The sequence below is a fragment of the Muribacter muris genome (assembly GCF_004569585.1).
GTDB lineage: Bacteria > Pseudomonadota > Gammaproteobacteria > Enterobacterales > Pasteurellaceae > Muribacter > Muribacter muris.
The window spans coordinates 1-57,002 of record NZ_SPPA01000012.1; the positions used below are offsets into that span (position 1 = coordinate 1).

The 57,002-nt window shown below is 45.4% G+C and carries 62 protein-coding genes, 1 other RNA gene and 1 pseudogene (1 of these 64 running past the window's edge); 30 read left to right on the forward strand and 34 right to left on the reverse strand.

Going from position 1 to position 57,002, the window contains the following annotated elements; genetic code table 11:
- The 6 genes from E4T80_RS06335 to thiI form a co-directional block, all read left to right on the forward strand.
- Positions 1-545: HNH endonuclease (locus E4T80_RS06335; protein ID WP_228074256.1), on the forward strand; the 545-nt coding region annotated here is incomplete at its 5' end.
- A 3-nt stretch (positions 546-548) separates the two neighbouring features.
- The gene (locus tag E4T80_RS06340; protein ID WP_135056235.1) at positions 549-1,100 is read left to right on the forward strand and encodes an SMI1/KNR4 family protein; all 552 of its coding nucleotides are present in this window, start codon (positions 549-551) and stop codon (positions 1,098-1,100) included.
- A gap of 94 nt (positions 1,101-1,194) precedes the next feature.
- Positions 1,195-1,707, forward strand: coding sequence for an SMI1/KNR4 family protein (locus E4T80_RS06350; protein ID WP_228064818.1), 513 nt, complete (start codon positions 1,195-1,197; stop codon positions 1,705-1,707).
- Positions 1,708-1,893: 186 nt separating this feature from the next.
- Positions 1,894-2,064, forward strand: coding sequence for a hypothetical protein (locus E4T80_RS12780; RefSeq protein ID WP_167740700.1), 171 nt, complete (start codon positions 1,894-1,896; stop codon positions 2,062-2,064).
- Between the two features lie 163 nt (positions 2,065-2,227).
- A complete protein-coding gene (gene tdeA / locus E4T80_RS06355) occupies positions 2,228-3,622 on the forward strand; it encodes a toxin/drug exporter TdeA (RefSeq protein WP_135056241.1) in 1,395 nt (464 codons plus the stop codon).
- A gap of 125 nt (positions 3,623-3,747) precedes the next feature.
- Positions 3,748-5,193, forward strand: coding sequence for a tRNA uracil 4-sulfurtransferase ThiI (gene thiI / locus E4T80_RS06360; RefSeq protein ID WP_135056244.1), 1,446 nt, complete (start codon positions 3,748-3,750; stop codon positions 5,191-5,193).
- Between the two features lie 27 nt (positions 5,194-5,220).
- On the opposite strand, the gene mutT is transcribed toward thiI, so the two are convergent.
- The 3 genes from mutT to secM form a co-directional block, all read right to left on the reverse strand.
- The gene (gene mutT / locus E4T80_RS06365; RefSeq protein ID WP_135056247.1) at positions 5,221-5,622 is read right to left on the reverse strand and encodes an 8-oxo-dGTP diphosphatase MutT; all 402 of its coding nucleotides are present in this window, start codon (positions 5,620-5,622) and stop codon (positions 5,221-5,223) included.
- Positions 5,623-5,724: 102 nt separating this feature from the next.
- Positions 5,725-8,436 (reverse strand): preprotein translocase subunit SecA, encoded by a 2,712-nt coding sequence (secA, locus tag E4T80_RS06370; protein WP_135056250.1) that lies wholly within the window; start codon positions 8,434-8,436, stop codon positions 5,725-5,727.
- A gap of 82 nt (positions 8,437-8,518) precedes the next feature.
- Positions 8,519-8,833 carry a secA translation cis-regulator SecM gene (gene secM, locus E4T80_RS06375; RefSeq protein WP_135056253.1) on the reverse strand — a complete coding sequence of 105 codons (315 nt, stop codon included), beginning with the start codon at positions 8,831-8,833 and terminating at the stop codon, positions 8,519-8,521.
- A gap of 106 nt (positions 8,834-8,939) precedes the next feature.
- Between secM and E4T80_RS06380 the strand changes: the two genes are divergently transcribed.
- Together E4T80_RS06380 and E4T80_RS06385 are read left to right on the forward strand one after the other, a co-directional pair.
- A complete protein-coding gene (locus E4T80_RS06380) occupies positions 8,940-9,248 on the forward strand; it encodes a DciA family protein (protein WP_135056256.1) in 309 nt (102 codons plus the stop codon).
- A 29-nt stretch (positions 9,249-9,277) separates the two neighbouring features.
- Entirely contained in the window at positions 9,278-9,646 is a 369-nt protein-coding gene (locus E4T80_RS06385; RefSeq protein ID WP_135056259.1) for a copper resistance protein NlpE, read from the forward strand.
- Positions 9,647-9,716: 70 nt separating this feature from the next.
- On the opposite strand, the gene E4T80_RS06390 is transcribed toward E4T80_RS06385, so the two are convergent.
- The 7 genes from E4T80_RS06390 to E4T80_RS06420 form a co-directional block, all read right to left on the reverse strand.
- Complete coding sequence (locus tag E4T80_RS06390; protein ID WP_047975899.1) at positions 9,717-9,914, reverse strand: YnbE family lipoprotein; 198 nt, start codon at positions 9,912-9,914, stop codon at positions 9,717-9,719.
- A complete protein-coding gene (locus E4T80_RS06395) occupies positions 9,911-12,622 on the reverse strand; it encodes a YdbH family protein (RefSeq protein WP_135056262.1) in 2,712 nt (903 codons plus the stop codon). The genes E4T80_RS06390 and E4T80_RS06395 overlap by 4 nt, the downstream gene beginning before the upstream one ends.
- Positions 12,623-13,438, reverse strand: a complete 816-nt coding sequence (locus E4T80_RS06400; protein WP_135056265.1) for a hypothetical protein — start codon at positions 13,436-13,438, stop codon at positions 12,623-12,625.
- A gap of 151 nt (positions 13,439-13,589) precedes the next feature.
- Positions 13,590-13,820, reverse strand: coding sequence for a hypothetical protein (locus tag E4T80_RS06405; RefSeq protein WP_135056268.1), 231 nt, complete (start codon positions 13,818-13,820; stop codon positions 13,590-13,592).
- Positions 13,821-13,844: 24 nt separating this feature from the next.
- Positions 13,845-14,108 carry a type II toxin-antitoxin system RelE family toxin gene (locus E4T80_RS06410; protein ID WP_194186331.1) on the reverse strand — a complete coding sequence of 88 codons (264 nt, stop codon included), beginning with the start codon at positions 14,106-14,108 and terminating at the stop codon, positions 13,845-13,847.
- A complete protein-coding gene (relB, locus tag E4T80_RS06415) occupies positions 14,092-14,316 on the reverse strand; it encodes a type II toxin-antitoxin system RelB family antitoxin (RefSeq protein WP_047975895.1) in 225 nt (74 codons plus the stop codon). Before relB ends, E4T80_RS06410 begins: the two co-directional genes overlap by 17 nt.
- Before the next feature lie 42 nt (positions 14,317-14,358).
- Positions 14,359-14,697: a hypothetical protein gene (locus tag E4T80_RS06420; protein ID WP_135056274.1), complete on the reverse strand. Its 339-nt coding sequence runs from the start codon at positions 14,695-14,697 to the stop codon at positions 14,359-14,361.
- Between the two features lie 515 nt (positions 14,698-15,212).
- On the opposite strand from E4T80_RS06420, the gene gloA reads away from it, so the two are divergent.
- Complete coding sequence (gloA, locus tag E4T80_RS06425) at positions 15,213-15,620, forward strand: lactoylglutathione lyase (protein ID WP_135056277.1); 408 nt, start codon at positions 15,213-15,215, stop codon at positions 15,618-15,620.
- Between the two features lie 58 nt (positions 15,621-15,678).
- Positions 15,679-16,329 (forward strand): ribonuclease T, encoded by a 651-nt coding sequence (gene rnt, locus E4T80_RS06430; RefSeq protein ID WP_135056280.1) that lies wholly within the window; start codon positions 15,679-15,681, stop codon positions 16,327-16,329.
- A gap of 65 nt (positions 16,330-16,394) precedes the next feature.
- Here rnt and E4T80_RS06435 read toward each other — a convergent pair whose 3' ends face one another.
- Genes E4T80_RS06435 through E4T80_RS06475 form a run of 9 tightly spaced genes read right to left on the reverse strand, consistent with a single transcriptional unit; the run spans position 16,395 to position 22,377 of the window.
- Positions 16,395-17,018: a LysE family transporter gene (locus E4T80_RS06435; RefSeq protein ID WP_135056284.1), complete on the reverse strand. Its 624-nt coding sequence runs from the start codon at positions 17,016-17,018 to the stop codon at positions 16,395-16,397.
- Entirely contained in the window at positions 17,018-17,488 is a 471-nt protein-coding gene (locus tag E4T80_RS06440) for a phosphatidylglycerophosphatase A family protein (RefSeq protein ID WP_135056287.1), read from the reverse strand. Before E4T80_RS06440 ends, E4T80_RS06435 begins: the two co-directional genes overlap by 1 nt.
- Position 17,489: 1 nt before the next feature.
- Complete coding sequence (gene thiL / locus E4T80_RS06445) at positions 17,490-18,461, reverse strand: thiamine-phosphate kinase (RefSeq protein WP_135056291.1); 972 nt, start codon at positions 18,459-18,461, stop codon at positions 17,490-17,492.
- Between the two features lie 10 nt (positions 18,462-18,471).
- Positions 18,472-18,906, reverse strand: a complete 435-nt coding sequence (gene nusB, locus E4T80_RS06450; RefSeq protein ID WP_135056295.1) for a transcription antitermination factor NusB — start codon at positions 18,904-18,906, stop codon at positions 18,472-18,474.
- A 53-nt stretch (positions 18,907-18,959) separates the two neighbouring features.
- On the reverse strand, positions 18,960-20,252 hold the full coding sequence (gene pilQ / locus E4T80_RS06455) for a type IV pilus secretin PilQ (protein ID WP_135056298.1): 1,293 nt from the start codon (positions 20,250-20,252) through the stop codon (positions 18,960-18,962).
- 8 nt (positions 20,253-20,260) lie between these two features.
- Positions 20,261-20,659, reverse strand: coding sequence for a hypothetical protein (locus E4T80_RS06460; protein WP_135056301.1), 399 nt, complete (start codon positions 20,657-20,659; stop codon positions 20,261-20,263).
- Between the two features lie 11 nt (positions 20,660-20,670).
- The gene (locus tag E4T80_RS06465; protein WP_135056304.1) at positions 20,671-21,189 is read right to left on the reverse strand and encodes a hypothetical protein; all 519 of its coding nucleotides are present in this window, start codon (positions 21,187-21,189) and stop codon (positions 20,671-20,673) included.
- The gene (locus E4T80_RS06470; protein WP_135056307.1) at positions 21,179-21,712 is read right to left on the reverse strand and encodes a hypothetical protein; all 534 of its coding nucleotides are present in this window, start codon (positions 21,710-21,712) and stop codon (positions 21,179-21,181) included. Before E4T80_RS06470 ends, E4T80_RS06465 begins: the two co-directional genes overlap by 11 nt.
- Positions 21,694-22,377: a type IV pilus biogenesis protein PilM gene (locus E4T80_RS06475; RefSeq protein WP_135056310.1), complete on the reverse strand. Its 684-nt coding sequence runs from the start codon at positions 22,375-22,377 to the stop codon at positions 21,694-21,696. The genes E4T80_RS06470 and E4T80_RS06475 overlap by 19 nt, the downstream gene beginning before the upstream one ends.
- A 136-nt stretch (positions 22,378-22,513) precedes the next feature.
- Between E4T80_RS06475 and E4T80_RS06480 the strand changes: the two genes are divergently transcribed.
- The 8 genes from E4T80_RS06480 to potC all read left to right on the forward strand — a co-directional run bounded on the left by E4T80_RS06480 (position 22,514) and on the right by potC (position 32,172).
- Positions 22,514-25,129: a penicillin-binding protein 1A gene (locus E4T80_RS06480; protein ID WP_135056313.1), complete on the forward strand. Its 2,616-nt coding sequence runs from the start codon at positions 22,514-22,516 to the stop codon at positions 25,127-25,129.
- A 230-nt stretch (positions 25,130-25,359) separates the two neighbouring features.
- Positions 25,360-25,881, forward strand: coding sequence for a shikimate kinase AroK (gene aroK, locus E4T80_RS06485; protein ID WP_047975883.1), 522 nt, complete (start codon positions 25,360-25,362; stop codon positions 25,879-25,881).
- 19 nt (positions 25,882-25,900) lie between these two features.
- On the forward strand, positions 25,901-26,989 hold the full coding sequence (aroB, locus tag E4T80_RS06490) for a 3-dehydroquinate synthase (protein WP_135056316.1): 1,089 nt from the start codon (positions 25,901-25,903) through the stop codon (positions 26,987-26,989).
- Positions 26,990-26,997: 8 nt separating this feature from the next.
- A complete protein-coding gene (locus E4T80_RS06495) occupies positions 26,998-27,816 on the forward strand; it encodes a Dam family site-specific DNA-(adenine-N6)-methyltransferase (protein WP_135056319.1) in 819 nt (272 codons plus the stop codon).
- Positions 27,817-27,844: 28 nt separating this feature from the next.
- Positions 27,845-29,203 carry a sodium-dependent transporter gene (locus E4T80_RS06500; protein WP_135056322.1) on the forward strand — a complete coding sequence of 453 codons (1,359 nt, stop codon included), beginning with the start codon at positions 27,845-27,847 and terminating at the stop codon, positions 29,201-29,203.
- A 242-nt stretch (positions 29,204-29,445) separates the two neighbouring features.
- A complete protein-coding gene (gene potA, locus E4T80_RS06505) occupies positions 29,446-30,558 on the forward strand; it encodes a spermidine/putrescine ABC transporter ATP-binding protein PotA (protein ID WP_135056325.1) in 1,113 nt (370 codons plus the stop codon).
- Positions 30,545-31,405, forward strand: coding sequence for a spermidine/putrescine ABC transporter permease PotB (gene potB, locus E4T80_RS06510; RefSeq protein ID WP_135056328.1), 861 nt, complete (start codon positions 30,545-30,547; stop codon positions 31,403-31,405). The genes potA and potB overlap by 14 nt, the downstream gene beginning before the upstream one ends.
- A complete protein-coding gene (gene potC, locus E4T80_RS06515) occupies positions 31,405-32,172 on the forward strand; it encodes a spermidine/putrescine ABC transporter permease PotC (protein ID WP_135056331.1) in 768 nt (255 codons plus the stop codon). Before potB ends, potC begins: the two co-directional genes overlap by 1 nt.
- Before the next feature lie 258 nt (positions 32,173-32,430).
- On the opposite strand, the gene purD is transcribed toward potC, so the two are convergent.
- The 4 genes and pseudogenes from purD to E4T80_RS06535 form a co-directional block, all read right to left on the reverse strand.
- Positions 32,431-33,717, reverse strand: coding sequence for a phosphoribosylamine--glycine ligase (purD, locus tag E4T80_RS06520; protein ID WP_135056334.1), 1,287 nt, complete (start codon positions 33,715-33,717; stop codon positions 32,431-32,433).
- Between the two features lie 166 nt (positions 33,718-33,883).
- Positions 33,884-35,028, reverse strand: a pseudogene (locus tag E4T80_RS06525) (cytochrome-c peroxidase).
- 1 nt (position 35,029) lies between these two features.
- Entirely contained in the window at positions 35,030-36,940 is a 1,911-nt protein-coding gene (parE, locus tag E4T80_RS06530) for a DNA topoisomerase IV subunit B (protein ID WP_135056337.1), read from the reverse strand.
- A 65-nt stretch (positions 36,941-37,005) separates the two neighbouring features.
- A complete protein-coding gene (locus tag E4T80_RS06535; protein ID WP_135056340.1) occupies positions 37,006-37,401 on the reverse strand; it encodes a MerR family DNA-binding protein in 396 nt (131 codons plus the stop codon).
- Between the two features lie 70 nt (positions 37,402-37,471).
- Between E4T80_RS06535 and E4T80_RS06540 the strand changes: the two genes are divergently transcribed.
- Both E4T80_RS06540 and E4T80_RS06545 read left to right on the forward strand, forming a co-directional pair.
- The gene (locus E4T80_RS06540; RefSeq protein WP_135056343.1) at positions 37,472-37,672 is read left to right on the forward strand and encodes a heavy-metal-associated domain-containing protein; all 201 of its coding nucleotides are present in this window, start codon (positions 37,472-37,474) and stop codon (positions 37,670-37,672) included.
- A 36-nt stretch (positions 37,673-37,708) separates the two neighbouring features.
- Positions 37,709-39,883: a heavy metal translocating P-type ATPase gene (locus tag E4T80_RS06545; RefSeq protein WP_135056346.1), complete on the forward strand. Its 2,175-nt coding sequence runs from the start codon at positions 37,709-37,711 to the stop codon at positions 39,881-39,883.
- Positions 39,884-40,350: 467 nt separating this feature from the next.
- Here the strand turns inward: E4T80_RS06545 and E4T80_RS06550 are convergent, their stop codons facing one another.
- From E4T80_RS06550 to E4T80_RS06590, 9 genes are all read right to left on the reverse strand, one after another.
- Entirely contained in the window at positions 40,351-40,920 is a 570-nt protein-coding gene (locus E4T80_RS06550; protein ID WP_135056348.1) for an acetate uptake transporter, read from the reverse strand.
- 9 nt (positions 40,921-40,929) lie between these two features.
- On the reverse strand, positions 40,930-41,949 hold the full coding sequence (locus E4T80_RS06555) for an extracellular solute-binding protein (protein ID WP_135056440.1): 1,020 nt from the start codon (positions 41,947-41,949) through the stop codon (positions 40,930-40,932).
- A gap of 149 nt (positions 41,950-42,098) precedes the next feature.
- The gene (locus E4T80_RS06560) at positions 42,099-42,944 is read right to left on the reverse strand and encodes a choline/ethanolamine kinase family protein (RefSeq protein WP_228064817.1); all 846 of its coding nucleotides are present in this window, start codon (positions 42,942-42,944) and stop codon (positions 42,099-42,101) included.
- On the reverse strand, positions 42,851-43,213 hold the full coding sequence (locus tag E4T80_RS06565) for a YcfL family protein (RefSeq protein ID WP_135056354.1): 363 nt from the start codon (positions 43,211-43,213) through the stop codon (positions 42,851-42,853). Before E4T80_RS06565 ends, E4T80_RS06560 begins: the two co-directional genes overlap by 94 nt.
- A 1-nt stretch (position 43,214) precedes the next feature.
- Positions 43,215-43,574, reverse strand: coding sequence for a purine nucleoside phosphoramidase (gene hinT / locus E4T80_RS06570; protein WP_047975867.1), 360 nt, complete (start codon positions 43,572-43,574; stop codon positions 43,215-43,217).
- Between the two features lie 217 nt (positions 43,575-43,791).
- The gene (locus E4T80_RS06575) at positions 43,792-44,235 is read right to left on the reverse strand and encodes a methyltransferase family protein (protein WP_135056357.1); all 444 of its coding nucleotides are present in this window, start codon (positions 44,233-44,235) and stop codon (positions 43,792-43,794) included.
- Positions 44,235-44,819 (reverse strand): 5-formyltetrahydrofolate cyclo-ligase, encoded by a 585-nt coding sequence (locus tag E4T80_RS06580; protein ID WP_135056360.1) that lies wholly within the window; start codon positions 44,817-44,819, stop codon positions 44,235-44,237. The genes E4T80_RS06575 and E4T80_RS06580 overlap by 1 nt, the downstream gene beginning before the upstream one ends.
- Before the next feature lie 4 nt (positions 44,820-44,823).
- A non-coding RNA gene (gene ssrS, locus E4T80_RS06585) (6S RNA) lies at positions 44,824-45,004 on the reverse strand.
- Positions 45,005-45,071: 67 nt separating this feature from the next.
- Positions 45,072-45,398: a cell division protein ZapA gene (locus E4T80_RS06590; RefSeq protein WP_135056363.1), complete on the reverse strand. Its 327-nt coding sequence runs from the start codon at positions 45,396-45,398 to the stop codon at positions 45,072-45,074.
- Positions 45,399-45,472: 74 nt separating this feature from the next.
- Between E4T80_RS06590 and E4T80_RS06595 the strand changes: the two genes are divergently transcribed.
- Positions 45,473-46,021 carry a UPF0149 family protein gene (locus E4T80_RS06595; protein WP_135056366.1) on the forward strand — a complete coding sequence of 183 codons (549 nt, stop codon included), beginning with the start codon at positions 45,473-45,475 and terminating at the stop codon, positions 46,019-46,021.
- Positions 46,022-46,040: 19 nt separating this feature from the next.
- Here E4T80_RS06595 and E4T80_RS06600 read toward each other — a convergent pair whose 3' ends face one another.
- Positions 46,041-46,835: a putative hydro-lyase gene (locus E4T80_RS06600; protein ID WP_135056369.1), complete on the reverse strand. Its 795-nt coding sequence runs from the start codon at positions 46,833-46,835 to the stop codon at positions 46,041-46,043.
- Between the two features lie 216 nt (positions 46,836-47,051).
- Between E4T80_RS06600 and E4T80_RS06605 the strand changes: the two genes are divergently transcribed.
- From E4T80_RS06605 to E4T80_RS06645, 9 genes are all read left to right on the forward strand, one after another.
- Positions 47,052-47,873, forward strand: a complete 822-nt coding sequence (locus E4T80_RS06605; protein WP_135056372.1) for a DNA ligase — start codon at positions 47,052-47,054, stop codon at positions 47,871-47,873.
- Positions 47,874-47,950: 77 nt separating this feature from the next.
- Positions 47,951-48,601 (forward strand): 5-oxoprolinase subunit PxpB, encoded by a 651-nt coding sequence (gene pxpB / locus E4T80_RS06610; RefSeq protein WP_135056375.1) that lies wholly within the window; start codon positions 47,951-47,953, stop codon positions 48,599-48,601.
- Positions 48,598-49,530 carry a 5-oxoprolinase subunit C family protein gene (locus E4T80_RS06615; protein WP_135056377.1) on the forward strand — a complete coding sequence of 311 codons (933 nt, stop codon included), beginning with the start codon at positions 48,598-48,600 and terminating at the stop codon, positions 49,528-49,530. Before pxpB ends, E4T80_RS06615 begins: the two co-directional genes overlap by 4 nt.
- On the forward strand, positions 49,517-50,260 hold the full coding sequence (pxpA, locus tag E4T80_RS06620) for a 5-oxoprolinase subunit PxpA (protein WP_135056380.1): 744 nt from the start codon (positions 49,517-49,519) through the stop codon (positions 50,258-50,260). The genes E4T80_RS06615 and pxpA overlap by 14 nt, the downstream gene beginning before the upstream one ends.
- Positions 50,261-50,491: 231 nt before the next feature.
- On the forward strand, positions 50,492-51,676 hold the full coding sequence (locus E4T80_RS06625; RefSeq protein ID WP_047977518.1) for an NRAMP family divalent metal transporter: 1,185 nt from the start codon (positions 50,492-50,494) through the stop codon (positions 51,674-51,676).
- A gap of 141 nt (positions 51,677-51,817) precedes the next feature.
- Positions 51,818-52,078, forward strand: coding sequence for an oxaloacetate decarboxylase subunit gamma (locus E4T80_RS06630; RefSeq protein WP_135056383.1), 261 nt, complete (start codon positions 51,818-51,820; stop codon positions 52,076-52,078).
- Positions 52,079-52,090: 12 nt separating this feature from the next.
- Positions 52,091-53,905: a sodium-extruding oxaloacetate decarboxylase subunit alpha gene (gene oadA, locus E4T80_RS06635; RefSeq protein ID WP_135056386.1), complete on the forward strand. Its 1,815-nt coding sequence runs from the start codon at positions 52,091-52,093 to the stop codon at positions 53,903-53,905.
- Positions 53,906-53,915: 10 nt separating this feature from the next.
- Positions 53,916-55,217 (forward strand): sodium ion-translocating decarboxylase subunit beta, encoded by a 1,302-nt coding sequence (locus tag E4T80_RS06640; RefSeq protein WP_135056389.1) that lies wholly within the window; start codon positions 53,916-53,918, stop codon positions 55,215-55,217.
- 239 nt (positions 55,218-55,456) lie between these two features.
- Complete coding sequence (locus tag E4T80_RS06645) at positions 55,457-55,780, forward strand: zinc ribbon domain-containing protein YjdM (protein ID WP_135056392.1); 324 nt, start codon at positions 55,457-55,459, stop codon at positions 55,778-55,780.
- A gap of 34 nt (positions 55,781-55,814) precedes the next feature.
- Here E4T80_RS06645 and E4T80_RS06650 read toward each other — a convergent pair whose 3' ends face one another.
- A protein-coding gene (locus tag E4T80_RS06650) for an isochorismate synthase (protein ID WP_135056395.1) crosses the window boundary here: on the reverse strand, positions 55,815-57,002 show its 3' portion. The gene runs 87 nt beyond the window's last position; only the last 1,188 of its 1,275 coding nucleotides appear in the window; its start codon lies beyond the right edge, outside the window — the gene reads right to left on this strand; its stop codon occupies positions 55,815-55,817.

A 57,002-nucleotide genomic window follows, 5' to 3' on the forward strand; every position in this document is an offset into this window, starting at 1 on the left:
ATATGGCCCAAGTGAATGAACAAGCAGGCGTTCACGTTGGCAAAGAGGGAATGGACGTTACGGTACTCAACCATACGCAAAATAACGGCGGCATCCTGACGAGCGATGCCCCGAAAAGTGCAAACCGTTTCAGTACGGGGACGTATGGGGAAAGCCATATTAAGAACCACAGCGAGCTGAAAACGCGCAATATCAGCGTAAGCGGCAGGACAAGCGGGCTGCCGATTTTTGATGATGTAGCCCCGTTCACGACTAAAATTGAGAAACCGAAGGGATATGAAAATATGTCAAGTAAAACTAGACGATATGCTGAAATGAAAAATGCTACATTGGCTTTAAAAGAAGCCATAAATAAAGGACAGGTGAATAAAAATCAATTTACGAAGAAGCAATTAGAGGATATTAACCAAGGTAAAGTAAGTATTGAAGAATTTACTTGGCATCATAATGCGCAAAGTGCACCAAATAATATGCAATTAGTTCCTTATAATATTCATGATGCTGTTCGTCATATAGGTGAAGGATCTTTAAGTGAAGGGAGATAGTATATGAAAAAATTTAGATATTTAGACATTGACGATGAATATGCAAGTAAGGTTAGTCAAGAGATCATTTCTGAATTTGAAAGTATATTCAATATCAAATTACCCAGTTTATATGTTGAATTTATTACAGAATATAACAAGGCGTCTGTTAGACAAGACACCTTTGATTACTATGATTCATATAACCAAGAAGAAGCACTTGTTGGTTTTGGATTTGATAGCTTTGAAACAGAAGAAAATATTGAACCAGGAAATAATATATTAAGGCAATGGATCTATGACGATGAAATTTATGGTTATCCATATGTTTATTCTTTTGGTAGTACAGGAGCAGGAGATTTTATCTGTTTTGATTATCGGGATAATCCATTAGGAGATAATCCTAAAATATGTATTGTCATCCACGATGAATATGATGAACAAACAGGTAGGAGATTACTGTTTCCAGTTGCTGATGACTTTGAGGAATTCTTGGATAAACTTTATGATTTTAATGAACGTTATCCTGAAGGATATTCAAGCGCTCTATTTCAAGCAAAATTTTGCAAAAAATAAGTGCAAGCTCAAAATAATATGCAATTAGTGCCTAGAAATATCTATAAGACTGTTGAGCATATTGGAGAGGGGGCATTAAATGAGGGAAGATAGTATGAAAAAATTTAGAAATCTAGAAATTTATTATGATTATGGTTGTGTTTCAAGAGAAATTATTTCTAATTTTGAGAAGAATTTTAATATTAAATTACCTGATTTATATATTCAACTAATTACAATATATAACGCTCCTGGAGTTAATCAGAACTATTTTGATTACTATGATTCATATCATGATGAAGATGAAGGCGCAAGTTTTTGTTTTGAAGGATTTGAAACAGATAGTAATATTGATAGTCCTCCAGAAAATATATTAGGACAATATCTTTATGATGATCCTATTTATGGTTATGAAAATGTTTATTCTTTTGGTAGTACTGCTCGTGGTGATTATGTTTGTTTTGATTATCGGGATAACCCATTAGGAGATAATCCTAAAATATGTATTGTCATTCACGATGAATATGATGAAAAAACGGGTAGGAAATTGCTGTTTCCGGTTGCTGATAACTTTGAGGAGTTTTTAGATAAGCTTTATGATTTTAATGAACGTTATCCTGAAGAGTAATATTCAAGCACTCTATTTCAAGCAAATTTTTGCAAAAAGAAATAATAGGCAGAAGAGGCATTAGCGACAGCCAAAGCGAATAATGACGCTGATATTGACGCAAAACAGACCGCCTACGTTGAAGCGAAAGCGAAAAGCGAACGCTGGTCGGAAGGTGGTTCAAGTCGGCGTAAAGTGGACGCGGCAGTGGCAGTACTGGGGGCAATTCTTTCGGGTAAAACCACGGCGGAAACGGCAGTCGCCGGGCTATCGCCGGAATTGAATGCCCAAATTCACACTCTGACGAAAGACAACAAAGCGGCGAACTTTTTGCGCACGGGGTGTTATCGTCAGTGGAAGCTTACGCAGCGGGGTTAGACCCGCTGGCAGGGGCATTAGCGGGCGTGGTCGATAAAATTCCTTTTCTACACAGAGTTTTCTGTAAACTTTTGAAAAAGATGAATGATCGTTCATTTTGCGACTAGTCCAAAGCAGAGGATTTATTTACAATAGCTCTATTTTCTATCAGAAGGAAGACCAAATGCAATTTTCCAAAATCAGCTTTACCCTTGTTGCCGCCTTAGTTCTGAGTGCGTGCAGCAGTAAAATGAGCCAAGACGGTTCGCTAGAACAAGCACAGCAAACCTACCAGCAATATCAAGATATCAGTCAGCAATTCCAGATCAATGAAAAATGGTGGCAGAACTATCAAGATCCGGAATTAAACCGTCTAGTCGAAACAGCATTAGCCAATAATATTGATTTAGCCAAAGCCGCTATTGCCGTCAATCGTGCATTATACAATGCCAATTTAGTCGGTGCGGATTTAGTGCCAACCTTTAACGGCAGCGGTTCTGCTTCCGCATCAAAAGGGGTTGGCTCGGCGGACAGAAACGCTGTTTCAACCGGCACCTCCAATCGCAGTAACCAACTTGGTTTTAATTTAAGCTATACCCTTGATCTTTGGGGACGTTTAAAAGATATCGCCAGTGCGGCAGAATGGGAACATAAAGCTACCCGAGAGGATTTACAGGCAGCCCGTTTGTCCTTAATTAACAGTGTCATTAACAGCTATTACAATTTAGCTTATTACCAAGAAGCGATCCGTGTTACCCAGCAAAGTATCAAAAACTACGAGCAGATGAGCAAAATTCTCACGAATAAACTTAATGCCGGTGCAATTGATCAATTAAGTGTGGCTCAATCAATTCAAGCCGCATTAGCCGCAAAAAATACCCTTATCAGCTTACAGTCTGCCCGTAAAACCGCAGAACAAACCTTGCGTAACTTGCTTAATTTACAGCCAAACCAACCGCTTGCAGTACGTTACCCAAGCCTAAGCAAAGTTAAATTGCAGGGGGTAAATCTAAATGTGCCGGTATCTGCTATCGCTAACCGTCCTGATGTCATCGCCCGTTTGCAACGTTTACAAAGTGCGTTTAACAGCTTAACTGCGATGGAAAATAGCTGGTTCCCGACTATCACCCTAGGCGGCAGCCTAGCCAGCAGTGCGGTGAAAGTCGGCGATGTTGTGGATAATCCTGTGGCGGGCGGGACAATCTCGTTCAACTTGCCTTTCTTAGATTGGAACCGTGTGAAAAACAACATTAAGATTTCCGAAGAGAACTACAAATTGGCGAAGCTGAACTACGAACAGACGATCACCAGCGCCCTGAACGAAATCGACACCTACTATGCGGCATACCAACTTTCCCGCAACGGCTACGCCAATTTACAAAAACAGTATGAATACGATAAACGCATCAGCGGCTACTACAAAAACCGTTATCAACAGGGCGTATCCGAATTGCGTGAATGGTTAAATGCAATCAACGCCGAAAACACCTCGCAGCGAGCCTTACTCGAAAGTAAATATACTATTCTGCGTAATGAAAATGCGGTTTATCAAGCAATGGCAGGCAAATACCAACGCTAACCCCTCTTACAAGCGATCAGATCCCCTTAATTTATTACAAAGCAAGGGGATTTTTATGTCCGCTCCCTATTCATTGCAGAAAAGGGTATAATCCCCCGCTCATTTTTATTTCTATACCGATTACAATGAAATTTATTATTAAACTTTTCCCTGAAATTATGATTAAAAGCGACTCCGTTCGAAAGCGCTTTATCAAAATTCTCACCAGTAATATCCGCAATGTATTAACAAAACACGATGAAACCGTTGCCGTTGTTCGCCATTGGGATTTCATCGAAGTTCGCACTAAAACTGCCGACAACGCACCGCTAATACTGGATTTGCTGCAACGCACTCCCGGTATTCACCATATTTTGGAAGTGGAAGAAACTCCGTTCAACTCGCTACACGATATCTTTGAGCAAACCTATCAAGCGGTCAAAGAGACACTGGTCGGCAAAACATTCTGCGTACGGGTACGCCGCAAAGGCAAACACGACTTCCGCTCCCTCGATGTTGAACGCTATGTCGGCGGCGGTTTAAATCAACATATTGAGTCCGCCAATGTACGTCTGACTCATCCTGATGTAACGGTGCGTATTGATATTGACCACGACAAAATGCTACTGATTAAAGCACGCCACGAAGGTTTGGGCGGCTACCCGATCGGCACACAGGAAGATGTGCTGTCGCTCATTTCCGGCGGATTTGACTCCGGCGTGTCGAGCTATATGCTCATTCGCCGAGGCTCACGGGTACATTACTGTTTCTTTAATTTGGGCGGCGCTGCGCACGAAATCGGCGTCAAACAGATGGCATATCACATTTGGCAACGTTATGGCAGCTCTCACAAAGTCCGTTTTGTCGCCATCAATTTTGAAACAGTGGTAGGCGAGATTTTGGAAAACGTCGATAACGGGCAAATGGGCGTAGTATTAAAGCGAATGATGGTGCGGGCTGCTAGCAAAATAGCTGAACGCTTTGATATTCAAGCAATCGTAACCGGTGAGGCCTTAGGGCAAGTCTCCAGCCAAACCCTTACCAATTTACGCTTAATTGATAAAGCTGCCGACACTTTGGTGCTACGCCCACTGATTGCCCACGACAAAGAGCAAATTATTGCAATGGCAAAACAGATCGGCACGGACGATATTGCCAAGTCAATGCCAGAATTTTGTGGGGTGATCTCGAAAAATCCAACAGTAAAAGCGGTTGAGAGTAAAATTCTTGAAGAAGAAGGGCATTTTGACTTCACAATCCTTGAACAAGCGGTTGCCAACGCACAATTTTTGGATATTCGAGACATTGCCGAACAGACAGAAAAAGAGGTTGTATCCGTCGAAACAACCTCCGCATTGGGCGAAAACGATGTAATTTTAGATATTCGCAGCCCGGAAGAAGTAGATGAAACCCCTTTTGAATTAGCTGGTGTCGAAGTTAAACAACTGCCGTTCTACAAACTCTCCAGCCAATTTGTCGGTTTGGATCAATCCAAAACCTATTTGCTCTATTGCCAACGTGGTGTGATGAGCAAACTGCAAGCGCTCTATTTAAAGGAAAACGGTTTTCACAACGTCAAAGTCTTCCGCTAAAAATAATGGGCTGAAAAGCCCACTATTTTAACCTCGTTCGGATTTTAATTTGCGGATAAGTTCCAGATTTGCCGGAGGGAACTGCCCTTCATCAAGTTCGGACTGTGCCAGCCAAAAGCCTTCCTGCCCTTCTCGTCCAAAGGGTTCGCCAACCCACTCTTCAACCAAATAGAAGAAAAACGCTATCGTTTTATTCGGGTAGTCAAAACAAAAATGTTCATAAGGAAAGGCACTTAATACGTGAATGCCGATTTCTTCTTCCAATTCACGTTTTAAGGCTTGCTCCGGTGTTTCCCCTGCTTCGACTTTTCCGCCCGGAAATTCAAGGGATTGTGCAAAATCCTGACCTTCCAGCCGTTGTGTGAGATAAATTTGTCCAAATTCGTTGCGGATAATGCCCGCAGCAACTTGAACGATCGGTTTATCCATTTTATATCCTACTGTTTTTCCGTGTTGAAACAGGCGGTCAGTTTAAGTGGGATTTTTGCAAAAACGTTGCACATTTTTCCGCTAAACCGACCGCTTGCGCCTTTATGCGTAGCGTGCTTTGCTACCGTGGCAGTGCTTATATTTTTTGCCTGACCCGCACGGGCAAGGCTCGTTGCGTCCGATATTCAAATTTGCAAAATCTTGCTCCAAACCGCCCGCTTGTGTGCCGCTTTCCGCCCCTTCCGCTTGGTAAGCGGCGGCTTCCTGATCGGCAAGGGCTTGACGTTCACGCTCCGCCTGTTCGACTTCCTCTTGGCTGCGGACTTGGATACGGCTTAAAATGCTGATTACGTTGGCTTTCAGATGATCCAGCATTTCGGTGAACATCGCAAAAGATTCTTTTTTATACTCTTGCTTCGGATCTTTTTGCGCATAGCCCCGCAGGTGAATCCCTTTGCGTAAATAATCCATTGCGGATAAATGCTCTTTCCAAAGTTCATCAAGGTTTTGTAACATTACGCCTTTTTCAAAGTTGCGCATTACCTCTGCGCCCACGATTTGCTCTTTCGCTTGATACTGCTGTTTCGCCAGCTCAATAATCCGCTCACGCAGGGTTTCCTCGTGCAGATCGCTCTCTTTTTCAAGCCATTCGGCAATCGGCAATGCCATTGCAAACTCTTGTTTTAAGCGGTTTTCCAACCCTTCGATATCCCACATTTCTTCGATAGATTGCGGCGGAATATATTGGTCGATCACTGCATTGAACACATCGGCACGGATAGTTTCAATCATCGGTGAAATATCGTCCGTTTCAAGCAAATGATTGCGCTGCTCGTAAATGGCTTTACGTTGTTCGTTTGCGACATCATCGTATTGCAGAAGGTGCTTACGGCCGTCAAAGTTATGGGCTTCCACTTTTGCCTGCGCCGAGGCAATCACTTTGGTCAGCAATTTAGATTCCATCGCCTCGCCCTCTTCGGTGAAGGCTTTGCGCATCATATTCAACTTGCCTTCGTTAAGGTAAATGCGCATCAACGCATCGTCCAGCGAGAGATAGAAACGGGACGAGCCCGGATCGCCTTGCCGCCCTGCCCGTCCACGCAACTGGTTGTCGATCCGGCGGGATTCGTGGCGTTCCGTACCGATAATGTGTAAACCGCCGGCTTTCATTACGGTATCGTGGCGAGCATGCCACTCTGTTTTGATGGCTTCGATTTGTTCATCGGTCGGATTATCCAACTTAGCGATTTCTGCTTTCCAGTTACCGCCCAAGACAATATCCGTCCCCCGTCCCGCCATATTGGTCGCAATGGTAACTGCACCCGGATAGCCGGCATCGGCGACAATTTCTGCCTCTTGTGCGTGGAATTTTGCATTCAATACTTTATGGGGAATACCGGCTTGGGTCAGTGCTGCCGAAAGCGCTTCCGATTTCTCAATCGAGATTGTGCCGACCAGCACCGGTTGATTGCGGGCAATACAGCCTTCAATGTCCTTAATCACCGCTTGGAATTTTTCCGGCTCGCTCTTAAACATTAAATCCGTTTTATCATCGCGGATCATCGGGCGGTTGGTCGGAATTACCACCGTATCTAAGCCGTAAATTTGTTGAAATTCAAAGGCTTCGGTATCGGCTGTACCCGTCATACCGGCTAATTTTTCATAAAGACGGAAATAGTTTTGGTAGGTGATTGAGGCAACCGTCTGGTTCTCCCCTTGAATATTCACCTTTTCTTTGGCTTCGATCGCCTGATGCAGCCCGTCAGACCAACGGCGACCTGCCATTGTCCGTCCGGTATGTTCGTCAATAATCACCACTTCGCCGTCTTTCACGATGTAATCTACGTTGATCTCGAACAATTTGTGCGCACGTAATGCGGCATAAACGTGATGCAACAAGCTGATGCGCGCCGGTGAATAGAGGCTTTCGTGTTCTTGCATCAAGCCCATTTCGGTGAGTAATTGTTCGACTTTCACCTGCCCCCGTTCGGTCAAATGCGCCTGTTTATTTTTCAGATCAAGGGTGAAATCGCCTTCGCCGGTAAATTCTTCGCTGTCTTCTTTATCCTGTGCAATCAAATGCGGAATGACTTTATCAATCGCTTGATAAATATGGGTGGCATCTTCCGCCGGCCCGGAAATAATAAGCGGTGTGCGTGCTTCATCAATCAGGATAGAGTCCACTTCATCGACCAACGCATAATGCAGCGGACGTTGAAAACGTTCCTCTTTAAAATGGGCGAGATTATCCCGCAAATAGTCAAAGCCTAGTTCACTGTTGGTTGCGTAGGTAATATCCGCCGCATAAGCCTGACGTTTCTCATCGGGGGCTAAACCGGGGATATTGACCGCCACACTCATTCCTAAAAATTCAAATAACGGGCGGTTTGTTTCGGCATCACGGCGTGCCAAGTAATCATTAACGGTAACAACGTGTACGCCTTTGCCCGTTAAGGCGTTTAAATAGCAAGGTAAGGTTGCGGTGAGCGTTTTCCCTTCTCCCGTACGCATTTCGGCGATGTTACGTTCGGTCAGCACCATACCGCCGATAAGTTGCACATCAAAATGACGCATTCCCAACACCCGCTTACTCGCCTCACGCACCGTTGCAAAGGCTTCGTGTAACAGGCTGTCAAGGCTTGCCCCTTCGGCTAAACGTTGTTTAAATTCTGCGGTTTTTGCTTGTAATTGCGCATCGGTTAATTGTTCAAATTCCGGTTCTAATTTATTGATTTGTGCCACACGCTTGTTTAAACGGCGTAAGGTGCGATCATTGCTGCTGCCGAAAATCGCCGTCATCAATTTTGTTAACATAAGGTTTTCCAATTCTCAAATAGGGTGAAATAAAAAGCACTTGCCCGCTCGGCAAGCTATTCAAAATACAATATCAAACGGATTAAGCGTATAGCGGCCCTGCCCGAATAGGCGGTTTAGGCGAAACGATCAAGCGGTAAGATGCGGTAAAAAATTCACAAAATATCACCGCTTGCAACGGTTGGAAAGGGATAATCGGTGAATCGAACCGAACAAAATAGGGCTGCTCCGACTCGGCGCTGTCCATTTCGATCATTTCAGGGGCAAACACTTGCGAATTTTGGGTATCCTCGTGCAAATGCCCGTTTGCTAAATGCGGCAATGCGAAAATTGCCACCAATCCCACAAGAAATGGCGACCAAAATGCCGATTTAGAAAAGTAACGAAAAGATCTCATTAGTCGATTTACTGAAAAAATTGTGCCGATTATACGATAATTTTTGTAGAATGTTGCCAATTATGGTGATAAATCCACGAAAAACAAGGCAAAAGCGAGAAAACAGATGAAAAAAAACACAACTAGAAACATCGGCGAGCTTTTACAGAACTCAAGCCTTGCTAAGATTGTCCAACGCGCTAACGAACTCAATATGTTGAACCATAACATTCAACAATTATTGCCAAGTCAATATCGTGGGCTTTACCGAATTGTCAATTTATACGATAATTTACTCGTTTTTGAGGTGCAAAATGCCACCGTCCGTCAGGGGCTTTTGCTGCAACAAGCCCATTTACTCAAACGCATTCAAACGGATTTACCCCAAGTCAGCGAACTTCAGTTTAAGGTTAATCCTGATTTTAAACCCGTTTAATTGCCTTTTTGAACCGTGAGGAATTAACAATGAAAAAGATTATTCTAATGTCTATCGCCACCCTGTTAAGTGCCTGCTCTACGCTCTCGCCAAAAAGCGTCTCCGGTACTTATGAAGGGACGCTCCCTTGTGCCGACTGCGAAAAAATCGAAGCAAAATTGGTATTAAATGCAGACAGCACTTATCAATACAACACGTTGTATTTTAAAAATAAAGAGAAACACCCATTCATCGAAAAAGGCACTTACACTTGGGACGGCAATAAAAAAGGTGTTATCCGTTTAACCAATTCCGGCAATTTAGCGGTGAAATTATCCGATACTTTCGTAGAATTTTGCGATGCGAACGGCGAAACGAGCAAAAGCGGTAATAATTATAAACTGCATAAAACCCAGTAACTTTCAGGCTTCGCTTGCTTACCCACATCAGCCGAAAAGGGCGGTATTGTCGCCCTTAAATAAAGCTGGTCTATTTTGCTTGTTTGAGCTTGTCCACCGTTTTAATCACCGCCCTCGATTGTTTGTCCATTGATACTTCAATGCGGTGATCAACCACCACATTCATATTGATAGTGATCCCCTCCGGCGGGGTTTCAAGCTGAATTTTCGGCGTGCAAGCGGTTAGATTCAGCCCGGATATTGCAATCAGTAACAAAGCCTGTTTCATTGACGTTTATCCAATTGTTGATAGAGAGAGTGTTCAATCTGCTGCTCAAATTGCGAACCATAGTTAATCAGTTTCCAGAGTTCAAACAGATTTTCTTGATGGCTGTAATTGAGATTGAGATTGATTTTGGCATTCTGGTGTTCGGCAAGCTGCGAACGAAGTTGTGCCGCCAGCCGCATTTGCCCTGTTTTATCCACATTCACCCGGGCGGTAAGCTGATTTACCTGACTCTCATTGACCATATACGCCAAAATCCGTTCCGTATAACCGCCGTTGCGGATCGCCTCAATCAATTCAGCCCCTAATTTTAAACGGGGTTTGCCGAGTTGGGTGATCGAGCCGTTGCAGATATAGCAAGGGTTGCCTTTCAACCAAAACGGAAAAACCGCACTCGCTTTGCCCGATAAATTGAGCTGATGATATTGCGCCAAAGCCAATATCTCCTCAAATTGTATCTGATCGAGATTAAGATAGGCGACCTGCGTTTGCGGTAACGCAAATTTTGCCACATTCAAACTTCCGCCGAGCAGATTCAGCGATAATTCCCGCAAAAAGAGCGGGCGGCGTTTACTATACGGCCAATGTCCGTGGATTTTCACCCGAATATTTTCCATTTTTAGCCCGATATCCAGCAGATCCGCCCTCAATTCAAGCGGTTTTTTCATTCCGATATCCACTTCATTTCGCTTGAGCTGGTAGGGCAGCGAAAATTGTATGCCCTTCATTTCGCCGTTCGGAAAAGAGAGGCTACCGTTTTTAATTGAAAAATGCCCGCCGGCAATCAGCCCTTGCTCCGCCTCAAAGCTAAACGCGGTTTCCCCTTTTACCGAACCACCGGTAATCAACCAGTTTTGGCGAAACGGAAAAAGCGACTGGAACACCGTAGCAGGTTGTGCCAACCAATATAGCCGCCCTTTAAATCGGCTCTGATTTTCCGTCAATTCACGGCGGGCAAACAGACGGATCGGCCCAAGCCGCCCCGCCGTTACTTCACCTTTAAGGTTCAGATTTTCCACCTCGCCGTTAAAAGTCAGCCTTGCCGTTGGTTTGATCAACTCGCCGCCATAGTCAAAAATGACTTTAGGTGCGGATAATTTCACCCCACCGTTCAGTTGAAAATCTTGATAAGCAAATTGAATCGGTTCGCTCAAACTGAGCCGTGTTTGATCGATGCGTACGCCGTTGCGGTGGATTTTTGCCAAATGCCCATCAAATTCACTCAACTCGACCAAATTTTTATGCCATTTTCCCCGCCCCGAGACCTTTAAACGATTGTTTAACGCATTAAGGCGGCTTTCTCCCCAAAAACGCCATTGCCATTGATCCTTGACTGCTTCTTTTGCGGTGGGATCTTGGAAGAAATCTAATGCACCGGCTTTAAAATTTTTGGCATAACCGTCCAAGTGCATCTCAATCCCTTTAAAATCGGGGCTTTCTCCACGGAAAATGGCTTGTAAACGCCCGTGAATCCCCTGTTTATCCACCCGAATGCCCGCCAATGGAAAACGCAGGTCGTGAATCGTGAGAAAGCGTTCTTTGCCTGTCATACGCAACAAAGCGCCCTGTAAAAAACGCAGGCGTAGATCGTCAAACTCTCCGCTAATCTCAAGAGGCACACTACTGTATAAAATAAAATTTTGATGCTTCACATTACCGGTGATTTGAAGCGGTAACATCAGGGCATTTTTTTGCAATATCCCGTTTTGGGTGCTCACCACAATATTGCCCTTACCTTTGCTGTTTTGCGACAAAATACTTAGCCGAAACGCCGTATCAAGCGGTAGCCATTGCCCCGGATTTTGCGGGCGAAACTGCGCATTGATAAACATTTTGAGCGGAAACTCTGCAAAGCCCTGCCAATTCAGCAGCCCTTGTTCAATATTCAGACTTTGCTCATCAAACCGAAACGGCAAAGTGAGCAACGCTTCCGACTGGTTCGCCGAATTAATCGTCAGTTGCCCCGCAACCGCCTCTGCTTTTTGCCACGCCAACGTTGCCGAGCCTTGTTGCAAGCGAGGTTCGGTAATTACGCTCCCCGGTAATTGCCATTGATAATTTACCTTAAGCTGAAGCGGTAATCGGGTTAAATCCTCGTCTAATGTCGCAGATAGCTGCCCTTGATGCCATTCATTCTCATTTGGTTGATAGTGGATTTGTGCTGAAAGGCGATGATTTTCCAACTCTGCCTGCAATATTGAGCCGTTTTGGGCGAGGGAAGCGGTCAGTTTAGGCTGAAAATAGGCAAATTCAAGCTGTGAGGGTTGAGCGAACAGCGCCGCTAGGCGAGACGGGGAATCTGTCGGGAAATTGACTACCGAAAAAGCCTCAATATTGGCTTTTGCGTCCGGTAGCCACGCAAGCCATTCAGCAAGCTGAACAGGGCTATCGTCCGAGGGGGAAGCAGTCAGCTTTGCTAAACAGGCGTAATCCAAGACCGCTTGTTTCACTTCCAGTTGGCGTTGCGCCCACCAAACCAGCTTGAGATTATCTACACTCACTAGCGGGCAATTTTCCGCTTTTAACTGAAAACGGGGCAAGTGCAACTGTTTAAGCGAAGCCGAAAACCCATCGGGCATTGCAATCGTCCACCCTTTCGGTAACGCATAATTGATCACCGCCGTTAATTGCGGGCTAGGCAGCCAAAGCATACCGGCAACGGCAAGCCCGATAAATCCGGCAATCAGCGTGAGGCTTCGCTTAATGCTCATCTAAACGGCATTGATTAAAGGGTAAAGCAGCGACAGGAAAGTTGCTACCGTCCAAGCGGTCGGTTGCTTGATATTTTTCCCCAACAAAAGCCAACCGAGCATCGCCAAAATCACAAATTGCCCTGCAAAAAAGAGCAAATAAGGGCTAATTGCCATTGTCGGCATTCGTTGCAGGTGCTGATAAAGCACAAAAACCGTCCAAATATAATTCGCAATTAAGGCAAAAAGTGCCAGTTGAACCAATAATTTCAAAAAGCCTTCCAAACGGCTGCGAGCAAGCACCAAATACCAACCGGCAAGTAAAATGCCCAGTTGCAGTTGGGCAAAGTTATTGGCTCTCGCCCAATTAAACAGAGACGGAATTTCAACCCAATAAACCATTAAGTATTGCACCACACCAACAGCAACTGTGGCTAATCCGCAATAAATTAAGGTGCGGGAAATTATTTCATCTTCCGGCAATTTCCAATAAATCAGCGGGAATATCAGTGCCGCACAGCTTGCAACCCACATTGGTGAGTGCTTTGGCGTAAACGCAACCAAATAGGCAAGATGCCCTAACGCAAAAACTAGTAGGAACGGCAGAATGAAGGTCAAACGCCCTTTCTGCCCAGGGCAGATTTGCCCTTTCCAAAGTACAACAAAAGCAATAGCCCCCGTAATAAAAAACGCCAGCAGATAAGGCGAAATGAAAATACTGTTCGGAATACCGCCAAAATGGTTCAACGCCATTTCAATCAATAACATCAATAAGAGCGGCAATACTGCGTGGGTAGCAATCTCTAATTTTGAGGGGGTGTGCTGATCTTGGGACATAATCTCAATTCAAAAATGATTTTAGAGCAGGATTATGCCATAAATCAGCCAAAGTGAGTATCTAAAAGGCTTGAACCTCTAAAAACGTGCAGAAAAACTAAATACCTCTGCTAATTTCCTTATATTTGTGATAGACAACGCCCCAGCAGGTTCAGGATAAGTATCGTAGGGTTTCTCTGAATGTCTCTTTACCAACAAACACATAAGGTTGCGTTGCCTGTTCATCACTCACGCTTTTTCGATAATATTTCCCCTTTAACGCTAATTTGTCAGCCAGTTGTTCAACAATTATCTGTGCTTCATTACGCAGCACTTGTTCAAATGATTTTTGCTTGGTTTGTTGCTGTTGAAAAAGTTGGCATAATGCTTGATATTGGGTCATTTATCCTCCTTAATCGCCATAAGGTCAATCATACACTTTGCTACGGTGATTGATTTTGATGACGGTGATAATCAGCTCACCATTTTGAATTTGGGTTATCACACGGTAATCCCCGATACGATAACGCCAATACCCCGCTAGATTACCGGTTAGCCCTTTTCCTCTGACCGTCGGGTCATCTAATTTCGCGACATCTCTCAAATAAGCAAGAATGCGGGCAGATGTCGATTTATCGAGCTTTTGAAATTCCTTTACCGCACCGGGTAAAAATTTAATCTCCCAAGCCAAGCTCTGCCTCCAGCTCATCAATACCGACCAGTTGCTCGCCTGACTCTCGAAACGCTTTTAGGGCTTTATCCGCAAGGAAAATATCTTCCATATCTTCAAGGTATTTTAAAATTGCCTCTTTGGCATAAAAGGTTTTACTCCGTCCTGTTTCATCGGCAAGACGTTGTAAGCGGGTTTCAATCTCTTCGGGTAATCGTAGTGCTAACATAGTATGTTCCTCTTTGAATGCTATACAATTATAGCAACTTAATTACTGACTATCTAGCACAATGTTCACATACTCATCAAACCCTTTATCCCCTTGGGTTAAATCAATAAAACGGTTAATAAACGGCTTGGCAACAAACAAAGGATTGTCCTGCACCAGTGCCATTACACACCCGCAGATGTTGCCGTTATCCCGCGCGGTAAACACTTTGATTTGGGTGTAGGGCGTTTGCCCCGACCAGACTTGGAAAAAATGTTGCCAGCCGGTACGAAGCTGGGCGGTTTGGTCATAATGTTCGCCCACATAACTAAACAGCTCTGCCAGTAGCGTTTGCGACCGAGCAAGGTATTTAACCGCCCGCCCCAACGGAGCAGTTTCCAATCATTTCTAACATTCCCCGCAATAAAGACGTTTTTTACCAATATGTATATTGGATATTTGCAGATAACTTAATCCCTCCTCTTGTAGCGGTATTTCGAGAAGATACAGTTCATATTATCATCGCCTTTCCTTATAGCCTATTTTCAGACATAATTCCAATAAGGATGTTTATCGGAAGTATTGTATGTATCACATTTCAAGTTTTCGTAACCATAATATAAATAAGCAACAAATAGAGTAATTAACGAGATACTTTATAAGATTACAAACTCACCTAACAAATGATGAATGTAAGATATATTTTGTAACAAATAAGTTACAATCCTCCTTCCGATTTAGAGTATCCTGGTATGTCATACTAAAACGTGATGAAATCTTTCTTAGGATATGGATAAAAATCAGAAAGCCTACTGTTTATTCAGCGGACGTTTAACAGTTCAAGTCTTTTAGATACTCACTGCCACAAAGTTATGTCATAATACACACTCTTTTTTCTATTTAAACAGGATTTTATAATGCGAATTTTGCACACAATGTTGCGTGTCGGTAATTTAGAGCGAGCCGTTCAATTCTATACCGAAGTCTTAGGAATGAAATTACTGCGTACCAGTGAAAATCCGGAATATAAATACACTCTTGCTTTCTTAGGTTACGCCGATGAGAGTGAAAGCGCAGTCATTGAGCTGACTTATAACTGGGGGGTTGAAAGCTACGAATTAGGTACAGCCTACGGGCATATTGCCTTAGGTGTCAATGATATTTATGCTACGGTTGAAGCGGTGCGTCAAGCGGGTGGTAAAGTTACTCGTGAGCCTGGGCCGGTATTGGGCGGTAAAACGGTAATCGCTTTCGTTGAAGATCCGGACGGCTACAAAATCGAATTTATTGAGAATAAAGACGCTCAAAAAGCCCTCGGTCATTGATCTTCCCTTTAATTTGCGGGCGCTAACAACTCGCCCGCCCTTTTATTGATAACTTAGAATGACAACCTTATCCGAACCGATTAACTATAATTTAATGAAGCACCGCTTCCGAGGCTATCTGCCGGTGGTGATTGATGTGGAAACAGCAGGGCTAAATGCACAAACCGATGCATTACTGGAAATAGCGGCGATAACACTCAAAATGGACGAACAGGGTTATCTTCTGTTGGATCAGCAATACCACTGCCACATTCAGCCTTTTGAGGGGTCAAATATCAACCCCGATTCTCTTAAAGTTAATGGTATTGACATTGATAATCCGCTGCGGGGTGCGATACCGGAAACGATTGCGATCACGGAAATGTTTAAAATGGTGCGAAAAGCGGTGAAAGACAACGGCTGCCAGCGGGCTGTGATTGTGGCGCATAATGCTACTTTTGACCAAGCCTTTTTACAGGCGGCGGTAAAACGCATCAACGCCAAGCGAGATCCTTTTCACCCTTTCGCAATGTTCGATACCGCAACCTTAGCCGGTTTTATGTACGGGCAAACGGTTTTAGTCAAAGCCTGCCAAGCGGCGAACATCAGCTTTGACGGCAAACAAGCACATTCCGCCTTATACGATACCGAACGCACTGCCGAGCTGTTTTGCACAATGGTCAATCGTTTGAAAGATCTCGGCGGCTTTCCGCTCGCCCCCAACAATTAAGCAAGCGGTCGTTTTCTGCCTTATATTTGCAAAAAGGCTACCCAAAAAAGTAGCCTTTTTGTTTTTTAACTCAGTAACACCGATAGCCCTTCATATACCAAGCTGATGCCAAATAAGATAAAGATGACACCGGCAAAATTATCCAAATAGCGATTATATTTCGCATAAAATTGGCGGATTTTACGATGAGAAAATAGTAGGGCTACCAGCCAAAAATAGATTAAGGCACTGCCCGTCAGCATCAGTAGAACCCACAAAATATCGCTTAATCCATCAAGATTAGACACATAGCCGGCAAGTACGCTACTGAAAAAGACAACGATTTTCGGATTGGAAAGATTGATCAATAGCCCGCCGAGAATCTCTTGCCACGCAGATCGGCTCTGTTTCACCTCTTTCGCCTGCGCCAACGCCGCATTTTGGGTAATTTGCACCATTTTCAGCCCGCTATATGCCAAATAGCTACCGCCAATCAGCATTAAAATCTGCTGAAAATTCGGTAAAAGACGATTTAAAACCGCCAAGCCGAACAGCACAATCAACGCCCAAAACCCGACCCCGAGGGTTATGCCGATTGTCGCCAATACGGCACTACGGCGGGAACAGCTCATTGCCTGACGGCTAACATAGAAAAAATCAGGACCGGGACTGATCAACCCGACTAATTGTACAACAAAGATCGTCCACATTAGAGACTCCAATAGATTAGATAAAGGGTACACAGCGAGTAAATCGCCGCTAGAATATCATCAACCATTATGCCTAAACCGCTCGTGAGTTTTTGATCAAACAAACGGATTGGATACGGCTTCAAAATATCAAAAAATCGGAAAATGGCAAAGGTCAGCCCGTAGTAAAGCCAGTTATATTCGGGCAAGAATGAGAATATCATAAATATCGCAACCATTTCGTCCCATACAATTCGCCCGTCATCGTGTACGCCAAAATCCTCGCTGGTTTTTTGGCAGATATAACAACCGCCAATAAAACCTAGTACCGTTAATAATATAAAAATGGTCTGACAAGCGGTCAGTTGCCACAAAAAAATTGCAACAAACAAACCCATCAGACTGCCCCACGTCCCCGGTGCCGGTTTGATTAAGCCAGAGCCAAAGCCTAAGGCGATGAAGTGAATCGGATTTTTTAAATTCGGTTTCATTTTATTTGAAGTGGTCAAAGCCAATATGCGTAGGAAGCGGACATTCTTGCCCCTCTCGCCATAACGTTAAACCTTGTTCAACCGGCACAATTCGCCCGATACAATGGCAAGAAAGCCCTAATGCTTGTACCGTTTTTTCCATCTCTTCTCGGTATTGTTCGGCAACGGTAAAGCAGAGTTCATAATCTTCACCGCCCGTCAGCGCCCACTGTTCAGCTTGGGCAAGGGGATAATTTGCTCGCAACGGTTCAGAGATCGGCAGATTTTCAAGATAGAGCTGCGCACCGCACTGACTACGTTTGAGAATATGCCCTAAATCCGCTAATAAGCCATCGGAAATATCAATCGCACAACGGGAAAACGCCCTCAACATTTGCCCGAGCTCGACTCTCGGCGTAGGACGCAGATGCCGTTCAACACAATACGCTTGAGAGGCATTAAACGGCAAATGTGGCGGATTTAACAGTAATGCCAAGCCTGCCGCACTGTCGCCTAAATAACCGGAAACGAAAATCCAGTCGCCTATGTCAGCTTGATGCCTAAATAAGCCTTGTCCCTGAGGTAATATCCCCTGCGCCGTTAATGTAATAGATAAGCTGCCTTTTGTCGTATCGCCGCCGATTAAACTGACATTATAGCGATCTAAAATATCAAACAAGCTACGACTAAAAGCCTGCAACCAGCAGTGATCAACCTCAGGCAAGGTTAAAGCAAGAGAAACCCAACGGGGCGTTGCCCCCATTGCCGCCAAATCACTGAGATTTACCGCAACGGATTTATATGCTAAATCCTCCGGGGAAATTGTGGGTAGAAAGTGAGTACCGCAAACCAACGTATCCGTTGTTACGGCGAGTTGCTGCTCAGGCGATAATTGTGTTAAGGCACAATCATCACCGATTGAGAGAATAACACCGTTATGCGCCGTGCTATTTTCCCGCTGAAAATAACGCTTAATCAGATCAAACTCGCCCATTTTCGCTCAATTATTTACGCTGAAGTTTCGGTGCAAGTTTATCAAGTACACCGTTAATATATTTGTGGCTATCGTCGGAGCCAAACACTTTGGCGACTTCAATTCCCTCATTGATCGCCACTTTATAAGGCACATCCAACTCAAATTGAAGCTCGTAGGCAGATAATCGCAAAATTGAACGCTCAATCGGATCGACCTCATTCTCCGCACGATCCAAACAAGCTCGGAGCGATTCATCCACCGCCTCAATATTTTCGATCGTCCCTCTTAATAAACGGCGAAAATAAGGCACGTCAACACCTTTCATATCCTGCTCTGTAACAAAAGTCTCCGTGATAAAAGCCAATTCAACTTGTTCTACACTGTTTTGTGAAATATGCCAAGAATATAATGCTTGCACCGCACATTCTCTTGCCCGGCGACGGGGAGATATTTTTAATTCCATACAACCTTTCTAAATTCTCTTAAAAAACGGGAACGAATTTTAGCATAATCCCCCTATTTTTGCTTGGATTTCTTGTCAATTTTTGTGGCAACAACGGGCGGCTGCCGAATGATATAGGGGGTAACGAAAATCACTAATTCCCGTTTGGAAATTTTATCCCGACTTTGACTGAACAGATGTTTTAAAACCGGAATACTACCCAATAACGGCACTTTATCCTCTCCTTTTGCGGTTAAATGTTGGAAAATGCCACCTAATACGATCGTTTCGCCGTGTTTTGCAAATACCTGTGTTTTGAGTTCCTGCTTATCTATCGTAATCAACTCACTTGCACCGCTGCGATCGTGAGGGGCATTTTGTGTTACAACAAGATCCAATAGAATTTGATGATCCTTTGAAATATGCGGAACGACCTCCAAACCTAATACTGCCTCTTTAAATTGAATATTTTTCATATCGGCTTTTCTATCGTAAATCGCATAGGGAATTTCCGCCCCCTGCTTGATACTGGCACTCTTTTTATCGGTCGTCAGCAAACGTGGACTGGCAATAATTTCCACACTATTTTCCCGTTCTAATGCGGTTAATTCCAAATCAAGTACCCGGCTATTGATAGAAGCAATCTGCAACGCCGCCGATGCCCCGTTTATCACCGGAAAATTCACATTTAACTGCGGTAGATTCGCCCCTTTTGCTTCCAATGAACCCGAAAACTTATGGTAATCCGCCGAAGGTGAAAAAACGCCCCAACGCACGCCTAATGCTTTTAAATGCTCGCTACTGATTGTTACAATCCGTGCCTCAATCGCAATTTGCTCCGTTGGTTGATCAATTTTCTTAATCAATTCAAGGAAATAATTTACCGATTGCGGATTATCTTTAATAATCAAGCGATTACTGCGATCATCAAAATGAAGATAACCATTCTCCGACAGCAGATTACCTTGCCCCTTCGTTAAAGATTCAATCACTTCAGAGGCTTTTGAATAATGTAATTTAACGGTTTTTGTGATCAATTTAGCCGGCTTCGGTAACGCACTCTGATTGAGTGATTGTGTTTTAATCGGGTTTTCTGTCTTTTCACGAATATAATAAATATGATTGTCTTGTTTAACATTTAATTGATGAATGTTGGCAAGGCTATGAATAATTTCATCAAAAGAGCTATTTTCAATTCTGAGGCTTTTTGTCGACTGAATATCATCAACCAATACGATATTTTTATCGTTTTCTTCGGCTAAATAACTGATAATCTCCGCCGTTGGCGCATTTTTTAAGGAGATTGAAATTGAATTACCTAAAACAGATAATGATATAAAATATATCATTGAAAAAATATAACGCATATTTCCTCCTAAAGTTTGATTGTCTTTATTAGTGGTTTTTGACAATCCTCACTTTTTCTCCAATCAATATAGCTTACTTGTTTTAAATCAATATGGTTAATTTGTATATCAGATAAAGTAAGATATTGATTTTCGCTAAAATCATATAATTTACGTTCCGAGTCGATAAATAATGCTTTATAATGTTCCGACAGTTTTATAAGCCCTACTAATCTCAATGTATCAAAATCAACATCGATCATTACTTCATCAAATTGACCCTGCGGGCGATAAGCGGTTGATTTCTGCGGTTTATTTGCAAAATTCTGCTCGTAACTAGCCGCTTGCGGCACTTTTTCTTCCACATAAAAGGGATCAGCTAATACACATAACGGGCAGAACAATAATAGGATTGTTATTCTTTTCATCATTGTTTCCTTTATTCATTTAACACAAGAGTAGCGTTTAATTGAACTAATTTATTTTTATGCAATTTTACAAGGCTTACCTCTTTAAACTTTAAACGATCAATTTGATTAAAGAGATGAATAATATTCAACAGTTCATCAGCTTGTTGATTAGCCGTTATATAGATATATTTTTCATCTAAAAATTGCCACTGAATACTTTCCACTTCTGCACTATTCTCGGTTAAAACAGATTTAATTTGCTGAGTAATTTCCGCCAAATTCGCATCTTTTTCAGTGAACTCACGTTGGCGCTTTTGCATTGCCGAGAGCAATGCGGATCGTTGCGCCTTTTTCTCCGATAATATAGGCATATCCGCCTCTAGCTGCCGATATTGATAATAGTGAGAAACACAATAGAAAGCCGGATACCCGACAATCATCACAATGATAGCAATCCCTATTTTCCACCAAGATTGATTGAGATAGTCCAATAATTGATAAATATAGCTATTCGGGTAAATATAATATTTGGCAAGTCTAGTTTTCATCTTTTTCACTCGCTAAATAAATGGTAAAGCCAAATTCAATCTCACTCATTTCATTAGTTTGAAAATGATCGAGTTGATAAGTATAGGATATATTTTTTAATTGCTTTTCAAGCTGCTCAAACTGATTATGATTCGTTAACTTTCCGACGAGTTTTAATTTGGGCAATGTCTCTATATAAAGTTGAATAAACTCTATACCACCTTGTACATTAAGGTTATGAATATAATCCAATAAAAAGATAATATGTGCTTTCGCTAACTTTTCAGAAGAGTGCTTTACTTTAGCTTGTTGTTGAAGTTCGGTTATTTTCTTTTCTATCTGTTGGATATCTTGCTTTATCTGTTTATTTTGTTGATTTAACGATTGGTTATTTTTACTTATTTTTTGGGCAAAAAACCATAAACTTAACGCCGCTAAGATAGCCAATATAAAGCATATCACTATAAAAATAAGGTGCTTTACACTTTTTTCCAGCCATTTTTGTTGGTGATATGAGGTTAAATTTATGCCCTGCCAGCCCATAAACAAGCTCCTAATGCTTTCAGATAAAGCGTAGGTTCGAGAATATCCGCTGTAAACATTACTTTTTCCATTGGATAAACCGTTATATTTTCCGGTAAATTTTGATAAACCTTTAATTCATCAAATTTAAAATGAATATAACGTCCTTGTATTTGATAGCAATATGCTGAAATATCGTCTAAAGGATCATTATTTAGATAATGCAATCCTCGAATAAAACAAAATAGTTCGCAATCTAAAACCTGCTTATTATTCAATACTATTTCATCAACATACGTTTTCTTAATTGCATACAAAATAACCCGGATAGCATCATTCTCCGAAAAAAGTTTAATTTGATAATCAAAATAAACATTCTCCAAACCCAGCGGTAATGTTTGATTAAAGTAATGCACTATCTGCCGATAAATCATTTTTTGGGAATAGTGTGCCGGAAAAAACAGATATTTCCGCCAAATAAACGGATAGGGGATCGCATAGACTAAACGAAATGCCGATAACCCGAATGCCGTCTGGATAATCTCAAAAAGCGATGGCATTGAAGCCGACTTAGCCAGCCAATGCACCTGTGGTTGATTATTTTTGAATGAGACACAACAAATATAATTGTTATTCTCACTTATTCCTACGATCGGAAAAAAGTGTTTCTTCTGCCATATTTTCACGGTAATGCTCCACCTATTTCATATTTAAGGAGATCAAATTATTTTTTTCGCTTATAATTACGCGTTATATCACGAACGTTGAAGCTATTTTGGTTTCAAATGTTAATGTCGTCATTTAGTAAAAGAGAATTTTTCGATGAAGATCGTAAAAATAATATTTAGTGCTTTACTTACGCTATTGATTGTGACTGCAATCGGCGGCGGGTTACTCTATATGCATCTTAAAGCGGATTTACCCGATGTCAGTAGTTTGAAAACCGTTGAATTACAGCAACCAATGCAAATTTTTACCGCAGACGGTAAACTCATCGGCGAAGTGGGCGAGCAGCGCCGTATTCCGGTCAAATTAGATGATGTGCCACAGGCACTGATTGATGCGATTATTGCTACCGAAGATACCCGTTTTTACGAGCATAAAGGGATTGATCCTAAAGGGATCTTACGGGCAATTATCCGTTCAACCCAAGGGGATACCCAAGGGGCAAGCACCATCACACAACAATTAGCCCGCAACTTCTTTTTGTCGCCGGAAAGAAAAATAGAACGCAAACTCAAAGAGGCTATTCTAGCGATTGAAATCGAAGAAAATCTCTCTAAAAACGAGATTTTGGAACTCTACCTCAACAAAATTTATCTCGGCTACCGTTCCTACGGGGTTGCCGCAGCCGCTAAAACCTATTTTAGCAAACGCCTTGATGAACTAACCCTTTCCGAAGTGGCGATTATCGCCGGTTTACCGAAAGCGCCTTCAACAATGAACCCGTTATTTTCGGTTAAACGGGCAGAACATCGCCGTAACGTTGTGCTTGGGCGAATGTTAGAGGTCGGCAAAATTACCAAAGCGCAATTTGAACAAGCGAAAGCCGAACCCGTTATCGCAAAATTTTACGGCTCGGCACTTGAATTTCGTGCCGACTATGTAACGGAAATGATCCGTCAGGAAATGGTCAAACGCTATGGCGAAGATGCCGCCTACAATAAAGGGTTCAAAGTCTATGCCACGGTACTGTCCGCCGATCAAAAAGCGGCACAAGACGCTCTGCGTGATAACTTAATCCATTACGATCGCCGCCACGGCTGGCGAGGTGCTGAAAAATTATGGCAACCAAAGGAAAAAGCGTGGGATGAAGAAAAGATCATCGATCATCTAAGCAAACTGCCTTATTCCGAGCCGTTTACCGGTGCAGCCGTCCTTGCCATTACCAAGGAAAAAGCCGATATTTTGCTGCCTAACGGTGATCGTGCCATACTCAAATTTGCCGGAATGAAGTGGGCAAGAAAATTCATCAACGACTCCGCACAGGGCAAAACCCCAACAAGCGTAAAAGATGTGCTAAATGTCGGTGAACAAATTTGGGTGCGCCAAGACAGCAAAGGAAATTGGGAGCTGGGGCAAATTCCGGAGGTCAATTCCGCCTTAGTCTCGCTCGACAGCGATAACGGTGCTATCGAGGCGATTGTCGGCGGTTTTAGTTTTGAACAGAGCCGCTTTAACCGTGCGACCCAATCGTTAGTGCAAGTCGGTTCGTCCATTAAACCGTTCATCTACGCTGCGGCATTAAACAAAGGGTTAAGCCTCTCGACGACGATTAGCGATAAGCAATTAACCATCAAAAAACGCGGGCAAAAACCGTGGACACCGAAAAACTCGCCAAATGTCTATTCAGACACACCGCTACGTTTACGGGTAGGGCTAGGTTTATCCAAAAACGTGATAATGGTGAGAACAATGCAAATGGCAGGGGTCGATTATGTCGCCGACTATCTGCAACGTTTCGGCTTTAACCGTGAACAATACCAAGCGACCGAAGCCCTTGCCCTCGGCGCTGCCTCCTTTACACCGCTTGAAATGGCAAGGGGCTATGCGGTGTTTGATAACGGCGGCTACTTGATTGAGCCTTATATTATCGATCGCATTTTAGATAATCAGGGCAATGAACTCTTTAAAGCAAACCCGAAAATTGCCTGCTTTGCGTGCGATGATAAGCCGGTTGTTTACCCAGAACCTGCCTATTTCGATTTTGTGAAAATCGAAACACAGAAAAGCGTAGAGGCAGATGCCGAAGTTCTTGATCCAAGCACGGCGAAGGAAACTGAAAATGAGGTCATTCCGGAATTGGAAATTGCGACCATCAATAAAGAAAACGCGCCCAATCTAATGGCAGAATCCGCTCACAGCAACCAAGAAGTTCAATATGCACCGCGGGTCATCAGCGGGGAAGTTGCCTTTTTAATACGTAGTGCCTTATCCAGTGCGATTACCGGAGAAAAAGGGCAAAGTTGGCGAGGCACTAGCTGGCGTATTGCTAACGAGATCAAACGGAAAGATCTCGGCGGCAAAACAGGGACGACCAATAATGCCAAAATTACGTGGTATGCCGGCTTTGGGGCGAATATCGTAACAACCGTCTATGTCGGTTTTGACGATAATAAACGGGAACTTGGGCGAGGCGAAGCAGGCGCACAGACCGCAATGCCGGCGTGGGTTCGCTATATGAAAGTGGCACTTGCCGATAAAGCCGTGCGAAACGAAGTCATACCGGCAAATATTGTGGAGGCCAAAATTGATACCGTCAGCGGTTTTCTAGGCGACGGCTTAACCGAATACTTTATCAAAGGTACCGAGCCGACCAGACGCTTTATCGTCGAAAAAGCCATCGAAGCACCAAAATCGAATAACGATGCGTTAAATAAACGCTTAGGCTTACCGCCACCGGGCGTATTGCAAATTCAAGGTAAAGAATTATTCTAAACAGCGATATTGCACTTGTTTAGGTTGAAAAGAGGGGCGATTTATTGCGATAATATCGCCCATCTTTATTTAGGGCGATTTGTGGTGAAATTGACAGACAAGTGTGTTGTTTTTAATCACTTTTGAAAAATTTAAGGCAAAACAGACCGCTTGTACCCTTTGCAAGCGGTCTGTTTTTTCGCAAACTTTACCACAAATTAAATTTCAAACTTTTTTATTAGAAAAGAACAATGGCAGAAAAACGTAATATTTTCTTAATCGGGCCGATGGGTGCAGGCAAAAGTACCATTGGACGCCAGTTGGCTCAAATGCTTAATATGGATTTTTTAGACTCGGACGCCGTCATCGAAGAACGTGCCGGTGCAGATATTGATTGGATCTTTGATATTGAAGGCGAAGCCGGTTTCCGTAAGCGTGAAGAACGCATCATCAATGAATTAACCCAAGCACAGGGGCTGGTACTTTCAACGGGCGGCGGCTCTGTACTCTCAAAAGATAACCGTAATTTCCTCTCCGCACGCGGAATTGTCGTTTATTTAGAAACTTCAGTGGATAAGCAGTTTGAACGCACACAGCGGGATAAAAAACGCCCATTACTCCAAACAGACGATCCGTACCAAACTCTAAAAGAGTTAGCGGAAATTCGCAATCCGTTATACGAAGAAATCGCCGATATCGTGTTACAAACCGATGAACAGAGCGCTAAAGTGGTCGCTACCCGCATCATCGATATGATGGATAACTTACAGTAACAAACAAAGAGGTCGCAAGATGTTACAGGTCAATGTTGAATTAAAAGAACGCCGTTATCCTATTTTAATCGGAGCCGGCTTACTGGCAAAACCGGAAAGCTATGCACCGCTAAAGAAAGGGGATAAGGTAATGATTGTGTCAAATCCGACCATTGCCCCGCATTATCTTGCGACTGTTGAACACACACTAACCCAACTGGGTTGTCAGGTCGATAGCGTACTGATTCCCGATGGGGAAAAATACAAGACCCTTGATTCCCTTAACCTGATTTTTACCGCTCTGTTGGAAAAAAATCACAACCGAGATTCAACTCTAATCGCCCTAGGCGGTGGTGTGATCGGTGATGTGGCAGGTTATGCGGCAGCCTCTTACCAACGGGGGATTCGTTTTATTCAAATCCCGACCACCTTGCTTGCGCAGGTCGATTCTTCGGTCGGCGGCAAAACGGCGGTCAATCACCCGTTGGGCAAAAATATGATTGGGGCGTTCTATCAACCGATCAGCGTCATTATTGATACCCTCACTCTTGCCACCTTGCCGAAGCGTGAAATCAGTGCCGGCTTAGCAGAAGTGATCAAATACGGTGCGATTTTTGATCTGCCGTTTTTTGAATGGTTAGAGCAACACATTGACCATCTTATTGCGCTCGACCAAGCGGATCTCTGCTACTGCATTCAACGTTGCTGTCAGCTAAAAGCCGACGTTGTAGCACGGGACGAAACGGAAAAGGGTGATCGCGCGCTCCTAAACTTCGGGCATACTTTCGGACACGCTATTGAAGCGCATCTCGGTTACGGGAACTGGCTACACGGTGAAGCGGTTGCGGTCGGAATGTTGGAAGCCGCAGCACTCTCCGAGCAATTCGGCGATCTCAATGCACAGGACGTAGCACGTCTTGAAACCCTGCTTGCCAAAGCAAATCTGCCGACCATTTCGCCGGACGGTATGCTGCCGGAAGCCTATCTGCCTTATATGTGGCGAGATAAGAAAGTGTTAAGCGGTCAGTTACGCCTGATTTTACTCAAAAAATTAGGGGCGGCTTATGTCAGTTCGCAAGCAAGCGAAGCGCAAGTGATTGCGGCAATTTCCCGCTTTACCCAAGCCTAATTTTTTCAATGAAGCAACGAGCCTTTTTAAAATGGGCAGGCGGGAAGTACCGTTTAACCACTGAAATTGAACGCCATTTACCCAAAAAGGCTTGCCTTGTTGAGCCTTTTGTCGGCGCAGGTTCTGTTTTCTTAAATACGGATTTCGACCGCTATCTCTTAGCCGATGTTAATCCCGATTTGATTGGCTTGTTTAAAACCGTCAAACAAGATGTCGAACGTTATATTCAGCATACGCAAGCCCTGTTCTTTCACGCTCACGCCAATACACAAACGTTCTACTTAGCGCAGCGGCAGCAATTTAACGCCTCAAGCGATCCCTTTGAGCGTGCGGTCTTATTCCTCTATCTCAACCGCTTTGGTTATAACGGTTTATGTCGATATAACCAAAAAAGGCAATATAACGTCCCGTTCGGGCGTTATAAAAGTCACTATTTTCCGGAGAAAGAACTCCGTTTTTTCGCCCAAAAGGCACAGCGGGCAGAATTTATCTGTGCGGATTTCCAACATACCTTTCAGTATTTGTTTGAACATCAAGACGATTATGTCGTCTATTGCGATCCGCCCTATGCCCCGCTCCAACAGGACAGCAATTTTACCGGCTATGCCGGCGGCGGTTTCAGTTTAACCGAGCAAGCCGAACTTGCGGCTTGGGCTAGAAAAGCCCAGCAACAACATATTCCGGTGCTTATTTCTAATCACAGCACGGCGTTTACCCGCCAAATTTACTCGGGTGCAATACTCAAAGAATTTAAAGTGCAACGCAGTATCGGACAAAAATCACTCTCACGGGTGAAAGTCAATGAACTCTTTGCACTCTTTGCGTAACCATTTTTAGTTTTATAAAGGAAAAAATATGACTCATCATCACACGGAACGTCAATCTTGGTCTAGCCGTCTAACCTATATTATGACCGTTGCCGGCGCGACGGTCGGCTTCGGTGCAACTTGGCGTTTTCCCTATTTAGTGGGGGAAAACGGTGGCGGTGCTTATGTGGCACTTTTTTGTATTGCGATGATCGTGATCGGTATTCCGATGATCTTAGTGGAAAATGTGATCGGTCGCCGAATGCGGGTGAATGCGATTGACGCTTTCAGCGGCTCGGCAAACGGCAAAAAAATTCACCGAGGTTGGAAACTGCTCGGTTATATGGGGCTACTTGGTTCGTTCGCTATTCTCGCCTACTATATGGTACTGGGCGGCTGGGTGTTGAACTATATCGGCAGCCTGCTCAACGGCACGCTCGATCTCTCCCGCCCGATTAGCGTAGAAACCACCGCCAGCTATTTCAACGACAGTATTTTCAATAGTCCTTTTAGCATTATCGCCTATACCGCCCTATTCGTTGTAGTGAACTATTTCATCTTAGCAAAGGGGATTGTGGACGGCATTGAGCGTGCGGTTAAATACCTAATGCCGCTCTTATTCCTGTTTTTGATTGTAATGGTCGTGCGTAATATTACCCTCCCCGGCGCAATGGAAGGAATCCGCTTTTATTTAATGCCGGACTTTAGCAAAATCAGCGGCAAACTGTTTGTATTCGTGTTGGGGCAAGTTTTCTTCGCACTCAGCTTAGGCTTTGGAGTGCTGATCACCCTTTCCAGCTACTTAGATAAAAAAGAGAATATCGTCAAAACCGCCACCATTACCGGCATTATGAATACCGTGATCGCCGTGTTGGCAGGTTTTATGATTTTTCCTTCGCTGTTTAGCTTCGGCATTGCGCCTAACTCCGGCCCGACCTTAGTCTTCCAAAGTTTACCGATTGTCTTTTCAAATATGTGGGGCGGCACAGTGTTTGCAGTGATTTTCTTCAGTCTGTTAGTGGTGGCGGCATTAACCACCTCGCTAACGATCTATGAAGTGATTATCACCGCCTTACAGGAAAAAATGCATATCGGCAGAAAAACCGCGATTGCGCTGACCCTCACAACCATTTTTGTGTTGGGAAATATCCCGTCCGTACTCGGCGATAGCCTTTGGAAAGACGTTACCATTATGGGCAAAAGTATCTTCGATGCCTTCGACTACATCAGCGGAAACATTCTGTTTATCTTGACCGCCCTCGGCAGTGCCGTCTTTGTCGGCTTCGTGCTTAAAGAGGACGCCAAAGCCGAACTGAACGCCGGCAAATTATTCACAACCCTGTGGTTTAACTATGTGCGCTTCGTTATTCCGATCATCATTTTAGTGATATTTTTCAATTCCTTATAGTCGGCTCTAAGACAAGCGGTCGGTTATGCGTGCTATTTTGCAAAAAAAATGGCAGATAACCGCCCGCTTGTGTTTTTGATAAAGAACAATTTCGTCTAAATCCAAATTTTTTCTTTCATTCCCCCCCTATTCACTATATCATTGCACCCTGTTTGAATGCGTAATAATGGCGCTTTTTTTGGACTGAATCTCTATTCAGATTTTGCATTTTCTCAAGACTCCCAGGGGGAAAACAAAAATAAATGGAAAAGTTAGCACAAAAACCAATTATTGAGCTTCGTTCTATCACTAAACGTTACGGTGAAAAAACGATTATTGATGGCTTAAATCTGACGATTAATGACGGTGAATTTTTAACCATTCTCGGTCCATCAGGCTGCGGTAAAACCACCGTGTTACGTTTAATCGCCGGTTTTGAAGAACTCACGGACGGTTCAATTATCCTTGACGGGCAAGACGTATCGGATATTCCTGCCGAACAACGCCCGGTAAATACGGTTTTCCAAAGTTATGCACTTTTCCCTCATATGACTATTTTTGAGAATGTTGCATTTGGTTTAAAAATGCAGAAAGTGCCGAACGATCAAATCAAGCCGAGAGTAATGGAAGCCTTGCGAATGGTACGCTTGGAAGAAATGGCACAACGCAAGCCGTCCCAGCTTTCCGGCGGTCAGCAACAACGTATTGCCATTGCCCGCGCCGTTGTCAATCAACCGAAAGTACTCTTGTTAGACGAATCCCTGTCCGCTCTCGACTACAAGCTGCGTAAAGAGATGCAAAACGAGCTGAAAGCCCTACAACGTCAGCTCGGCATCACCTTTATTTTCGTTACCCACGACCAAGAAGAAGCCTTGACAATGTCCGATCGGATTATCGTAATGAACAAAGGCAATATTGAACAAGACGGTTCGCCGCGTGAAATCTACGAAGATCCGAAAAATCTCTTTGTGGCACGCTTTATCGGTGAAATCAACGTCTTTGATGCAACCGTGATTGAACGCATCAGCGACAAAACCGTAAAAGCGAACGTTGAAGGACGTATTTGCGAAATTCACACCGACATTGCGGTACAACCTCAACAAAAACTGAAAGTGTTGTTACGCCCTGAAGATATTGTGATCGAAGAATTGGACGAAAACGAGAGTTCCAAAGCCATTATCGGACACGTTAGTGACCGTACCTATAAAGGAATGACCCTTGAATCTAACATTGTGTTGGATCACAACAATATGAAAGTGTTAGTCAGCGAATTTTTTAACGAAGACGATCCGCATATTGACCACTCAGTCGGTCAAAAAGTGGCATTAACCTGGCACGAAGGTTGGGAGGTTGTACTAAACGATGAAGATCGCTAGTCATAAATTCCAAAATATCACCGTTGCGGTGATATTTGGTTGGTTAATTTTCTTTGTCTTAATCCCGAATTTGCTGGTGCTGTTCACCAGCTTTATGACGAAAGACAGTAGCAATCTCATTGAATTTAGCTTTTCATTGGATAGCTACAAGCGGTTAATTGACCCACTTTATTCACAAGTGCTGTGGAATTCCTTCTATATGGCGGGGATTTCCACATTGATTTGTTTGGTGATTGGCTATCCGTTTGCTTTCGTGATAGCGAAATTGCCGGCAAAATATCGACCGTTTTTGCTCTTTTTGGTGGTATTACCGTTCTGGACAAACTCGCTTATCCGCATTTACGGAATGAAGATTTTCCTTGGAGTCAAAGGGGTGCTTAACAGTACACTCTTAACCCTTGGGATTATTGACCAGCCAATCCGGATTCTCAATACCGAAGCAGCGGTTGTCATCGGCTTGGTTTACATATTATTGCCGTTTATGATTTTACCGCTCTACTCTTCCATTGAGAAAATTGACGGACGCTTGTTAGAAGCCGCCAAAGACTTGGGCGCAAACGCTTTCCAACGTTTTATCCGCATCATTATCCCGCTTACAATGCCGGGCATTGTGGCAGGCTGTTTATTGGTATTGCTACCGGCAATGGGAATGTTCTATGTTGCAGACTTGCTCGGCGGTGCAAAAGTCTTGCTCGTCGGTAATATTATTAAGAGCGAATTTCTCGTTACCCGCAACTGGCCGTTCGGCTCGGCAATCAGTATCGGCTTAACCGTATTGATGGCGTTAATGTTATACATTTACTACCGAGCAAATAAATTGATGAATAAGCAGGTGGAGTTAGAATAATGAAGCGTGTTTTTAAAAGCCTTTTTATGTTTGTCGTGTACGCCTATTTGTACATTCCAATCATCATTTTAGTGGTTAATTCATTTAATGCGGATCGCTACGGTTTAACCTGGAAAGGATTTAGCTGGAATTGGTATGAACGCTTGTTTAACAACGATACGTTGATTCAATCCGCCGTTCACTCCATCACTATTGCATTTTTTGCGGCAACCTTTGCGACTTTAATCGGTGCATTAACCTCGATTGCGTTATACCGTTACCGCTTCCGTGGTAAACAGTTTGTCGGCGGAATGTTATTTGTGGTAATGATGTCGCCGGATATTGTAATGGCTGTATCCTTACTGGCGCTGTTTATGTTAGTGGGCGTGTCTCTAGGCTTTTGGTCGCTACTGTTGGCACACATTACGTTCTGTTTACCCTATGTGGTTGTTACCGTTTCATCTCGTTTGAACGATTTTGACGGCAAAATGTTGGAAGCAGCGAAAGATCTCGGTGCGGGCGAATTAACGATTTTGCGTAAAATTCTGCTACCTTTGTTACTCCCTGCAATCATCTCCGGTTGGTTATTAAGTTTCACAATCTCCCTTGATGATGTGGTGGTTTCTTCATTTGTTACCAGCGCAAGCTACGAAGTATTACCACTGAAAATCTTCTCATTAGTAAAAACAGGGGTAACGCCGGAAGTAAACGCTCTCGCAACCATTATGATTATCTTCTCTTTAGCTCTCGTGGTACTCAGCCAACTAGTGTTGCGGAAGAAAGACTAATTCTGATAACGTGGCTATTATCTAACCAAAAAGCACGCTTTAGCGTGCTTTTTTATTGCATAAGGCGATAAGAAATTTTACCTATTTTCGATACACTTCCGACCGTTAAATAAACTCAACTTTACGGCAACTTAGGCAAAACATACTGATGTTATTATAATCATCGTATTATTCTCATATTAAAAGGACGCCAACTTGGCGCCCTGTCATCCCAACATTAATGTTATTGCAAAGAAATTGCAAAAGGCAACCGCTTGTTTATGAGGCTTGCTCACGGACAACGGCACGGTAGCCAATATCTCGGCGATAGAAACGACCTTGCCATTGAATTTGTTCGGCAAGTTTAAGAGCTTGTTGTTGAGCATCGAAAACACTCTCGCCAAGAGCGGTGGCACATAACACACGTCCGCCATTCGTCAGTAATTTACCCGCTTTTTGTTCCACGCCGGCTAAAAAGACTTTCTGTCCGTGTTGTGCGGCAGCAATACCTTGAATTTCATCGCCCTTACGGTAATCTCCCGGATAACCTTCCGCTGCAAGTACGATACCTAACGCAGCCTGTTCACACCATTTAGATTGCACTTCATCCAGCTTGCCTTCACAGGCTTTTATGCAAAGCTCGACCAAATCAGATTCCAAACGCATCATAATCGGTTGGGTTTCCGGATCACCAAAACGGCAGTTAAATTCAATCACTTTCGGCTGCCCGTCCGGCATAATCATCAAACCGGCATAGAGAAAACCGGTATAACGGTTATTTTCCGCCGCCATTCCCTTAACGGTCGGATAAATCACTTCCTGCATAATACGTTGGTGAATATCGGGTGTTACCACCGGTGCGGGCGAATATGCGCCCATTCCGCCGGTGTTCAAGCCTTTATCCCCTTCGCCGACCCGCTTGTGATCTTGGCTGGTTGCCATTGGTTCAACGTGTTCGCCGTCCACCATTACAATGAAACTTGCTTCTTCACCGTCTAAAAATTCTTCAATAACAACACGGCTACCCGCTTCACCAAAGGCATTACCGGAGAGCATATCTTTAACCGCTTCTTCCGCTTCCTGCAAAGTCATTGCGACAATCACACCTTTACCGGCAGCTAAACCGTCCGCTTTGATGACGATCGGCACCCCTTTCTCACGCAAATAAGCAAGTGCTGGTTCAATCTCGGTAAAATTTTGGTACTCTGCGGTTGGGATACGGTGGCGGGCTAAAAAATCTTTCGTAAACGCTTTTGAGCCTTCTAATTGTGCGGCGGCTTGTGTCGGGCCAAAAATCGTTAAGCCGGCAGTACGGAAGGCATCGACAACACCGATCACCAAAGGGGCTTCAGGCCCGACAATCGTCAGCCCAATATCGTTATTTTTCGCAAATTCAACCAACGCCGGCACATCAGTCGCCGAAATCGCCACATTTTCAATACCCGACTCTAATGCCGTCCCTGCATTGCCCGGTGCGACAAACACGTTAGTCGCCAAAGGCGATTGACGAACCTTCCACGCCAGTGCGTGTTCACGCCCGCCGTTACCAATAATTAGAATATTCATAAATTTCTCTCAAGATAATTGCAAAAAAGGGGATAAATTCAACCGCTTGCTTAACCGCAAACGTTTGCGTATTCTACCGAATTTATGTCAATTCTAAAAGAAAAACCGTTTATGTAGCGCATTTTATGAATTTGGGCGAGAACCCTTGCTCAAGCACTCTCAAGTCTTACTCATAACGGGCATCTGTCAATGTCTTTAAAAATGCTTCCAAAGCCTCAATCTCGGCATCGGAAAGCAGCGGGGCTTTTAACATTTTATGCGCCACAGTCGGCGGGTACTCGGCTTCCGCCCAAGGCTGATTGGTTTCAGGGTTATTCTTTCGTTTCGGATTATTGAAACTATCCAAATAAAGCAACACTGTTTTCAGTTCTTTAAATACCCCATTGTGCATATAAGGCGGAGTTACGGCAACATTGTGCAGGGTCGGTACTTTAAACTTGCCTATTTGGCGAGGATCGCCCGCAGCCTTAGGATTGCCTCCCAACCCTCGGTCGATATAATCGGCAGGCAAGCCATTATGCTTGATTAACGCAGGATTACTCGGCACGCCAATATTTTCATAATAGTAATTGGTAAAGGTTTCTTGAGAATGAGGTTGATCTGAATGTCTGAGGTGGCAACGGCTGCAATGTGTTTTTTCGGGATTAAAAAAGAGTGCTTTGCCTTGTGCCTCAAGCAGCGTCAGTCTATATTCTCCTTTGAGGGATCTATCGTATTTCGAGTCAAACGGCGCAAGCAGTACGCTCTCTTTTTGGAACGTGGCTAACGCATCTTCCATTGCGCCATATACATCATCAACCGTATTCCAAACTTTCTCGCCGTAATGTTGGGTAAGAAGATTAACATACATTGGCATATATAATAGCCGTTTAGCGAGGCTTAGTTTATCGGGCATTCCCATTTCTAACGGATCAAGCGGTGGCATTCCGGCTTGTTTTTGCAAATTATCCGCCCGACCGTCCCAGAACTGCCCGCCGACATAGCTTTGGCTTTCGGGATCGAAATGAAATTCGGGCGAAAATCTCGCATAGAGAATAGTCGGCGAGTTACGCACACCAAATAGTGCGGGATTATCCCCTTGCGACACCATTCCCTGCCCACTATTTTGGCGAGTATCAATAAAAGCGGCATCAGGGTTATGGCACGCGCACAATTTTGCGTGCCGTTAAATGAAAGCCGATGATCGAAGAACAGAATTTGTCCTAACAAGGCTTTATCAATTCCCCCTGCCGGCACTACACGCTCTGCACTCTCTTTTGCACCTACTGACAAAGTCGCGAATAGCAACCCGAAAACAAAGCCGATTTTCATCTTATACCGCCAAATCGGCTTCGTTACCTCGGTCTTGAAGCCATTGCTTACGATCTTCCGCACGTTTTTTCGCCAACAACATATCTATCAGCTCCAACGTGGTGCTACCGTACGCCTGTTCTTCCTTATCTTCAAAAGTAAGCTGTACTAAACGGCGTGTATTCGGATCCATTGTCGTTTCACACAACTGCTCGGGATTCATCTCTCCCAGCCCTTTAAAACGCTGCACGCTCGGTGTGCCTTTTTTCTTGGCAAGTCGAGCCAAAATTGCCTCTTTTTCCGCTTCATCAAGGGCGTAATGAACCTCATTTTTACCAATATCGATGCGATAAAGGGGCGGCATCGCTACATAAACGTGTCCGTTTTTCACCAATGCCGGGAAATGACGTAGAAACAAGGCACACAACAAAGTCGCTATGTGCAGCCCGTCCGAGTCCGCATCAGCTAAAATGCACACTTTACCGTAGCGGAGCTGGCTTAAATCATCGCTATCGGGATCAATCCCCATTGCCACTGCAATATCGTGCACTTCGGCAGAGGCTAACACTTGATCCGGCGAGACTTCCCAAGTGTTGAGAATTTTACCCCGTAGCGGCAAAATGGCTTGGTATTCTTTATCCCGTGCCTGTCGTGCCGAGCCGCCCGCAGAATCGCCCTCCACCAAAAACAGTTCGGTTCGGCTTAAATCCTGCTGGGTGCAATCCGCCAGTTTTCCCGGTAATGCCGGCCCGCTTACCAGCTTCTTACGCACCACTTTTTTCTCCGCTTTCAAGCGGTTTTGTGCCGAACTAATTGCCATTTCCGCCAGTTGTTGCCCTAGCTGCACATTTTGATTGAGCCACAAAATAAACGCATCTTGCACGATATTATCCACATAGCCGGAGGCTTGGCGGGAAGAAAGCCGCTCTTTGGTTTGCCCCGCAAACTGTGGTTCCTGAATTTTGAGCGACAGCACATAAGCACAGCGATTCCACACATCATCGGCCGCCAACTTTACCCCTCTTGGCAACAAGTTATGCTGCTCACAGAAAGTATTCATCGCTTTGAATAACCCTTGACGCAAACCGTTCACGTGCGTGCCACCCAGTGAGGTCGGGATCAAATTCACATAACTTTCGGTAATTAACTCACAGCCCTCCGGTAGCCACGTTAATGCGCAACTGACCGCCTCCGTTTCATTCACCACATCGCACATAAACGGCGGGTTCGGTAACGTTTCATACTGCTGCAAGGCTTCATTGAGGTAGTCGGCGATACCGTCTTCGTAATACCACGTTTCTTGCTGCTGGTTGATATGATCAGTAAAGTGAATGGTCAATTTCGGGCAAAGTACCGCTTTCGCCCGCAATAAATGACGCAGTCGGCTGACGGAAAATTTCGGCGAATCAAAATATTTCGGGTTTGGGTAAAAACGTACCGTCGTCCCCATTTGACGTTTTGGGCATTGCCCCACGATTGTCAATTCTTCGACTTTTACGCCGTTGGCAAACGCAATCGTATAAATATTGCCGTTGCGTTTAATCGTGATTTCCACCCGTTCCGACAAGGCATTCACCACCGAAATTCCCACCCCGTGCAAACCGCCGGAGAAAGTGTAATTTTTGTTAGAGAACTTACCGCCTGCGTGCAATTTGGTAAGAATAAGCTCTACCCCCGATATTTTTTCGGTGGAATGAATATCGACCGGCATTCCCCGCCCGTTATCCGTTACCTCAAGGGAATTGTCGCTGTGCAGGATCACTTCAATGTGATTGGCAAAGCCTGATAACGCTTCATCGACACTGTTATCGATCACCTCTTGCCCTAAGTGGTTCGGGCGGGAGGTATCGGTGTACATTCCGGGGCGTAACTGCACCGGTTCGAGATCTTTTAACACGGTGATTTCATCGGCACCGTAGCGTTTTTCAGACATAACTTGGCTCTTTATTGTAAATAAACACAGGGGTGAATTTTAACGAATTAGTCGGAACGGGACAATCAAAAATTATGCTTTTCCAGCCCTTGTAAAATGGAACATTCCGGCTTTTCATTGCCTTGACAGGCGCAATGCCAACTCTGTAACAAGGAAACCATTGCTTCTAAATCGGCAATTTTCGCTTTTAATTCAAGGATATGCTGTTCGGTAAGCCGTTTTACCTCACGGCTGGAACGTTGGCTATCATCATTTAATTTTAACAACTCGCCGATTTGGGCAAGGGAAAAGCCGACTTTACGGGCATTGCCGATAAAATGTAACCGCGCCAGCATCTTATCGCTATAAAGGCGATAGCCCGATGCCGAACGTGCCATTTCAGGCAGCAGCCCTGCTTTTTCATAATCTCGAATTTGTTTGGCGGAAAGCCCGCTAAGTTTGGCGGCTTGGCTAATATTCATTATGCTTGACTTTAACTTAGGGTAAAGGTTTATGATGCGGCTACTTTATCAAACTCAAGAGGAAAACAAAATGGTAGCGACCACATTAAAACTCGGCGGTTTACACTGCCAACACTGCGTCAAAAGCGTTGAAAACGCCCTCAACCAATTACCGACCGTCCGCCGAGTGTCTGTCGATTTAGCCGCTCAAACTGCCGTGATTGAGAGCGAAGAAGAGGCTCAAACGTTAATCGATACCGTCATCGACATCGGTTTTGATGCAAAAATCTAGCCGAAACTGACCGCTTGTTAAGCCGCAGGAGCAACAATGGAACAGCAATTTTTACTCAACGGCTTACACTGCGCCGCCTGTGTTCGCCGAGTTGAAACCGTGATCGGGCGGCTGCCTAACGTCGAATTGGCATCGGTCAATTTGGCGGATCAAACTGCCTTTGTACAAGGGAATGTCAGTGCCGATGCGGTTATTCAAGCAGTAACGAAAATCGGGTTCGGTGCAGAATTATTGGAAAGCGAGCAAACCCGGCGGGAGAAGCAACAGCAGCAAACCCAAGCAATGCTCACCCATAAAAAGCGCCAATTCAGCCTAGCCCTTGCCGTTGGCTTTGCGCTAATGGGCTACGGGTTAATAGGAGGAATGACGGTCAGTGAGGCAAACCGCCCGATTTGGCTAATGTGGGCGGGCGTTACCGCCTGCACAATGTATGCGAGCGGGCGGCATTTTTTCACGGGCGCGTGGCATAGCCTGAAAAATCGTGCCGCCACGATGGATACACTTATTGCCCTCAGTACCGGTGTAGCTTTCCTCTACTCATTTTATTTAACGCTCAATCCCAGCTCGCAAGCACACCTTTATTATGAAGCCAGCGTGATGATTATCGGCTTTTTAAATCTCGGCAAATTTTTAGAGCTGAAAGCCAAGCAGCGTTCTTCCCTCGCCTTAGAAAAATTGCTCGATCTCGCCCCGCAACAAGCGGTCGTTTTAGACGGAGATCTTGCAAAACCGTTGCCGGTTAAAGCAATCAAGCCGATGATGCGCCTTCAAGCACACACGGGCGATCGGCTGGCGGTGGACGGTATAGTGGAAAGCGGCGCGATTTGGGTGGACGAATCAATGCTGACCGGCGAAGCCTTGCCGATTGAGAAAAAAGCCGGTGCAAAAGTGCGTGCCGGCACACTGGTGCAAGACGGTGCAGGGGTGTACATTGCCGAGCAAGTCGGCACACAAACCGCCCTTGCCCGCATTATTCACGCTGTTCGCCACGCCCAGTCCAGTAAACCACCGCTTGCCCAGTGGGTCGATAAAGTCGCTGCGGTTTTCGTGCCGGTTGTCGTCAGCCTTGCCGTAATCAGTGCGGCTATTTGGCTGCTACTCGGCAAAGAGTTTGATTTTGCCCTGTCTGTTTTCACCACCGTGCTGATTATAGCCTGCCCCTGCGCTTTAGGGCTGGCAATCCCTCTTTCCACCATTGCCGGCGTTGCCCGTGCCGCAGAATTGGGGGTGTTAGTCCGCAATATTGAGGCGTTACAAGCCGGCAGTGAAGTCGATACCCTCGTGTTCGATAAAACAGGGACGCTCACCACCGGTGAAATGCAGGTCAGCCGCTTTGACACCTTTAACAATGCGGATCGAGATGAATTACTCCGCCTTGCCAAAAGCCTTGAGCAGCACGCCTCTCACCCGATAGCCAAAGCCATTGTAACATTTTGCGCACAGCACACCGCTTGCACGCTGGACAATATTCAAATCGTGAAAGGGCAAGGGATTATGGCAGATAGCAGCATTGCCAAGGTTCAAATCGGTAATCGGCATTTTGCCTTATTCCGAGAGACACTCACCGACACCGAGCAGCAGCAACTCATTCACTCACAATCGGTTGGCACGCAAGTGTTTATCGCGGTGGATAACCGCACTCTCGGCGTTTTTTATTTAGCCGATCAGCTCCGCCCCGAAGCCAAGCAAGTGATCGTCCAATTTCACGCCCAAGGCTATCAATGTCTGATGCTCACAGGTGATCGCCAGCAAACCGCCGAATACTACGCTTCGCAACTGGGGATTGAACAGGTGATTGCCGAGGTATTGCCGGAACAAAAAGCGGCACACATTCAAGGTTTACAAGCAGAGGGGAGAAAGGTGGCAATGATCGGTGACGGCATCAACGATAGCCCTGCCCTCGCCCAAGCCAATGTCGGCATTGCGATGTATCACAGCAGTGAAATTGCCGTGGAAACCGCCGATCTATCCCTGATGCAAAGTGGGCTTCAGCCGTTAGCCGCCGTTTTGCCGTTCTCCAAACAGGTGTTAGCCAATATGAAACAAAGTCTGTTTGGTGCATTTATGTACAATGCGATCAGCATTCCGTTAGCCGCCGGCGTGCTTTATCCCGTTACCGGCTGGTTGCTTAATCCGATGATTGCCGCGGCAGCAATGGCGCTCTCTTCGGTTACGGTGGTGCTCAATAGCCAAAGATTATTGAAAAAATAATCGGTATGGTTGAAGGGGGGCTAAGCGTAATCAGGGATAGCCCGCCCCAATCTAAAGTGCAGTATTATGTAGCAAATGCACAAAATAGACATTTTAACAGAATTAGGGACACATTGCGTGTGTCCTTTATAAAAATCCAATTATTTCAATATGTTAAAATCCGGACACACGCAGTGTGTCCCTACGAGCGAATAAAAAACAACTTTGTGCAACTGCTACATAATATTGCTAAAATGCCTCTCAATATATTGCGTTATTTCTTTGCAAACAGCCAAAGAAAAATATAAAACCCATCGTAGAAACGATGGGTTTTCAATATTGAATAGCCGTTGCATAACATTGATGCTTTAACTTTGAGGAACAACCACACAGGCTATTCATTTCAATCTGTTTTCACCAACACCAGCGTGGCGTTCACTAAAGCGTTGCTAAAGTGCAATCTTTTCGGCTAATCCGACCGCTTGCAATTAGGCTTTTGGCGCGCCAATCGGCAATACGGTACGACCGAAACTTTCGTTGATAATTTCCGCTGCCGCTAAATAGAACGCTAATAATGCGGTTAATAAGCCGAAGTTACCGCCAATATGGGTAAGGGTGGCATTATGGGTAAAATCGCCGGCTGCCAACAGGTAGAAAGTGATGGTTAGTGCCAAGAAAATCGCTTGTAACGCACGAGCCTTAGCTAAGGTGCCGATAAACATCATTAGGGTGAACGTCCCCCACGCCACCAAGTACCAGCCGACAAATTCCGCCGATACGCTTGCTGCAAAAAAGACCTTGAATAACGCAAACGACCACCAAAATGCGCCGTAGCTGATAAATGCGGTAAAGCCAAAGCTGTTGCCCTTTGAAAATTCAAACATTCCCGCAATCATCTGTGCCGTACCGCCAAAAGCAAAGCCCATTGCCAGCACCAAGCCGACATTTTCGCCGCCAAATGTGCCGTTATTGATTAAGCTCAGTAACCAAGTCGTCAGTGCGAAACCGCATAAACCAAGTGGACCCGGGTTTGCTGTAGTTGAGTTGTATGTTGACATTTTAGCCTCCTAACGGTTGTTGTTGGTTCTTAGTAAATTCCAATATTTTTCATAAATATCGACAGCCTCGCCGACATCACTTTGCAAAATACCTTTCTCGATCTCATCAAGCGGCGGGAAAATCAAAGGGTCATTCACCATTTCTTCGGAAAGCAGGGCTTTCACATTTTCATTCGGCATTGAAAAACCCATTGTTTCAATCACCTCTTTGGCACTTTCAGGACGCAATAAGAAGTCAATAAATTTATGTGCCGCCGCTTTATTTTTGGCATTTTTAGGAATTGCGTAGTTATCCATCCAAATCACCGCCCCTTCTTTCGGGAAAATAAATTTGAGATCAGGGTTTTCGCTTTTCGCCCGGTGTGCCGAGCCCGTCCACTGCATTCCAACTGCCACTTCCCCTTGCAAATAAGGCATTTCAGGTGAATCGGAATTAAATACCAACACATTCGGCACTAACTGGGTTAAACGTTCGTAAGCCGCTTTGATCTCCGCTTCATCCTCGCTGTTCGGCGACGTGCCGTTTAACAGGTGCGCAATATGGAACACTTCACGGGCATCGTTCATCAGCAAGACTTTGCCTTTAAATTCGGGTTTCCAGAGATCCGCCCAGCTCGTTAGCTGGTTAGGGTCGATCTCCGCACTGTTCACGCCGATGCCGGTCAGCCCGTACACATAAGGGAGCGAAAATTTGTTTTCCGGATCAAACGGCTTGCCCATCAAGGCTTTACTGACATTCTCAAACTGGGTGAGTTGGCTTTTGTCAATTTCCGCCAACATTCCCTCTTTTGCCATTTTGCCGACGTAATAGCTAGAAGGAAACACTAAATCGTAGCCCGCACCGTCGGTTAATTTCAGTTTGGAATACATTTCCTCATTGCTTTCAAAGGTGGAATAAATCACCTCAATGCCGGTTTCCTTGGTAAATTTTTCCAACAGTGAAGACGGCACATACTCCGTCCAGTTATAGACATACAGTTTTTCCGCTGCCTGCACACTCATTGCACTAAATGCAACGGCAAGTGCCATCAATTTCGCAAACAATACACGACCTGATTTGATCAATTCTTTTTACCTCTCATAAGTCTAATTCATTTACATTTTTTAAACAATTTCGTTTAAAAAATCAACATAAATTTTTTAAGTGGGCGAAGTATAGCGATTTTATTCCTGTCTGGCTACAACAAAAACCATAATTGACTTAATTTCGGCACTTCCTGCGCATATTGTGCCATTTTGCGACGGAAAGCGGTCGGTTCAAAGCCGGTTTTTGCAAAATAGTGCCGTAAAAAAATCGCTTGCTGTGTTGCATTGAGCGGGTTAGCGGCAAAAAATAAAGCAATATCCAGTGCCGGATCGGAGAGGGCGGCATATTCCCAATCAATCAGAAAGAGTTCACCGTGGTTAAGTACGATGTTTTGCAAATGCAGATCGTGATGACAAATCGCCCGCTTAAACGGTGAAATGGTCGGGAAAGGTGGTGAAAAAGGGAGCTTCTGCCGCACATCAGGGGCTAACTGTTGCCAAAAAAATTGACAACGTTGGGCAAGATCAAAGGGAATAAGCGCTTCGCTACCCTTTTCCGCCTGCACGTCAAAAGTATACAAGGTTGCCAAACGGTACGCCAACATTTTAAGTAACGTCGGGCTAAATTCGGTTGCCGTTTGCCCCTCAATCCAACTGAGTAGGCTGGCATTCTCCGTATGACAGAGCGGCTTGGGGCTGAAACCGAGCGGGGCAATCTGCGAAAGCAGGTGGGCTTCTTGGCGATAGTCTATCCCACAACGGCTCGCCCGTGCAGTTTGATGACGCAGCACATAACGTTCGCCGTTTGTCAGCTCTACGCATTGACTACAAGCGCTCAATCCCGGCAAATTTTCGACAGAACGTACCGCTTGTCGCCGTGTCTGCGTCAGCCAATCCAACGGCATTAACGCTGCCCACGCAGATAGATGCGGTAATTCACACTTTCCTCGGTAGGTTTTGTCAAGGGCAACGCTGTACTCTGTTGAGGAAGCAACCATAGCGACTGCCACGGCTGATGCTCCGCTGTGGTTTGGGTAACGCCCTGTTTGTCATACCAAAATAATTTGTAGAATACCGCCAAGTCCGCTTGAGTAAGGTTTTTGAGCTGTAACCGCTCGCGGCGGGCATCCACCTCAATCCGCTCGTGAATTTGCGCCTCAATATTGACGATCGGCTGCTTACCGCTCGGCAAATAGCTGACGGGAGAACTGCCGCAAGCGGTTAAAAGCAGTGAGCAAAATGCAATTAGAAAAAAACGGCTTACCATCTTATTTCGCCAACATTTTGCCTAAGGGTTCGCCACCAACCAAGTGCATATGAATATGAAACACTTCCTGACCGCCGTGCTGATTACAGTTCATAATCAAACGGTAGCCGCTTTCATCAATACCCTCTTGTTTGGCGATTTTTGCCGCCACAGTGAATAAACGCCCCAATGCCGGCTCGTCTTCTTCGCTAACGTGATTGACGGTCGGGATAAATTTGTTCGGCACAATCAAAATATGGGTTTTCGCCTGCGGGGCAATATCACGAAAGGCAGTAACCAGATCGTCTTGATAGACAATCGCCGCTGGAATTTCTTTGCGGATAATTTTACTGAAAATCGTCTCTTCGTAGTTGGTAAGCATAATATTTCCTTATTTTAATGAGTAAACGAGTAAAAGGTGGAGATATTTTAGCATTTTTGCCATATTATGTAGCAGTTGCACAAATGTTGTTTTGTATTCGCTTGTAGGGACACACGCAGTGTGTCCCTACATTCTGTTAAAATGTCTATTTTCGTGCATTTGCTACATAATACCGCATTTTTGCAAAAAACGGCGCCAAACTGACCGCTTGTTCATTCTACCACAACCAACGGGGAACCTGTTTTTTATAATCTTGATAGTTGTCGCCGAATATGCGGGCGAGCGATTGTTCTTCCGGCAAAATCTGAAAACGGGTGATAAACCACACAAAGCCCCATACCACCGCAAAACCGAGTAAGCGGTTCAGCCATAAACTTTCCGCCACCAAGAGAGCGGCAAGGGCAAGGTACATTGGGTTACGGCTCATACGGTAAACGCCGGAGGTAACTAAAACGGTGGTGTGAGCAGGCGTGCGAGGGTCAAGGGTAGTTTTGGCTTGATGAAAATGCCAAACGGCAAAGCCGGCAACGATCAAGGCAGATACGCCGATAACACCAGCAATTATTCTTTGGATAAAATGGGGATCTAGCACGCTCGGTAACTCCCAAATGGCTATCGCACAACAAGCAAATACGAGTGGTGGCGGATATTTCGGTCGCATTATTCACACTCTCCGATAATTAAATGTTGCAGGGGCATATCCCAACTTTCCAGCGGTAATTGCTCGACTTGCTGGCAGCGATGTGCCAAGCCGACACTCACCACATCGGGAATTTGTGCCAAAGTGCGATCATAAAAGCCGCCGCCCATTCCTAACCGATTGCCCTGCTTATCGCACGCCACGAGCGGTAAAAACAGTATATCCAGTTGCTCAAGGGGCAGAACCTTGCGTACGTCAAGGCGGGGTTCTAAAATCCCAAAGCGGTTCGGGGATAAATCTTGAGGGGATTGGTAGGCGATAAACAGAAGTTGATGAGTAGAGAAAGGGTGCAGTACCGGCAGATAGATTTTTTTCCCTTGTTTCAGTAGCCGATCAATCGCCGGTTGAGGTGAAATTTCCCCCTGAAACGCTCGATAAAACGCAATATGTTGTGCTTGATACTGTTCAACTAACGTTAAAATGCGAGGCAAAATGGCATTGGCAGCGAATTGTTGCTGTGCATCGCTTAACGCCAAGCGCTTGGCTTTCATTGCTTGACGCAGCAGTCGGCGTTGCTCACTAGAAGATGAAGAGGTATTTAACATAGACAAAAGACCCGAAGTGCCGTTACCTGTTGTGGTCCTTGAACCAAAAGGTTCAAGGGAGTCGAACATATTCATTTTTAGGCTTCTCGCTAGGCGAGCCTGCTCACCAACAAATAGGAGCTCAACTCAAGGAGTTTTAAATATCGGCTCAGGGACGTAACAAGCAACGTACACCTCAGGCGAAAGAAATACTAACGGAATTTAACGTTTTTTCCTAGTGGTCAGATCAATAAAATTGCAGAAATTGGTTCATTAGTTATTTTCTTGACCAATTGACACCGTATCCGCCCCGCTTGATTGCAATTTTGCCAGCGATTGATCGAGATGTTGTAAACAAGCCATCAGCACATTCTTATTTTCTGCATTTTTGCGCTGCTCCAACTCAAGCTCATAATTCAAATTGAGCGACACAATCGACAACACTTTCTCCAACTGAATAATGCCCGATTGCTCTTTTAACAGGCTGACCCGTTCCTCTAAACGTTGTGCCGATTCTCGCAGCGCCTCTTGCTGCTCCGGCGGGCAGTATAAACGTAGCACCTGACCAAAAAGCGATAATTCAATATTATTTTTCGACATTGTCGGGAAATCCTCACGAACTCAAAATTTTTTGCTATTATGCCACCCTTTGACTAAATCACAAATAACAGACTATGGCTATTTCTCACCGTAACGACTTCAAACAACTGATTAGCGAACTGCAAATCGACTATACTCCCGCCGAATTTCACGGTTTTTTAAGCGGTTTATTAGCGGGCGGTATCCAAGATAACTCTTGGCAAACGCTCACCTATCAATTTACCCATAACGGACACGCTTTTTCACAAGCGCCATTAGCGAAATTAACCGATTTTTATCAACAGCTTAGTCAAAGTTTTGATGAAGCCGATACGCTATTTTCCCTGTGGCAGCCCGCAGATGAAAACGGCTTTACACTTGCCGATTCAATCGCAGAATGGACGGAACATTTTCTGCTTGGATTAGGCTTAGCCCAACCAAAACTGCAACAAGAAACCGATGAGGTCGGCGAAGCGATTGATGATCTCGCTGAAATCGCCAAATTGGGCTATGACGAACAAGATAACAATGACGATTTGCTCGCTGCCGGTGAAGAAATTATTGAATACCTGCGGGTAGTCAGCCTGTTTTTACACAGCCATTTTTCGCCTTCTTGCAAAAGCGAAAACCCTCAACTTCACTAATTATACCTTTACAAACCGTTCATTTAGCAGTCTGTTTCAAAGCGGCATTCTGAATATCGGTAATAAACATACAGCCCGGTGAATGGGTAATCACGAGCGGCAATTTCGCCTCTAAAATCACATTTTGAGGCGTTACGCCGCACGCCCAGAAAACAGGGATCTCCTGCACTTTGATCTCAACAGCGTCCCCAAAATCCGGTTGAGAGAGATCCGCAATCCCGATCGCTTCGGGATCGCCCAAATGAATAGGCGCACCGTGTACGGAAGGAAATTGAGCGGTAATCGCTTCGGCACGCAATGCCTGTTCTCTCGTATAAGGGCGCATAGAGACCACCATATTTCCTTTAAATGCTCCAACGGCTTGGCAAGCGATATTTGTTCGATACATCGGCACATTACATTGTTGCTCAATATGGCGTACACCTAAACCCGCACTTAATAAACTCTCCTCAAAAGAAAAACTACACCCGATTAAAAATCCCACCATATTTTCATTGAAATAGCTTTCGACATCATAAAGCTGTTGGGTTCTCATACCGTTTTCATATACATAATACTCGGGAATATCCGTATAAATATTCCCGTTTTTTGCCACTGCCTGCGTAAATTTCGTCCCCCTGACAATCTCTAATATCGGGCAAGGTTTAGGATTTTTGGCACAAAATACCTCAAAATCATCGGCATATTCTTTCGGCAAAATGACTAAATTCGCTTGAGCGTATCCCAATGCCATTCCTGATGTTTGTCCGGTAATGTGTTGTTTTGCAATCAATTCTCTTAACATTGCCGGTGAATAATGTGCATATTGATTCATCTTTGTCTCCTTTTTAGGTATGAACTAAAAATGTTCTAATGTTACAACTGTGCTTTACACTAATCAACCGCTGATCCGTTTTGCAAAATATTCACTCAATCTTACCGCTTACCCATTTATTTTGTGATCGTGATCGTAAAATCGATCTCTATTTCTGCTTTTTTTCACAAAAACGCTATATTTTCACCTTAATATTCTGATGAGAAGGAAAGGAAAATGTGGCGCTCGATCTTCTTTTTACTATGCACTTCGTTGGTAGCACAACCCTTGGATCTAATGCTATTGGAGCAATACCGAGATCAAGATATTCGAGGTTGGGTAATGAGCGAAAAGCTAGACGGCGTAAGGGGTTATTGGAATGGCAAACAGTTACTCAGTCGCCAAGGCTACCCGCTTTCAGCACCAGATTATTTTACTCAATCTTTTCCGCCCTTTGCAATTGACGGAGAACTGTTTAGCGAGCGGGGAAAATTTGAAGAGATCGCCGCTACCGTACGCTCTGCCAGCCCTAAGGGGTGGTACAAGCTCAAACTCTATGTTTTCGATGTGCCGCAAGCACAAGGCGATCTGTTTGCACGCTTGAAAACCTTGGCGGACTATCTCGCCCAGAACCCAACACCCTATATTCACATTATCCCGCAAATCCCCGTTAAAGATGACGCTCATCTCAAGCAATTTTTCGAGCAAATTCAAGCGGCTGGCGGCGAGGGTGTTGTGGTGAGAAATCCTCACTCCCCCTATATTCACGGGCGTTCCGCCCAAATTCTTAAATTGAAAGCAGTCGCCGATGCGGAATGTGAAGTCGTAGCTCACCATCAAGGCAAAGGAAAATATCAGGGCAAACTCGGCGCAATTAGCTGCCGCAATGAACAAGGTATATTCCGGATCGGTTCGGGCTTTAAGGATAAAGATCGGGAAAACCCGCCGCCAATCGGGGCAATTATCACCTACAAATATCGAGGGCTAACCGCCTCCGGCAAACCCCGCTTTGCCACCTACTGGCGTATCAGATCCGATTATAACTTAGAGTTAAAATGACAAACTAAATAGTATTTGACAAATCACCCCATATAACGTAAAACACATTTACATTATTTTAACAATATGGAGACGCTATGTTATCCATTAGCTATACTAGCGAACACTCTTTGTTATGTACCTTGCCCCCACCGGCAACATTGAACAACCAACAATGCCTTTGGCGAATGGCAGACGAGGCAAACACATTGCCGAATGTGCTGGAAGTGGTCGTTGGAATGAATAATTTAACCGTCTTTCACGATCTCAATGCCGATACGGGCGTTTTAATGGAAATCCTACAACAACGCTGGCAAACTCTCCAACATCAAAGTAGCACACATCAAGGGCGTTTAGTGGAAATCCCCGTCCATTACGGCGGTGAATTTGGCGAAGATCTGCAAGATGTCGCCCGCTTTCACCAGACCACCCCCGAAGACATTATCCGCCGCCATACCGAACCTACCTATACGGTTTTTATGATGGGCTTTCAACCCGGTTTCCCCTATTTAGGCGGTTTGCCCGACAATCTCCACACGCCACGCCGTGATGTACCACGCACCAAAGTGCCGGCAGGTTCGGTCGGCATCGGCGGCAGCCAAACGGGTATTTACCCCTTTAGTTCGCCGGGCGGGTGGCAGTTACTCGGTAAAACCGAGATAGCCCTTTTCGATTTAACCCTTAGCCCGCCGGTTCTACTCAAAGCAGGCGATCAGGTGCGATTTGTGGCGGAGAGTATCAGACTATGATTTATATTGAACAAATGCAGGGCTTTGCCCATATCCAAGATTTAGGGCGCTTTGGGCTACGCCGTTTCGGTATCGGACACGCCGGAGCAATGGATTCATTGGCACTTCAAGCGGGCAACTTGTTACTTGACAACCCTGACAATGCGCCGGCAATCGAGCTGACACTTGCCGGAATGACGCTCACCTTCGATTGCTCCACGCCATTTTGTATCACGGGGGCGATAATTGAAGCGGAATTAGACGGTATGCCCGTCCTGCCCTACTGGCGTTATACTGCCAAAGCCCGTCAGCGTTTAACCCTAAAACGTTTTATCTCCGGCAACTATGCCTATCTGTGCGTAGCAGGCGGCTTTAATGTGCCACTGGTGCTGGGTTCTGCCAGTACCGATCTGAAAGCCGAATTTGGCGGCTATCACGGGCGTTTGCTCAAAAGCGGCGATCACTTGGCAACGGGGCGGCGGGATACGACATTATCCCAACTAGGGGTTGAACCGATTGCCTTTACCAATAAGATTTACGCCACCCAATCCTCAGAATTTGATGCGTTCAACCCGCAGAGCCAACAGGCTTTTTTCTCACAAGGTTGGCAATTACAGGCGAACAGTAACCGAATGGGCTACCGTTTCAGCGGTTTGCAACCTTTAGCCCTCAACGCACCGCTTGAAATGCTCTCTTACGCCGCCCCAGCCGGCACGGTGCAAGTCCCGCCGGACGGGCAACCGATCATTTTAATGGCAGATGCGCAAACCACCGGTGGTTATCCCAAAATCGCCTGCGTCATTCAAGCGGATCTAGGTCGCTTAGCCCAAAATCCGTTCGGCAGTAATGTCTATTTTGAATGTGTATCGCGAGAGCAAGCCCTTAGCCTTTATCAAGCCAATCAAGATTATTTAAACCGAATACGGAGATGCGTCTATGAAGCACGTTGATTTAAACGTTGATCTCGCCGAAGGCTGTGGCAACGATCAAACTCTTTTGCAATTAGTTACCTCTGCCAATGTCGCCTGCGGCTTACACGCAGGCGATTACCAAAAAATGCGCCAAGCAATCCTTTGGGCAAAGCAACACAAAGTACGGGTTGGCGCACACCCAAGTTTTCCCGATCGCAAAAATTTCGGGCGGACACCAATGACTCTGCCCGACGAAGAGTTGCAAGCCTGCCTACTCTACCAACTTGGCGCAATAAAAGCACTCTGTGAAGCCTATGACGTACCGCTCGCCTATGTAAAGCCGCACGGGGCGTTGTACAACCAAGCCGCACAAGATGAACATTTGGCAGCCTTGATCGCCTCCACCCTCAAGATTTTTGATCCAAACCTTAAATTGATGGGGCTTGCCGGCAGCCTGATGCTTGATGCCGCTCAAAAACAAGGATTAGGCGTGATTTCCGAAGTCTTTGCCGATCGCCATTATCTCTCGGACGGTTCACTCGTCCCGCGTAGCCGAGCCGATGCACTGATTGAGAGCGATGAAGAAGCGATCCGCCAAGTGCTACAAATGGTATTAGACGGTACAGTAACCGCCGTAGACGGTCAAACGGTGGCGATCCAAGCCGACAGCATTTGCCTGCACGGTGATGGCGCACACGCCATTGAATTTGCTGAAAAAATTCGGCTGGCACTGACCCAGCAAGGCATTGCACTCTCTGCCAACGGCTAAATTCACGCGGTGAGTTCGTGGCAAAAATCTGCAAAAGGTCTTATGCCGTGGCTGGAGAAAACACTATCCGCATCGTGCGTAGGCGTTTGAGCGGTACTCGCTCACCTAAAACGATTGGCGTTGAACAATGCCGTGAAACCGTTCGGTGTGTGCATTTTTGCAAATATTGCTGCGCAACCGACCGCTTACTTACATTACATAACAACAAACCACTTTATTTAGGGGAACACAATGTCAAACAACCGTAATGCCCTGTTAGGCGCCGCTTTTTTAATGGCAACCTCTGCAATCGGCCCGGGCTTTTTAACCCAAACCGCAACCTTTACCCAAACCTTGCTTGCCAGTTTTGGTTTTGTGATTTTACTCTCCATTTTGCTGGATATCGGCGCACAGCTCAACATTTGGCGGATTGTGGCAGTTTCCGAGAAAAAAGCCCAAGATATTGCCAACGCCATTGTACCGGGCGCAGGCTATTTTTTAGCGATCTTAATCGTAATGGGCGGCTTGGCGTTTAACATCGGTAACGTTGGCGGTGCCGGGCTGGGCTTAAATATTCTCACCGGTTTATCGCCTGAAACCGGTGCCATCATCAGCGGCGCATTGGCAATCGGAATCTTTTTATTCAAGGAAGCCGGCAAAGCAATGGATCGCTTTGCGCAAGTAATGGGCTTTGTGATGATCGCTTTAACGATTTATGTCGCCGTCAAAGCAAACCCGCCGTTAGCTGATGCCGCAGTACACACCTTTTTGCCGGAAAAATTGGACGTCATCGCCATAGTAACCCTCGTGGGCGGCACGGTCGGCGGCTATATCACCTTTGCCGGCGCTCACCGTTTACTGGATGCGGGTATTACCGGCAAATCTGCACTAAAACAGGTCAGCAAAAGCTCGATCTCCGCCATTCTTATTGCCTCTATTATGCGTATCGTGCTGTTTTTAGCAGTCTTAGGTGTGGTTTCCCAAGGCGTTACCCTTGATCCGAAAAACCCTGCCGCCACGCCCTTTTCTTATGCTGCCGGCAACCTCGGCTTGATGATTTTCGGCATTGTCATTTGGGCAGCCTCCATTACCTCCGTCATCGGCGCTGCCTACACCTCCGTATCATTTATCACCAGTTTCTCACCGAGCATTGAAAAGCACAAAAATTACTGGATTATCGCTTTTATCGTGATTTCTACCGCCGTGCTAGCAACTATCGGTCGCCCTGCGCAAGTGTTGGTCTTTGTCGGTACACTTAACGGCTTGATCTTACCGATCTCCCTCGGCTTGATCCTGCTCGCCGCACACAAAAGCCGCATTGTCGGCGACTACAAACACCCTGTTTGGATGACCGTTTGCGGCGCGATCGTGGTTGTACTAATGGCGGTGCTTAGTGCGATGACGCTCTCTAAATATATCGGCAATTTAATCGGCTAAACAAGCGGTCGGATTATCGCCAAATTCAACAAAATTCCAACGTTTTAGGGATTGAAATTAGCCAAAAACTCATTTACATTGGCAGAGCACTGCTGACGAAATCAGCAGTGGTTTCTGCATTTTAGTTTGGAGAAATTGTTTATGACAGAAAGTCAGCTCATCGTTGAGGGCGTGAATTTGATGTTTGTGGGAATGGGCTTTGTAATACTGTTTTTATTGCTGCTCATTGGTGCGATTACCCTGATGTCTCGGCTCATCAACCGCTTTTTCAGCGATGCCGTCAGCCCACAAAATCCCCCAGTGGTTCAACCACAGGCAGTATCTGACGATGCGGCGCATTTACGCCCTGTTATTATCGCTGCGATCAACCATCACCGCCGCCAGCAAGGCATTCACGAATAAAAAGGAAAAATTATGACAACACAACTCAAAAAAATTGCGGTAACCGATGTGGTTTTGCGTGATGCGCATCAATCTCTGTTTGCCACTCGTTTACGTTTGGAGGATATGCTACCGATCGCCGAAGCATTGGACGATATCGGTTATTGGTCTTTAGAAGCCTGGGGCGGTGCAACTTTTGATGCCTGCATTCGTTTTTTAGGTGAAGATCCGTGGCTACGCCTGCGTGAACTTAAAAAAGTAATGCCGAAAACCCCGCTACAAATGTTGCTACGCGGGCAAAACTTGTTGGGCTACCGCCACTACGCCGATGATGTGGTCGATCGCTTTGTCGAACGGGCAGTGGCAAACGGAATGAGCGTTTTCCGTGTCTTTGATGCGATGAACGACCCACGCAATATGAAACAAGCATTACAAGCGGTGCGTAAACAAGGCGGGCACGCCCAAGGCACGCTAAGCTACACCACCAGCCCTGTCCATACTCTCCAAACTTGGTTGGATCTGAGCGAACAATTACTCGAAATCGGTATTGATTCCCTCGTAATCAAAGATATGTCGGGTATTTTAACCCCAACGGCTGCGTACGAATTAGTGAGCGAAATTAAAAAACGCTATGACGTTCGCCTACACCTACACTGCCACGCCACCACCGGTATGGCGGAAATGGCATTGCTCAAAGCCGTTGAAGCCGGCGTGGACGGCATTGATACCGCCATTTCATCAATGAGCGGCACTTACGGTCATCCTGCGACAGAGGCTTTAGTGGCAACCTTACAAGGCACAGGCTACGACACAGGGTTGGATATTACCAAACTGGAACGCATTGCCGCCTATTTCCGTGATGTCCGCAAAAAATATGCCCAATTTGAAGGGCAGTTAAAAGGCGTGGACAGTCGCATTTTAGTCGCACAAGTGCCGGGCGGTATGCTGACCAATCTTGAAAATCAGCTTAAACAGCAAAACGCCGCCGATCGTCTTGATGAAGTGTTAAACGAAATCCCCGCCGTTCGCCAAGATCTCGGCTATATTCCGCTCGTTACACCGACCTCACAAATTGTGGGTACGCAGGCGGTGATGAACGTGTTAATGGGCGAACGCTACAAAACTATTGCCAAAGAGACCGCCGGTATTTTGAAAGGGGAATACGGTCGCACGCCCGCACCGGTCAATGCCGATTTACAAGCCCGTGTATTAGAGGGGGCAGAACCGATTAGCGATCGCCCGGCAGATCATCTTGCACCGGAAATGGAGACATTATTGGCACAAGTCAAACAGCAAGCGGTCGAAAAAGGGGTGAAACTTGCAAAAGAAGCGATTGACGATGCGTTGATCGTGGCGTTATTCCCTCAAATTGCGTGGAAATTCCTCGAAAATCGGGATAATCCGGCAGCCTTTGAGCCTGCACCAACGGCAATAACTGAAGCCGCTCAACCAGCGAAACAAGCTGCCCAAACCAATGGTTCTGCCGTTTATACCGTTGAGCTGGAAGGCAAAGCCTTTGTGGTAAGAGTCAGCGAAGGCGGCGATATTAGCGACATTGCCCAAGTGTCCGCACCTGTGGCGACGCCAGCCCCTCAAACACAGCAGCCCGCTCCGCAACCTGCCGCTGCAACGAGCGGTGAACCGGTCGCAGCGCCAATGGCGGGCAATATTTTGAAAGTCTTAGTCTCCGAAGGGCAGGCTGTGAATGAAGGAGATGTGCTACTCACCCTTGAAGCAATGAAAATGGAAACGCAAATTTGTGCCGCCAAAACGGGCAAAGTACAGGGGGTTGCCGTTAAAGCCGGTGATGTGGTTGCAGTGGGCGATACATTGATGACGTTGGTATAGAGGAGCAATAATGGAAAGTATTTCAGCCTTAGTACAAGGAATGGGCTTGATGCACCTTGAAATCGGTCAGGCGATTATGATCGCTATCAGCCTATTATTGCTCTGGCTGGCGGTCGCCCGTCAGTTTGAGCCGTTGCTCTTACTGCCGATTGGCTTTGGCGGGTTACTCTCAAATATTCCCGAAGCCGGATTGGCAATGACCGCATTGGATAATATGCTCCATCAAGGCACGCCGGAACAACTTAGCATTATTGCCGCAAAATTAGGCAGTGCTGCCGACCCAAGTGCGATCAAAGCCGCCCTTGCGACTGCACTGCCTTCGGTAAAACAACAAATGGAAGTGCTCGCGGGCGATATGGGCTATACCGCCGGCGTACTTGCCCTGTTTTATAATGTGGCGATTGGGTCGGGAGCAGCCCCGCTCATCATCTTTATGGGCGTGGGAGCAATGACCGATTTCGGCCCGTTACTCGCTAACCCGAGAACCTTGTTACTCGGGGCGGCGGCCCAATTCGGCATATTTGCAACGGTGTTGGGGGCAGTCGGGCTAAACTGGTTGGGCGTGATTGAATTTACCCTCCCGCAAGCTGCGGCTATCGGCATTATCGGCGGGGCGGACGGCCCAACGGCGATTTATCTCGCCAGTAAACTTGCGCCGGAATTATTGGGTGCAATCGCCGTTGCCGCCTATTCTTATATGGCTCTCGTTCCCCTTATTCAGCCGCCGATTATGCGAGCCTTAATCAGCGAGCAAGAACGTAAAATCAAAATGGTGCAAATGCGTACCGTCAGTACCAAAGAGAAAGTGCTGTTCCCGATCATTCTGCTACTCTTGGTCGCCCTGCTACTACCTGATGCCGCCCCGTTATTGGGAATGTTCTGCTTCGGCAATCTAATGCGGGTAAGCGGCGTGGTTGAGCGTTTAAACGAAGTGTCGCAAAATGCACTGATCAACATCGTTACTATCTTCTTAGGGCTTTCGGTCGGTTCAAAATTGGTGGCGGACAAATTTTTACAACCGCAAACCTTAGGCATTTTGGCACTGGGTATCATTGCTTTTGGTATCGGCACGGCAAGCGGTGTGATTATGGCGAAACTAATGAACAAATTCAGTAAGCACAAAATCAACCCGCTTATCGGCTCGGCGGGCGTTTCCGCCGTCCCAATGGCAGCACGGGTATCCAACAAACTGGGACTGGAAGCCGACAAACAAAACTTCCTGCTAATGCACGCAATGGGGCCGAATGTCGCCGGTGTAATCGGTTCAGCCATTGCCGCCGGTGTGATGTTGAAATACATCGCCGGAATGTAGCAAGCGGTTGAATTTAAAACATTTTATGCAAAGGATACGCACGCCGTATCCTTTTTCTGAGAGAATATAATGCATATTAGACCACTCCTCCATAGTGATTATGAGCAATGGAAAACCTTGTGGGAAGACTATCTTTAGAAAATCAACAAAATGCGTGAGTTTGTAGCGACTGTTGTAAAAAACTGTCGAAATCTGACCGCTTGCGTTATAATTGGCGTTTTTAAACGAAGGATATAACAATGGATTTTCCAATTTGCCCGTCTTGTAAAGGCGAAAATACTTACCACGACTCCGTTCAGTTTGTCTGCCCTGATTGCAGTTATGAATGGACAGGCAATGAAGTTGAGGAAGCGGACGAAGATCAACTGATCGTCAAAGATAGTAACGGCAATTTACTGGCAGACGGCGATGATGTGATCTTAATTAAGGATCTGAAATTAAAAGGTTCGTCAGAAGTATTGAAAAAGGGTTCTAAATTCAAAGGGATTCGCCTTGCCCACGGCGATCACAATGTCGATTGCGGCAAGATTATGCTGAAATCGGAATTTTTGAAAAAGGCATAAATCAAACGAAACGGACGCTCAAGCGTCCGTTTGTTTAACGTTCTACCGTCAATAAATTTGCGATTGCCAGCGATTTTCGCTCAATCTCCTGCCATTCGTCATCGGGCTTTGACCCTTCGACAATCCCCGCCCCTGCATAGAGGGTAATGTGATTTTTTTCGATCAACGCTGAACGTAATGCCACGCAAAACTCGGCATTTTCCGGCGTGAAATAGCCAAGCGTGCCGGCATACCAACCTCGCTGAAACTGTTCATGTCGGCGGATAAACTCCGTGGCAAGCGGGCGAGGCAAGCCGGCAACGGCGGCGGTCGGGTGAATACGGGCGAGGCAGTCGCCGTCTTTCACCTTGTCGGCAAGTTGAGTTTGGATAAAACGGAGTAGATGCTGTACATTTTTAAGCCGTTTAATTTCTGCTTCTCCGACTTGAATATCGGCGGAACAATCGGTTAAATGGCTGCAAATATCGTCCACTACCAACCAGTTTTCATAACGGTTTTTCGGATCATTGAGCAGCCATAAGGCGTTGCATTCCGTCTGTTCGGCATCTGCCGTTACCGCCGCTGTACCGGCGAGTGCCTCCGTATAAAAATAACGCCCTTGCCGCCGATACAGTCGCTCTGGGCTTGAGCCGATAAACGTTTGCTCGCCGTTTTCCGACCATAAAAAATGGTAGCAGCCGAGGTTTTTTTGTTGGCTGGCAAAGAGCAGATCATAAGGGCAAACCGGCTTAGTGAAGGTCAGCGTAGTCGCATTTGCCAGCACAACTTTGTTTAATTCACTGGTTTGAATGGTGTGGATCGCCCGTTCAATATTCGCCGCCCAATCCGAAAACGTAGCAGCTTGCTGACGTGCAAGCGGTTCGCACCCCGCCGTTTTTGTCAAGGTTGTCATAGGTGCGATTTGGTGGAGAAATTGGCTAACCTGCTGCCGCTCTTGCCCGTTTAAATAGCAGTAAGCGGTCAGTTTCCGCACGTTTTTGACAAACAATAGGCGGGGCAAAATAAAACGGCACGCTTTCTCAAAGGTCAGCCCGCCGACCAACCGGTAGCCATAGCGTTCGCTAAAGGCTTGGGAATCATCAAGGCACTCAAAACGGCGGGCAGCTCCCAGTGCAACCAATGTGTTATCTTCATCACGGCTTTGCCAAAAATATTGGGGAAAATGCGTTTGTCCTTTTAACCAAGCCAATACATTCGGCGTTTCATCGGGTAATGCAATCTC

Coding starts and splice junctions, on each gene's coding strand:
- thiI (WP_135056244.1), top strand. CDS start 3,748: ATGAAATTTATTATTAAACTTTTCCCTGAAATTATGATTAAAAGCGAC.
- E4T80_RS06605 (WP_135056372.1), top strand. CDS start 47,052: ATGTGGCGCTCGATCTTCTTTTTACTATGCACTTCGTTGGTAGCACAA.
- pxpB (WP_135056375.1), top strand. CDS start 47,951: ATGTTATCCATTAGCTATACTAGCGAACACTCTTTGTTATGTACCTTG.
- E4T80_RS06465 (WP_135056304.1), bottom strand. CDS start 21,189: ATGAAAACTAGACTTGCCAAATATTATATTTACCCGAATAGCTATATT.
- pxpA (WP_135056380.1), top strand. CDS start 49,517: ATGAAGCACGTTGATTTAAACGTTGATCTCGCCGAAGGCTGTGGCAAC.
- E4T80_RS06440 (WP_135056287.1), bottom strand. CDS start 17,488: ATGAAACCGAATTTAAAAAATCCGATTCACTTCATCGCCTTAGGCTTT.
- nusB (WP_135056295.1), bottom strand. CDS start 18,906: ATGGAATTAAAAATATCTCCCCGTCGCCGGGCAAGAGAATGTGCGGTG.
- E4T80_RS06580 (WP_135056360.1), bottom strand. CDS start 44,819: ATGTTAAATACCTCTTCATCTTCTAGTGAGCAACGCCGACTGCTGCGT.
- E4T80_RS06435 (WP_135056284.1), bottom strand. CDS start 17,018: ATGTGGACGATCTTTGTTGTACAATTAGTCGGGTTGATCAGTCCCGGT.
- E4T80_RS06470 (WP_135056307.1), bottom strand. CDS start 21,712: ATGGGCTGGCAGGGCATAAATTTAACCTCATATCACCAACAAAAATGG.
- E4T80_RS06400 (WP_135056265.1), bottom strand. CDS start 13,438: ATGTCCCAAGATCAGCACACCCCCTCAAAATTAGAGATTGCTACCCAC.
- E4T80_RS06380 (WP_135056256.1), top strand. CDS start 8,940: ATGAAAAAAAACACAACTAGAAACATCGGCGAGCTTTTACAGAACTCA.
- hinT (WP_047975867.1), bottom strand. CDS start 43,574: ATGCTTACCAACTACGAAGAGACGATTTTCAGTAAAATTATCCGCAAA.
- E4T80_RS06340 (WP_135056235.1), top strand. CDS start 549: ATGAAAAAATTTAGATATTTAGACATTGACGATGAATATGCAAGTAAG.
- thiL (WP_135056291.1), bottom strand. CDS start 18,461: ATGGGCGAGTTTGATCTGATTAAGCGTTATTTTCAGCGGGAAAATAGC.
- E4T80_RS06495 (WP_135056319.1), top strand. CDS start 26,998: ATGAAGCAACGAGCCTTTTTAAAATGGGCAGGCGGGAAGTACCGTTTA.
- relB (WP_047975895.1), bottom strand. CDS start 14,316: ATGTTAGCACTACGATTACCCGAAGAGATTGAAACCCGCTTACAACGT.
- oadA (WP_135056386.1), top strand. CDS start 52,091: ATGACAACACAACTCAAAAAAATTGCGGTAACCGATGTGGTTTTGCGT.
- rnt (WP_135056280.1), top strand. CDS start 15,679: ATGACAACCTTATCCGAACCGATTAACTATAATTTAATGAAGCACCGC.
- potA (WP_135056325.1), top strand. CDS start 29,446: ATGGAAAAGTTAGCACAAAAACCAATTATTGAGCTTCGTTCTATCACT.
- E4T80_RS06600 (WP_135056369.1), bottom strand. CDS start 46,835: ATGAATCAATATGCACATTATTCACCGGCAATGTTAAGAGAATTGATT.
- E4T80_RS06460 (WP_135056301.1), bottom strand. CDS start 20,659: ATGAAAAGAATAACAATCCTATTATTGTTCTGCCCGTTATGTGTATTA.
- E4T80_RS06625 (WP_047977518.1), top strand. CDS start 50,492: ATGTCAAACAACCGTAATGCCCTGTTAGGCGCCGCTTTTTTAATGGCA.
- E4T80_RS06615 (WP_135056377.1), top strand. CDS start 48,598: ATGATTTATATTGAACAAATGCAGGGCTTTGCCCATATCCAAGATTTA.
- secA (WP_135056250.1), bottom strand. CDS start 8,436: ATGTTAACAAAATTGATGACGGCGATTTTCGGCAGCAGCAATGATCGC.
- parE (WP_135056337.1), bottom strand. CDS start 36,940: ATGTCTGAAAAACGCTACGGTGCCGATGAAATCACCGTGTTAAAAGAT.
- mutT (WP_135056247.1), bottom strand. CDS start 5,622: ATGGATAAACCGATCGTTCAAGTTGCTGCGGGCATTATCCGCAACGAA.
- purD (WP_135056334.1), bottom strand. CDS start 33,717: ATGAATATTCTAATTATTGGTAACGGCGGGCGTGAACACGCACTGGCG.
- E4T80_RS06645 (WP_135056392.1), top strand. CDS start 55,457: ATGGATTTTCCAATTTGCCCGTCTTGTAAAGGCGAAAATACTTACCAC.
- E4T80_RS06555 (WP_135056440.1), bottom strand. CDS start 41,949: ATGGCACTTGCCGTTGCATTTAGTGCAATGAGTGTGCAGGCAGCGGAA.
- aroK (WP_047975883.1), top strand. CDS start 25,360: ATGGCAGAAAAACGTAATATTTTCTTAATCGGGCCGATGGGTGCAGGC.
- potC (WP_135056331.1), top strand. CDS start 31,405: ATGAAGCGTGTTTTTAAAAGCCTTTTTATGTTTGTCGTGTACGCCTAT.
- E4T80_RS06575 (WP_135056357.1), bottom strand. CDS start 44,235: ATGCGACCGAAATATCCGCCACCACTCGTATTTGCTTGTTGTGCGATA.
- E4T80_RS06405 (WP_135056268.1), bottom strand. CDS start 13,820: ATGACCCAATATCAAGCATTATGCCAACTTTTTCAACAGCAACAAACC.
- E4T80_RS06395 (WP_135056262.1), bottom strand. CDS start 12,622: ATGAGCATTAAGCGAAGCCTCACGCTGATTGCCGGATTTATCGGGCTT.
- E4T80_RS06630 (WP_135056383.1), top strand. CDS start 51,818: ATGACAGAAAGTCAGCTCATCGTTGAGGGCGTGAATTTGATGTTTGTG.
- E4T80_RS06500 (WP_135056322.1), top strand. CDS start 27,845: ATGACTCATCATCACACGGAACGTCAATCTTGGTCTAGCCGTCTAACC.
- E4T80_RS06545 (WP_135056346.1), top strand. CDS start 37,709: ATGGAACAGCAATTTTTACTCAACGGCTTACACTGCGCCGCCTGTGTT.
- secM (WP_135056253.1), bottom strand. CDS start 8,833: ATGAGATCTTTTCGTTACTTTTCTAAATCGGCATTTTGGTCGCCATTT.
- E4T80_RS06350 (WP_228064818.1), top strand. CDS start 1,195: ATGAAAAAATTTAGAAATCTAGAAATTTATTATGATTATGGTTGTGTT.
- E4T80_RS06590 (WP_135056363.1), bottom strand. CDS start 45,398: ATGTCGAAAAATAATATTGAATTATCGCTTTTTGGTCAGGTGCTACGT.
- E4T80_RS06550 (WP_135056348.1), bottom strand. CDS start 40,920: ATGTCAACATACAACTCAACTACAGCAAACCCGGGTCCACTTGGTTTA.
- gloA (WP_135056277.1), top strand. CDS start 15,213: ATGCGAATTTTGCACACAATGTTGCGTGTCGGTAATTTAGAGCGAGCC.
- E4T80_RS06480 (WP_135056313.1), top strand. CDS start 22,514: ATGAAGATCGTAAAAATAATATTTAGTGCTTTACTTACGCTATTGATT.
- E4T80_RS06385 (WP_135056259.1), top strand. CDS start 9,278: ATGAAAAAGATTATTCTAATGTCTATCGCCACCCTGTTAAGTGCCTGC.
- E4T80_RS06595 (WP_135056366.1), top strand. CDS start 45,473: ATGGCTATTTCTCACCGTAACGACTTCAAACAACTGATTAGCGAACTG.
- E4T80_RS06565 (WP_135056354.1), bottom strand. CDS start 43,213: ATGGTAAGCCGTTTTTTTCTAATTGCATTTTGCTCACTGCTTTTAACC.
- E4T80_RS06540 (WP_135056343.1), top strand. CDS start 37,472: ATGGTAGCGACCACATTAAAACTCGGCGGTTTACACTGCCAACACTGC.
- aroB (WP_135056316.1), top strand. CDS start 25,901: ATGTTACAGGTCAATGTTGAATTAAAAGAACGCCGTTATCCTATTTTA.
- E4T80_RS06640 (WP_135056389.1), top strand. CDS start 53,916: ATGGAAAGTATTTCAGCCTTAGTACAAGGAATGGGCTTGATGCACCTT.
- tdeA (WP_135056241.1), top strand. CDS start 2,228: ATGCAATTTTCCAAAATCAGCTTTACCCTTGTTGCCGCCTTAGTTCTG.
- E4T80_RS06535 (WP_135056340.1), bottom strand. CDS start 37,401: ATGAATATTAGCCAAGCCGCCAAACTTAGCGGGCTTTCCGCCAAACAA.
- E4T80_RS06390 (WP_047975899.1), bottom strand. CDS start 9,914: ATGAAACAGGCTTTGTTACTGATTGCAATATCCGGGCTGAATCTAACC.
- pilQ (WP_135056298.1), bottom strand. CDS start 20,252: ATGCGTTATATTTTTTCAATGATATATTTTATATCATTATCTGTTTTA.
- E4T80_RS06560 (WP_228064817.1), bottom strand. CDS start 42,944: ATGGTTGCTTCCTCAACAGAGTACAGCGTTGCCCTTGACAAAACCTAC.
- potB (WP_135056328.1), top strand. CDS start 30,545: ATGAAGATCGCTAGTCATAAATTCCAAAATATCACCGTTGCGGTGATA.